The sequence below is a fragment of the Blautia glucerasea genome, from assembly GCF_013304385.1.
In the GTDB taxonomy this organism is placed as follows: Bacteria; Bacillota; Clostridia; order Lachnospirales; family Lachnospiraceae; genus Blautia_A; species Blautia_A ammoniilytica.
In genome coordinates, this window is sequence record NZ_JAAITU010000035.1 from 1 (window position 1) to 48,407 (window position 48,407).

Consider the following 48,407-nt stretch of genomic DNA (forward strand, 5'->3'; position numbering starts at 1 on the left):
GGCACAGATTAGCACAAAAATTCCAAATCCTTTTATAGCCGGAATGGTATATTGGTTATTTCTGATATTGGTTGTCGGAATATGTGTGGCAGGGACAGGGATACTGGCGATACTGATAGAAATAAAGGTTATAGAATTATATAAGAAAAACTGTTGGGATGTTATTACTCTACTGATGATACTGACAAGTACTGCTGTCATCATTTATTTTGGAGAAGCAATTAAAAAAGCACTTTCCGTAAATCTTCTATTGCTTTTCGTACTTTCTCAGGGAGTATATCTTGGAATCAGATGTTATTTGAAAAATCGGTTAGGTACCAAGCAATATTGGTGAAAACATGCTAAAAAACGTATAATAGCAGGGGATAAAACATCGTCCCCTACTATTATATAAACAGCGAAGTTTTACCCATCTCTCTCTTTTGAAAGATTCGCTACTTGTGGAACCGAGATATAAGGTTTCGCCTGTGTTCTTTGGTGTATCACTACCACATTTCTCTGTACCGATGTAATCTTTCTGCATACGGAAGCAAGAGATACAATATTCCTTATTTTAAAACATAATTACAATTCCTGTTTGACAAGAACGATCATCATAGAAGGATTGTATTTGTCCCCACTCATAATAATATTCGACGCCTGTCATACTCTTTTTACTGGGAGTACCTAAGCATTTCCTTAAAAACCTATTATTTTCTTCTTGCAACTTTTCTAAGACTGTACCATTCATTGTCTCATATTTCGTAGAATACTTTTTGTCTGCTCGAACCAATTCAATCTTTTTTACTTTTCCATGTCTTCCATAGATTGTAACATAAAACTTCTTATAAAGCCATTTTAAAGGTTTCTTAGAAATCAATATTGTATAAGAATACTCTGTTTGAGCAATCTTAAAATCAATTTCTTTAAATAGGGAAATACTTCCTTTGGGAGTAATTTTATATCCCCCTATTTTTAACATATCTTCCTTTAGCTCATCCTTTATTTGGATAATCTCCATACTTACTATAAAAACAACATAGCCTTCACACACTACAACGGTAACTATTTTTGCCCATAGCACATCTGGAACAAACATGTTCCAAGCTATAACAGGAAGCAAAGCTACTCCTACCGCAGTCACCAGTAGAAGCACCCTCCAAATATAATTTTTCTTTCTTTTTCCTTCATTAGTTAAATTTTCATCATAATAAAGATGACCTGGGGCTTCGAATGAGTTTAATAGAAATTCCTTTAAAAATGACACCAGAACCGCTCCCCAAGAAGATTTCTTTTGTTCCTTCATATTACCCAATCTCCTCTGCTATATGATTATTTTTCATTCTATTTTTTACTTAACTTATACATTAGCAAGATTTTTAGTTATTCTTCTAACAATATTTTTATCCCCGCTTTTTCTGCTTTATGCGAAAAGTCAACAGCAAATCCCCATCCCATCTCTGCAAATTGCCATTTCTTCGTTTTTTTGTAATTTTATAGCTTTCAACTGTAGACACTTTATTTAATTCAGGATATAACTTCTTAAGTGTAAGTATTTGTTTATTTCTGCTTATTTTTTCATTCCATATAATTGTTAATTTAACCTGTTTTCTTTCAAAAAAACCCACCTTACATAAATCTGCATAGCAGGCTTCTGGTATTGATATATCATTGTTTTTTAACATTTTTCTCCTTTATTTAATTTTATAAAAAACTTCTAAGCCCTATTAAAAGAAATATGAAGCCTATTAGAGGAACAGGTATCATACAAATGAGAAACACATTAAATTTTTTCCTTGCTTCATCAGTATTTTCTTCTTTTGTTACTTTTGCTTTTTTCATAACTATAAAAGGGAATATCAGTAATAATAATCCTCCAACTACTGCTAACAATATTTTCATCTTATATATTCCTTCCTTATCTTTAAATAAATATTAATCATGTATCGTACTATATTCCAATCCTAATGCACTTTTTCTTCTACAAATTCTTTTACTATCGCCTATTGATGTATTTTCATATTCACTGTTTGAAACAGTATATATTTCTCTTTTACCATTACAACTTACATATAACTCTCTATCTCTAGTTTTACCACTGCTAATCTTTTTGTCTGTTACAATTGCAATTTCATGAGTTGCCCCATCAAATGTAAATAAAAAATTTATTGGGAAGCTAATTGTAAATGCGATTATAAAAGCAGCAAATACAACTGAAAGTTTACGTCCAAATTTCTGTGGTACATCTGTTTTTAAAGATTTAATAATAAATGGCAGTGCAAGTAAAGCAGTAATAATTGCCGTAATCTTCATATAGTTTCCAAATTCATAATTAAAGAGTTTACTCGTATTCAGGGATAAAAGCATTGCTATTGCTGCACCCATAAATGGTAATTGATACGCCAGTTCTTGTCCTTTTTTTGTGGTGACTTCTATAAATATATATGGATAATATTTTATATACACTGCATATGTAATCATCAAAACCATTATAAATATAACTAACATTGTTTTGCCACCAATAAAAAATGCTACCGCATCAGCAATTATTAGAATCCAACCTAAAGCTTTTAAAAATTGCTTTGTTTTTTTACGCTTTTCTTTTTCTATTGTTTTTGACATATTTTTGATAGTTGTATTCTCATTACATATAGATTTATAGAAATTCTTTTCTATCCAGTTTAAAGCAGGTACATACTTTGATACATCTTTGTTCTGTTCAACTAACTCACCAAAATCCACAAGATCTATTTCATGTTTTATAAGTGTATCATATAAAATATCATAATTTACATACACTTGCTCCAGAGTTACAAGTCTATTGTACATCTTATCAATTAATATGACATCTGTTCTACCATTTAATGGAATCATTAAAATACAACGAATATCATTATATTTTATATGCTGAGTTTTCTTAACCAGATAGCTAAATACAATTTCATCTTCATTTACTACAATTATTTGTTTCTTGTATGCCAAAATTAAAGCAATACCTAAAAATACAAAAGGCATAAAACATATCGCAACCCCCATATTTCCTGTAACAAATGTTACCAGTACGATTATTAAAAAAAGAACTGTTGTTACTATTCCTAAATTTTTTACAAATTTACTTAATCTAATGACATTATCCATAAACTCAATCTCCCTATATGATTCACATTTTTCATTTTTTACGTTCTAATTTCTTCTTATCCTTTTTTATTTCTGCAATCTTTACTTGCAGCCAGTCCACATTTCTATTTCGGGCAGAAATTTTAGCGATTTTTTTCTGATTTTTATATAAAATAAGAGCTTCTCCAAATAAATTCTTTTTTCTTTTCATCTGGGTAATATCCGTTAATCTTATTTTACAGTTCTTCCTTAAAAATCCATTTCTATATAGCCATCCATCCTTGACAATTGTTTTGTCCATTAAAACATAAAATAAATTTCTAATTATCTTTTCATAAGTTCTTATAACACCGATATATCCCTATTTTACAGGCTTTATCGGTGTTTTCTTTTTGGCAGATACTTCTTATAACCACTCATAAATCTGCATTCTTACTAAGTCCGTTTTCTTTTGGAAATATTTTTTCAATGTCACGAAAGCGGTTTGCACAGAATATATGTGGTAAAATATTCCAAGCGTGAATGGAATGGTCGCAACCGCTGTTTGTTATTGTGAGTTGTCCCCATGTTACTGCCGAATTGAACGCATTATTTAAATAGCTCATATCCTTTTCTTGTAATGCTAAGTAACTTCCTAAATAAACAATCTTTTTTCCGAAATTTTCATGCAATAATTTCAGCCATATAATAATCTGTTCTTCTGGCTTTTTACTTTGACAGTATTTCGTATACTTCTTTAATCGCTCATCAATATATGCGTTCATGTTGGCATATCCAAACATTTTATCCACATTTTGTAAATATAGTTTGATAAGTTCCTTTTTTTCCATAGAGTACCTCGTTTCACTTATAAAATTTTGCTATTTGCTACATAAATGCTTTCAATCCCATTAGAATAAGTATAATAGCAATATATACACCCCACTTATCCCAATTATAAGTGTCATAATAAAATTGAAAACAATACAAACTTTCTTCTGATTTAAAGAAAAATGTTCAAATTTTTCAAGGTTGTATTGACGAATATAACTTTTAGTAATTATGGAATAAATTGAATAACCAATAGCAATGATACTTGAAATAATAGCAATAATATCAGTCATTTTACAATCCATATCTTCCCTCCTAAAAAGTTTGCATATCATTACCACAAAAATTAAAATATTATAATGTTTAAATTTATTGTTTTTCTTTTGTGAAATAGATACTTTTTATATCACATCTTATAAAATGCGGTTTTGCCTTGTAAATACAGCGTTTTCCGCCTGTTAGTGTATAGTGTCTTTTGTTTTTTGTGCCCCCCTTGTTAGATAACGGGGGCTTAATCTTCGCTCGCCACAGGCTCGCTCACAGACGAAGTAAACCAGCCACTTGCAAGACATGGCAGAAAAATCTGAAAGATTTTCCTGCCACCGTGTCTGGATCACTCCGTCTGCCTAACTAATAATATAGTATTATGTAAAAATGTCATTTTATTTAGGTACATCTACCGAATAGCTTAAACAGTCACCTCTTTTGTTACTTTGTAAGTCATTGTAATACCATAGATACATGACTCTGTCATATACATTGATTTCAATTACACCGTCCGGTTTTTGTCCTTCTACTTCCAATGAATAGATTTCTTTATCATGTGCATAGCCGTAAACAAAACGCTTGCTTGGATAATCGGGGTTTAAGTCTTGTTGGAAATCACTTAATTTCAAAGAAGAGTGAATAAGCTCTGTAATATCATCTAACAAAATTCTATCTCGTTTCGTTGTAACCGGTGTAGCATTTATAAATGCGTATTGTGTATGCCCATTCTGTATCTGCTTTTTACAACGAGCCATTACTAAGCCTTGAATATCATCGTTATCATTTCCAGCCCGATAGAAAATCGTATCATATTTTTTGCCTTGCCATATATGCAAGGTTTCATCAACATGATTAAGAAAATCAGCAGGAACCGAAAGTTCCTCATTTTCAGCATTCAAAGTGGAAAGTTGAATAGCTTCTTCAATCGTGTCATAATATACAAGCTTGGCATTATTTTTATCATAATCATTTATCGTAAATTCCACGTATTCATTATCTTTATTTTCTTCTTCCGGAACATAAGTATAACGACCATTTTCAATATGGTCATCATATTCAACATCAACAAATAACCCAATCCCTATCAGAGCTACAAAAATCAAAGAAATCGCTCCAATTATGATTAACATTATTTTCAAAAATTTTTTCATGGCATACACTTCCTTAATCACTTCAAGTTTATCTATTATTATTTATCATATTATATAATTAGAAAATTGAGTAGTCATCACTTTTCTAGTATCTGTCAGAATATTTTTTATTCCATAAATTATCAAGAGTGTAAACATTGCTACGCAACAAGCTCTTGACAATTCATGTCCTAAAAAATGATTAATAATCAAGCAGAAAAAGAATAGTTATACTGTATTACAGCAACAAAAAAGACATCTCATATTCTGTATGAAATGCCAATTTTGCCTTTATTTATGCTGTTTTCTCTGTCGTATCAAGGTTCTTTCATTCGTAGTAAATTAGTGGTAAAATTCTTTTATTTTTTGTTTCATATTGCTTAAAATCCCTGTGTTTATGCGGATAATTCGATTTTTACTCTTTTTGGGATAAAAACTGCATCACAATATCGAACCAAAATATAAAAATCAATTTTATCTCTTTATCATAATTATATACATCAACTAACCACATTGTAAAGCAAAAAGCAAGCCATTTTCAGACTTGCTTTCCACCAGATTACTGCACCTTATTGCCAAATCATCTCCTTATTCAAAATTCCCTTTTCACACTCTTGTATAGTATTTATTTGCTACCCATTCCATCTGTTTATCTGCCTTCAACTCTTCCTTAATCCCCTGTGTCTATTTCATTTGCTCTACAATTGACTATTATTCCAGCGATTATATAAAAACCATAACCAATACAAAATATGGAAACGGTGCTTCTAACTATACCGCTAAAGCCTTTCGCCATTATCCCGAAAATAGTACTCCAGCAGAGAAATAGCGCCAGCAGACATAAAAAACTCGAACCCCTTGTAAAATGGGCATCAGAAGTTTTCTACCCGTTATTCTTGTTCTATAATTCAAGTGAATCTTCTGAATCTATCCACATCTGTAAATTGCCATCGAGATATAATCTTGCATATTCTAAAGGCTCATCCACAGCCAATGAAGTAAGCGCACATTCTGATCCATATGTGGTTTTTAAATCTTTTTCAGCTCCCCAGCAATCAATGCGAAGCATATATCCAACACTTATGCTTTTCTCTTTTTTTCATTCTATCACAAGCTCACCATTAATCATCATTTTTTTGATATTTTTTCTTTTCCCCCACTGTAAAACAGGCTCTCAGCGTTTCGTTATATAGAGGGGTACACATACAGAGCAAGATCCACCCATGTTTAACGGTATTGCCATTTGGCCTCCCGTCAACCTATGGGTTTTATCTTAATGGGGATCTCCCCATACCCTCTCAATAACAGACGTTTCACTTGTCTGTTGGTTCCACCTAAAGGTGTTCACAGCACTATTTCTAATATCGGAAGGGACAGCCGATATTGAAATACGTGGACTCCCGGTGGGAGGAATAGTCTCAGCGGAAGGAGGAGTATGAGAACAAAAAACAAAGATAAAGAACTGAATCACAGACATTTTATAGGATTACGTCTTACAGATGTCGAACTGGATTTATTAGATCAAGGTGCAGCTTGTTTGTCCATTAGCCGATCAGAATATCTGAGAAAACTACTACTTGAAAAGCAAATCAATCACCAAATTGAAGTTGTTGCAGACATGAACGATCTCAGAAAACTGGTCAGTGAATATGGAAAAATCGGATCGAATCTCAATCAGATTGCCAAGCATTTTAACAGCGGTGGCAGTCAGTCACGTGCTATAGAAAACGAAATCCATCAGTGCATCACGGACTTATTCCTATTGAGAAAAGAGGTACTGAAACTGGCAGGTGGTATGAATGGCAATCGTAAAACACATTAAAAGCAGAAATGCAAATTACTCAGCTGCTATCAATTATCTTCTGTTTGAACATGATGAAAAAACCGGGGAAAAGATTATAGATGAATCCGGACGAAGCATCTTGCGAAAAGAGTTTTATATGGATGGGCTAAACTGTGATCCGATGTCTTTTGACAAGGAATGTGAACTGACAAATGCTCATTTTCACAAAAATAAGAAACGTGAAGATATCAAAAGTCACCACTACATTATCAGCTACGATCCGAGCGATGTTACAGAAAACGGACTTACCGGACCAAGAGCACACGCAATCAGTTTGGAACTTGCAAAGCAGATGTTTCCCGGATATCAGGCACTGATAGTTACTCATACCGATGGTCACAATGAATCTGGAAATATCCATACTCACATCGTCATCAACAGTGTGAGGAAGACTGCAGTGGAAAGGCAGCCTTATATGGATAAACCACATGAGGAAGCCGCCGGTTACAAGCATCGTTCCACTGATAAATTCATGAGCACTTTTAAGAAAACTGTCATGGATCGGTGCCAACAGGAAGGACTTCACCAGATAGATCTTCTTGCACCGGCTGAGAAAAAAATCACTCAGAAAGAGTATATGGCACAGAAACACGGACAGCAAAAAATGGATGAGATCAATCAGAAAATCATCGAAGATGGTCTCAAACCAACATCCACTGTGTTCCTTACACAGAAGGAATATTTGCGAAATGCGATTAATGAATGTGCTGCCACTTCCAATAGTTTTGATGAATTCCAATCCAAACTTCTGGAACAATTTCAGATTTCTGTAATTGAGCATCGTGGCAGATACAGCTATCTTCATCCTGATCGACAGAAGAGGATCACTGAACGTGCACTTGGAACACGATATGGAAAAGCACACCTGGAACAGACCTTCTTACGCAAGGATCCACTGACCATTCTCTACGTCAGATCTCACCTGCGCCTGGTTGTAAATCTCCAGACAAATGTGAAAGCAATGCAGAGCCCAGCTTATGCTCATCGGGTAAAACTTTCTAACCTGCAGCAAATGGCAAATACCATTATCTATGTGCAGGAGCATGGATTTGATACACAGTCAGATCTGAAAAACACATTGCTTGCATCAAAGCAGGAACTGGCTGAACTGCAGACACAGTTTACTCAGCATCGATCCAATCTAAGAATCCTAAACGAGCAAATTCGTTATACCGGACAGTACTATGCAAATAAGGAAGTTTATTCCCAGTTTTCAAAAGCAAAGTACAAAGGAAAGTACCGGAAAGAACATGCGAAGGAAATTCAGAAATATGAAGAAGCCAGAGATTGGCTGAGATCCTTTTATCAGGATGGAAAGATGACAAGCCTAAAAACCCTGACTTTACAAAAAGAAAAACTGCAACAGCAGATAGCTTCCGAAGAAGAAGCAATAAGCAGCTTGAAAGAAAAATTAAAAGATCTGGATACTGCCGATCAGAATGTTGATTTCATTCTTCAGATGCAGATTCCGGAACCAGTAAGATCAAAAACCAAGGATCTCGAAAGATAACCATCACAAAACAAAGGAGGAACTATCACATGACACAAGAAGAATTTAATGTTGTATTTGAACTTCAGATGAGAAAATGTGCTGATATTCTGGCACATAAAAAGAAAGAATATACCGGTGACAATATTGACCGCCTCAGTGCATTCAAGATTGCTGCCGCTTTACAAAACTGCGATCCAAAAGCAGCACTGGCCGGTATGATGTCGAAACATGTCGTATCCCTTTACGATATGTGTTATTCCACTCTGTTACATTTTGACATGGAACAGTGGGATGAAAAAATCACAGACTGCATCAATTATCTGATCCTTTTAAAAGCTCTGGTAAAGGAGGAACAGGCCTATGGATCACATTGAAACAGCTATCTTAAACTGCTATGGAATCCGGGAAGCAGAACAGAATATGGTCTTTGCTGCCAGACTCACACAACACGGTCATACGATCCAGAACATGGCAGATCTGATGGATCTTTACCGTCAATCCTACAGTCAGAAGACTGTAGAAAACATTGCAGGGCTTCCGCATCCAACCGTGCAGAAATTCATGGTCATTACCGTAGCTGTTGTTGGTGCAAGCAGACGCTTCCTGGCACAGATCACAAGACATCAGAACGAAGTAAAGTACATGAGTGCATCTCTGCAGTACAGCAATTATTCCGGTCATGCTGCATTTGCTATTCCATATGGAATCATGAAAGCAGATAAAGAAATCCAGGATATTTACAAGAAAAGCTGTCAGTCAGATCTGGATCATTATGCAGAGCTTTGTGCCTTAGGCATTGATCATGATTCAGCCGGATATGCCACACCTCAGGGACTTCGAAACGTACTGATCATCAGCGCGACACCTTACCAGTGGAAGCATATGATTGGCCAAAGAACCTGCCGAAGAAATACGGATGAAACAAGGATTGTGATGCTACAGATCTGGCAAAGATTGTACAAATTAAGCCCAATCCTTTTTGCACCGGATCTTACCGGTCCATTCTGTCAGAGAGGAAGCTGCATGGAAAAACAGATGTCCTGCCAGAATCCTATTTCAAAGCTTTGGATACCGTCAGATATCTTAAAAGCAGATTATCCATTGCTCATCAGGAAGGAGGTGAGCAGCCATAAAGATTAAACTGATTGACTTTGGTCTGAAAGCAGATCATCATCCCTTCCGGCCACATGAAAATGATGCCGGTGCGGATGTATTCATGCCTTATGATTGCGTATTAAAGCCAGGCGAAGTTGCGAGAATTCCGCTTGGATTTGGTCTCATCATCCCGGATGGATTTGCCGGATATGTCTTTCCACGAAGCAGCATGGCTGCAAAAGGACTGGTATGCGAACTTCCACCGATTGACTCCGGTTACCGTGGTGAGATCCATGCCATTATCAGCAACGTGAGCACATCTTCTCAGATCATTCATAAAGACACACGCGTCGGTCAGCTGGTGATCACACCGGTTGTGATTGCAGACTTTGTCCTGGATCTCGGTGAAGAACGAGGAACTGGGGCTTTTGGAAGCACAGGAGAATAATACTATGATTACATTTGGAAGAAAATTAAAACACTTAAGACAGAAAAATCATCTCACCCAGAAAGAACTTGGCATGGCTGTTGGATTTCCCGACAGCTGTGCTGATGTCCGGATTGCTCAGTATGAAAGCGATGTCCGAACACCAAAAGAGGATCTTATGAAAATCTTTGCATCAACACTCGGTGTTCCGGTTGAACTCTTTACTGTACCGGTACTCTCAGAACCTAGGGAATATGAGACGGCGGAGTATTGGAGGTATGAGTTAGGGGCGGAACTAGATTAATTGTCATAATACTGATATGAGGCAACGGATTTTCCGCTGCCTCGCTTTTATCATTTTGAGGGTAATTGAAAATATCCTCCTGTGTTGAGCAATCCTCTTTTTCTGCGCTTTATCTGCATATCTATATATTTCATTTTATTTCTGTTCCATCGATAAAAAGCACATATTTATCCGGATTATGAACAATATCATAATCTTTTCCATATTCAATCGGTCTAAATTCTATCTGCATAATGGATTTTCCATTTTCGATATCTTCTTTCCAAGAATATACGGTCATATCAAGGCTGGTTGCATATCCATGATCTGTAGAAAATTTTATTGAATGAAATGAATTCTCTTTGTACATTTTTAAAAGCAGTCTTGTAAATGCTTCTTTATCAGAAATATTTTTTCTGTTAGCAACTACTGTAAGATTCTCATCTCTATTCATAGAAAAACTGCCAACTACATCTGGCTCACCTTCTTTATGCTTTAATAAGCTTTTCCCAATTATCATTCCAACAATAATCGAAAAAACGATAGCAACAAATACAAGTGTTATATTTTTTTTCTTCATTTTATCAAGTTCCTTAGAATTATATATAAGTCTTTAGAACTACTATATCATATTTTCACGTTAAACCAAATAAAAAAGAAGAGCAATAAGCCCTTCCATCTTCTTATTCACGTATTTATTCCACCAATGCTCTCACTGCATTGATAATTCTCTGTTGCTTTTCTTTAGGTAGTTTCTCTATCATTTCAGATAATTCATTCGTAACGCCGCTAACCGAATGTGTCACAACATCAATCAATAGTGTATCTGCTGAAACATCTAATGTATTTGCAATCGCAATAAAAGTATCAAGTTTTGTTACTTTCAGTCCTCTCTCTATAACACTTACATGAGTTGGACTCAAGTTTACCAGTGCTGCCAATTCTTCTTGTGTAAGATTCTTAGCTTCCCTTGCAGCTTTTATTCTCTGACCAACCGCCTTTAAATCCATTGTGACACCTCCTTTAGACCGAATTATCGTTCTAAAATTAGTATAACGATTGATCTTTAAAACATACAGAATCTACAGATTGTCAACTTATTCTTTAGAACTATTTTAAATTAAAAAGGCCCAAAAGGGCACTTTCTCTTTTGAGCCTATACACTTTATCAGCTAACGTATTTTGCTTTCATTTTTTCTCATGGTCATGAGGCTTTTTTCTCTTAAATCGCATTCTATGAATCCTTCGATTGCTCTTTCTGTTCTTCAATAATTCGTTCGGTTGCTTTATGAATTCTATCCTTGGAATAGGGTGGTCTTAAATTCAATGATAACCGCCCTTTTTTAATCATATACGTTTCACTACCATCCTCCGAAGATCCTTTCAACCAGCAATCATCCGGATACTTCTCCGCAAAAGACCTCAACCGTTTCTGCAAGTTCTGATTGAAGGTATACACATCATAGAATCCATCATCTTCATTAGTCAGAATAATCGTTTCTTTTTCACACTTTAACCTTCGCATATTCTATCCCCGCTTTCTTTCCATTTCCTGATCCAGGTACTTTGGTATCGGCTTTCCGGACCGGCGAGCAATGGCAATCTGTTTCTGATGCAGTCGTTTGATTACGGACCTTCGTTTCTTAGGTTTATTATTTTGTTGATTTCGGGACGTCTGTTTGTTATTGCGTGCATCAGAAATTTTTTCCAGGTTCTTCTTCTGATTATTCACCAGACCGTCCACCATATCATAGTTAGCTTCTGTACCAGATTCTCTGCTTCGTTCATAAGTGCCGTTCTGGTAGAATTTCTGGTAATGTTCCAGACGGATTTTACCATCTTGTTTTAGCTGTTCGACCGGATTTAGCGGTACCTGCTGTTGGATGTAATCATGAATCTTTTGTTTTGTCTTTTCATCGAATTTCTTACATTCTTCGACAACCATTTTTCCATAAGCATCCAGGATAACACCCTGGGCCTGATCTCGGTATACCTGATGTTCCATCAAATAAAACTGTTTTCCATCAATAATGACGGTGTCTGTTGCAATCCAGTTCCCCTTTTTCCCATCAATCTGATAATTCTCAGTTTCCATAGTGATCAGTGCACCGGATGTGTTGATACGAATAAATCCGGCCAGATACTGTGGATAGTTCTCATCTACATAGTAGCAGCTGATTTCTCCATTCTTGTTCAATACGAGCACGTCACTGACTTCGCATTGATTTTTCGTCCGTTTCCAGATGTCAGCGACTTTTTCATTTTCCTGCATTTCATGAATCGAGATTAATCGGTAATTTTCGACAGTAATCGACACATTCTGCTGTCTTGCCTCTTGATATGGCAGATGCCACAGTGCTTTTCCTGCTGTCTGCTGATCTACTCGGTAGACTGCAAATTGATTAAGCTTCATAGGCATCATCCTCCAAGTTATTCAGATAATAATTCAGATCCAGAGAATAGTAGTATTTGTCTTCGATCTGCTGTAATTTTCCAACTGTAGAATTGATGATCTCAATTATTTCATCATTCTCAGGATCACTTTCTTCCTGTTCCAAAACTTCCAAAGCTTCTTTCAGTGTTTGGATTGTTTCTTCCTTTGTGTGCTGCTGGAAGATAGCAGTAATAGTCAGTTCGTTTTCTTCCAGGTTTACATTTCTCATAGGCTCATTTCCCCCCTTTTCTTTTTCGGTATTGGTTTCATCTGTATATTCAGCTCCTTCTCGTTTTTTTCTTCGCTTATATTTTTTTCGTTATCCACTTTCTTATTGGATTCCAGAGGATTTTCCACATTTGGATGTCTTTCTTCCAAGTATTTTTCCACACGACTGATTGCATTTTGCACATAAGAATTTTCTCTAAATCCAGGAATCGAATTCAAAAATTCTTTCTGTATTTTTCCTTCAATCATCAGACTCTGCATTCCTTCATAATCACTTCCGTCTTTCAGATCAAAGCCAACACATTTCAGTCCATGCATACGTTCTGATGGGATTTTCTCATAAGCTTCCAAGGCTTCTGGTAATGTCAGGTCATAATGTACTTCACCCATTACAGGAAATTCAGCACATTCAGCCGCATAAAAACTGATACATGTAAGATCATTTTCATAATCCACATTTTCTATTTCTGGGACAATATCGAGTATTTTTTCTCTTTGTGCTGCAAAGTCTGGAAGTTCTGCAAATCCAAATCGATCCACGTAATATGCCTGCATATCCCCACCACGGTTTGTAATGATAACATCACTGACCGACATAGAATGTGCTTTATAATCTGCCGGTGGATTATCATTGAATATCGCGTACAAATCATCCAGCTTTTCATTTTCATGTAATCTGCCAGAATAGACACATTTATAATTGGCCGCATCGATTGTAATGCCATCTTCTTTGACCATTGCCATATTCATAAATAAATGTTGTTTTCCCGGTGTGCCTTCATCCACATGGTAAATCGCATAGCGGTCACCATTACCTCTGAACATTTCTTCCTCTAGGGTATAATCAAACTTAAATGGATACAAAGCCCGATCAACTCTTTCCGAAATATCCGTTCCTTCTGCAATCGTATCTTCCAGCCAATCTTTGATATCTTCCCATGATTCAAACTGCAAATACCCAGCAATTTCATGTGTCCCATCCGGTGCCAGTACAATATGTCCCGGTTTGCTTTCCCGATAATCATAGCGGTATCCGGCTGCTTCCAGTGCATCTACCAGAATGCCGTATTTTTCATGTAATTCTGTTTTCTGTTTTTCTTCAAGAATGATTTCCAGCTCTTCTGTAAGCTGATCAATCATTTCACCGGCTGTCTTGCGAATCACATCCATAGATGTTTTCATTTCCTTCATTTCCCGGCTGCTACTCCAACCCGCAATGTAAGGAAAACTATAGTCCGATGTATCCAAACCAAAGGAAGAGCACACACAGTAAGCAACGGATTCAGCTTCAACCTCTTTTGTCAGTCGGTCTTTTTCTAATCCAAGACTTTCCATGATCTCTCTGTCATGCAGTTTTGCATGGGCGGTTTCATGAATAGCTGTCTTTAAGGTCTGGCTTTCACTGAGTCCTTTTTTTATCACGATTTCCTTGTCTGCATTGTGATAATATCCATTGGCATTGCCATCGATCTCATCGAATCTTATCGGCACTGGGGATATTTTCTGAATAGCCTGCATGAAAGAATCAAAATCCTGTACAGCCGCAGTCAATAATTCCGGTGCCAGTGTCTGGATTGGTTCCCCGGATGTCTGAGCAATATCAAAGACGGTAACTGCTTTAAAATGCGGAACTGTAACTTCCACCTGTTCAGTCTTAGGTTTTCCATCGGTTCCCATGATCGGTCGCTGATTTTCATCCAGAACCTCTTTTTCCTTCATTTTCTTATATGGTGCCGGTGCAATGATTGTAATTCCTTTTTCACCTTTCATGACCTGTCTCCCCATAGACTGCCAGTTTTTGTAGCTGGTAACAAGTGTGGCATCCGGTCGCTGCATAGCGATTAGCATTGTATTGTTAAAGGAATAATTGTGAAACTTTGCCATGGTTTTAAGAAATTCCTTATATCGGTTACTTGTAAAAAGTTCTTCCACACCGGATTCCAGTGACTGCATAATGCTGTCCATATCTTTTCCCTGAACCGGTAATGGAATTGTTGCTGTCTGCACCGTTGGAATATCTCTTACGTTATCTTTTTCTTTTGTATCTGTTACTTCTTCATAGGGTGCGATGGCTTCTGTCACCATTCCTTTAGTTAAATCAATGTCTTCAACACGAGTTGAAAAACGGATCCTGGCATCTGGAAATTCTCCTTTATCTCGAAAGGAATAGTAATTTCCATTCCGTCCTGTAATGATGTGATCAACCAATGAAATTCCCATCAATTCCCCTAATTCCTGCATTCTTGCTGTAGTCTGGATATCCGATGTAGATGGTGTCAGATTTCCGGACGGATGATTATGAATGAGCATCATTGAATGAGCATTAGAAAGAATTGCACTCTTAAATATTTCTCTTGGATTAATCAATGCTTCATTCAGCGATCCTACAGATACGATATTCATATTGATCGGTGTTAAATCTGCCTGTAAATTAACGATACAAAAGAGTTCCCGATCCATCTGAGAGAGAAATTCATTCATAACACGAATGGCTGCATCTGGATTATTCATTGGTTCTTTACTATAAAGTGGTGGCTGTTCCACCATACGAATTGCTACCTGTTCTAATTTATCTGCCATCAGCAACACCTCCGATCGGCACATTTATAATAAATTCCTGATCATGTAACGTCTCGATTTGCTTCTTCAATTTTTCAAACGAAAATGTGTGTAATAATCTTTTTTGATACTGGCTGTATCTTAAGCTTGTATTTGTTTTAATGTTTTCTTTCGTCATAATCTGCTCCTTTTCAAAAATGCCCCACGACATTTCTTTATGCCGCAGGGCGTTTGCTCATTTAACGGTTTTCATGCTTGGTATTAAAGTTCCATATCATGTTTCTTTGTTTTCGGTTTCTGATCTGGCTGTTCTTTTCCTGTTTTCTCTGTTTTTGCAGCCTGTGCTTCTTTTTCTTTCTGACGTTCTGTGAATCTGTCAGCTTTTTCAAAGACATGATCCTTTGTGTCAAAGTGATATACATCATTGGTAAGGCGTTCTGCAGGGGCTACCTGAGTGGCATTGACTTCTTTTACCATATCTCTTAACATTTCTGCATCCACTTGCCCGTCATCTGGCAAGACCAGCATTTCATGGATGGATGATGGCAAAATGAAGAAATCATTTCCCAGAAGTTCCCCCATGTTATCCATGAATTCCGGATAAAAGATCACACCGGCTCCATCAATTCTTTCTGTATTCGTAACAACAAAGAATGTCGGCATCTCGCTTGATTCCTGCAATGTTTCCTGCAGCATTTCACGTTCATCCGGTGTCAGCATGAGAATATTTTTCTGGTACATTTCATCTATCAATGCACCTATACTTGATACCTCCGGGGCCATGACACGCGGTGAACTTTTCATAGCATCTTCATGAAGCTGTTCTACAGAGATTCCATACTGTTCAAGCAGATCATTCTTGATAAACATGGAACTTAATCCATCCTGATCCTTGCCTACTACCACATGATAGGTAATTGCGAGGTCTTCCTTCAGCTGATGTGGCGCATTTTCGAGGACTTCCTTATTTGCTTCGGCTGATGATACACGGATAAACAGCTTGTCCTTCACGTCTTCATAATTTAAAATGGATTTCAGATCAACCTGTATCGGTGCCTCAATAACTATATCTGCAATCTTTCTGCATACAGTTTCCATTGTTACGCCAGGCTGTGCTTTATATGCTTCATACAGCTGATTAAGATTGATCGTCGGGGTAAGCATCTCACCTTCTTTTCTCACCATCAGTCCCGTATAGGCACGGTTCAGTTTCTGACACTCCATCGTTGATACTTCTGCATTCTCATAATCCTTTGGTAAAAAGAGTCTGATATTGTCCTTTACTTCATTTACAAATTCATTAAAATTCATTCTTCGTTTCCTCCTCTAATCTGTTTTCTTATTTCTTTTTGCTTTTGTTTTTTTGTTTCTTTTTGGGAAATGATAAAGAAAAATTCACCTTTCCGGTTTCATCTGTATCCATATGGAGATCTGCCTCAAAGTACATATTTTTCTTTCTGGAATACAGGTCTTTCACATGCACACTTCCGTTTTTCAGAAGTTCTGCAGCCATCTTTTTATCCATGGTTTTTTCCATGCTCTGCAGATAGCGGTTATCTTTCCAGAGCGCAAAGTGACAATCATGGTTGCTGCAATAGAAGTTGGGTTTGCTTTCATATACCAGGCTTCCACATACCGGACAGGTTCCAATGCTTTCTCTGGTCTGAAATCTTCTTGTTTCTTCTTCGGAAATCGCATCGCATCCATTCAGCATCATGGTCAGCATGTTTTTGATCCCAGTCATAAACTGTTCCGGTGCAATCTCTCCATGCTCCATCAAAAGCAACTGATTTTCCCATTCTGCAGTCATACCTGCAGATTTCAGGAAGTCTGGCAGGATCTCCACAAGGACTTTTCCATCATCTGTTGGAAGAATCTGTTTTCCTTTTCGGGTGGCATACTGGGAATAGATCAGTTTTTCGATGATACCGGCTCTTGTTGCCGGTGTTCCTAATCCTTTCTTTTCTGTGTCTTCATCGAATTCCTTATTTCCAGCAGTTTCCATTGCCGCAAGGAGCGTATCTTCACTGTATGGTTTTGGTGGTGACGTGAAATGTTCTGTCTTTTCTGCAGCTACAGCATAGAAAGTCTGCCCCTGGATTACTTTCGGCATCCGATCTTTCATTTCCTGATCTGGATCTGCGATTGCCATGCGGTCCTTATTTTTGAAGCAGTTTTCAAAGAGTTTCCATCCATCCTGCAGGACAATTTTTCCTTTTGACTTGAAGATTTCTCCCTGGCATTCCACCTCAATCTCTGTTTCCTGGTAAATGTGATCCTTACTCATTGCCATGACCGTATGAACTGCGATCAGAAACAGAATCTTTTCTTCCCAAGATTTCAGTTCACCCAGATGACAGGATGCAAGCTCCATCGTTGGGATGATTGCATGGTGATCTGTCACTTTACTGTTATTCATGACTTTCTTCACATCTGGCTGCTCCGGCTGATCAAACGGACCTGTCAGTTGATATTTCTCATAAATCTGACGGACCACATTTCTTGCGGTCTGCTCCATATCTTCGGTCAGATACTGGCTGTCCGTCCTTGGATAAGTGATCAGTTTCTTTTCGTACAGGCTCTGGGCGGTATCCAGTGTCTGTTTAGCTGTCATTCCATAGATACGGTTTGCTTCTCTCTGCAGCGTGGTCAGGTCATAAAGCTTTGGTGCTTTTACTTTCTTTTCTGTTTCTTTTACTGCGCTGATACTAGCTTCACTTCCCTGGCATCTGCTTCTTAACTGTTCTGCCTTATCCGAATCAAAGATTTTTGGCTTTATAGCCGGAATTCCATCACAATCGAGTTCCACATCGAAATACTTTTCTTTCTGGAAATTGCTGATCTGTCCGGCACGTTCCACCAACATGGCAAGTGTCGGTGTCTGAACCCTTCCAACTGTCAGCTTTTTGAAGTACTTTGTGGTGTAAGCTCTTGTTGCATTCATTCCTACCAGCCAGTCAGCCTGAGAACGGCATACAGCAGCTTCGGCCAGATGTCGGTATTCCTCCGCGGATCTCAGATGCTGCATTCCATCAAGGATTGCGGAATCTTCCAGAGAACTGATCCATAATCGTTTCACCGGCTTTTTACTTCCAGACAAGTCATAGACATGTTTGAAGATCAATTCTCCTTCACGTCCGGCATCACAGGCATTTACGACGTATTCAATTTCCGGACTGTTGAGCAGTCTTTTTAAGATATAGAACTGATCTTTCTTATCTTCTGAGACTGTAACTTTCCAGTCTTTCGGGATGATCGGGAGATCTTCATATCTCCACTGGTTAAATTTTTCATCGTAGGCATCTGGAGAAACATATTCTGCCAGATGTCCGAAACACCAGCTGACCATACAGTCGGTTCCTCTTAAATATCCGTCTTCTCGTTTCTGTGCTCCAATCACCTCTGCGATTGCTCTTGATACACTTGGTTTTTCTGCAATTACTAAATACATGATGTATTACCTCCTTCATATAACGAAACGGAGAGAGCATGTTTTACAGCCCCCTCCGCTAAAAAAGTTTATTTATTTTTCGTTTTCTTCAAAATCTTCGTCTTCAGACTCTTCCTCATCCGGAATTTCTTCCAGTCCACCTGTTTCCAAACCTTCCGGCTGATCATCCTCATCTTCCTCTTTTTTTGGCTTATAGATCTTGAAATAGTAGTATGCTGCCACACCGCCAAGGGCCAGGATCAGGATTGTTGCCATTGCACCCATATTGGTTTTTGTAGATGCTGTTTTCTCCGGATCAACAGTAGCTTCCTTGTCTACATCCTCATTATTTGTTTCATCCAGCACTACCTTTGATGTATCCGGCTGTGGTGTTACGACAGTAGCAGTGCTGTCTTTATCCAGAAATTCAGACAGATCATTCTCGTCAATCTGGGATAACATATAGACATTCTGTGATGTGGCACTGCGGTCGATCACGATATAGAAAGTATTGTTATTCTTCGTTGTAACCGTAAGAAATTCCTTTGTGGAATCATCGGTAATGTCATCCTTGACTTCACCATTGCCAGGTGTCGTAAATGCAGTTCCCTTGTCTGTTCTATCTTCCGGTAACACCTCATTTGTACTTGCCGCCTCATCCTTTTTCTCTTCTTTGTCTGTTGACTGTTCTGTCTGAGTTGCCTCTACTTTAGATGCCTCCGCTGATTCATCCACATAGGCAAATGCTGTGGTGGATGCAGTAAAAAGCATCATGACGCCCAACAGCAGTCCTGCCATTTTCTTATTCATTTTCTTCCATTTCACCATTCTGATATTCCTCCTTATTTTCTTCTGTGAATACAAAGGAGCCTGAACCTTCATCGTCAGACTCCCTGCTTACCTGAAATTTAACTTTTCCACTCTGGATACCATCCAAAAGATCATATAACTGATCATTATCCATCTTCATACCACGGATGCACCTGATCATCTCATTGTCCTCTTCCTGCTTTAATGCAGCCTGGACACCCCTAAGATATTGCTGCAGATCCGCGATCTTTTTCTCTGTCTTGGCAATCTCATCCAGATATTTTTTAATCTTTTTATTCAAACTTTCACTTCCCTTCGTTCACCCCTTTATGGCAGTCTTCCAAAGCACATGAAATGTTGCTGCCAGTAGGATGTGCTGATATTTGAGTAATGGATCGGATCCCCGCAATGGATCATCATATTGTTGCCGACATAGATACCCACATGGCTTGCACCGGATGTGTTATATGTTCCCTGGAAGAAGATCAAATCTCCTGGTTTTGCTTCTCCCGGTGATACATAAGTACATACGCCTCTTAATCCATCCGCGGTCAATCGTCCATAGTTCCAGCCATTACCACAGTGGTTAATGACATAGGATACGAAACCTGAGCAATCAAATCCGGACGGAGAGTAGCCACCCCATACATAAGGTACTCCCAGATATTTTTCTGCTTCCCGAATCATCCGGGCAAATTCTTCATCCTGCAGTGCTTCCGGTGGAATCTCATAACTCATTCCATTACCGCCTGATCCACTGGTCACATTGTTTACATCCCACAGATAATTTCTGTTTCCATAGGTCGTATTTAATGCATTATAGATGATCAGCTGCTCCGCATTCAGATTGGCTCTTGCCACAGCGTCAAAGCTTCCATTTGTCAGTGTCACATATAGAATCTTCTTAGTGCTTGTACTGGTAACCGTTACTTCCTGACTGCCATTGTCATCTGCGATATAGGCTTCCCAGGTCTGATGTCCATGAGCAGAAGCGGCAGCATGGTTATCATAGTAAACGTCAAACTGCACACCATATCGTGCAAAGGCTCCGGTATCCTCAACTGTGTATTCCACACCATTCATTACTACCTTAGTGCCAATCGGCACAAATGGATTGGAAGCATCTACAGCAATGGTATGGTTTGCAGTTGGATATGCCCCACTGGCAGTTGGACCTCCGGACCATACACCACAACAGATTCGACAGTTACAATATCCGCTGGTCACTACCTGTCCTAATGATTCTCCGACTCGAACATTTCTGGTTTCTGTCACCGTTTCTGTTCGACCTTCTGTATTCAGATGATATTGTGCTTCAAAAAGAGATTGCAGCTCGTTTTCAACATCTGAGTACGTCCAGTCCCCGTATTTTGCGGTAAGATACGAGATAAGATGGTATGGATTATGACCAATCTCAGCAATGTTGTACTGATACTCGTCATAATTTGGATGTCTGCGTTCCATCTCATTGATCTGCTGATTCAAAGCACTTTCCAAAGCAGCATATCTGTTTTCGGCAGCATAAATATCCTCGTCCGAACTTGGATACGTTGTAATACCGATCACAGATCCAGCTCCCTCGATAGAAGCACTGCAGCTTCCCAGAGATACTGAAATGACTAGAAAAAGAAGCGCAAAAATACCGATGCCTGCGAACATGGCACGATTACGCTTTATGATCTCTTTCAAGGCGATCTTTGCTTTTACCGTCATGTTCTCGACACCGGCAATGGTTGTTGCCCCACCCAGACTGCCAGCGGATTTTCCGGCTCTGGCTGCCCGGTATGCATCCTTATATCGTTTTTTCTGAAAGAAGCGGTTATAGAAATGTCTCTTTTGCTCAGCGTTCTTTACCGTTTCTGCATGTTTGACTCCTTCCATACTTTCTGCAGAACCAAATTTCAGTTTCTTTTCTACGGTAGCCTCACGATAACCTCTGCGATGGGTTTTCACGTTCGTTCGTTTGCTTCGGATCTGAGCATGACGCAGACCACGTAACGCAGCTTCTGTTTCACGCTCTGCAAGTCTGGCACTTTCCACACCTGCATTTTCATTTGCTTCTTCCTCTTCGGAAGAGACTGCTTTCATACCAGATATAACAGCTTGTGTGGCAATGTATTTCCCGGCTGTCCCTCCCGGTTTCATGCCAGCACCTTTCACCATCTGATTTCCTTCATCATCAAAGGATAATCTTCCGGCTTTTGCCTGTTCTTTGGTCATCTGTTTTTGCAGCTGTTTCTTCCGAATGGATTTCTTTTGGCTGTTCAGAGTGTTGTCATCATCCGGGATTTTTTCATGGCGATGCAGTTTCTTTCGATATCCGGATACTTTTTCTTCCGGTGTAACTTCAACTGTATTCTCAACAGCTTCCTGCCGGACAGAAGATTTCCGGATCTTTTCCATCTGCAGTCGTTTACCTTTTCCCGATTTTGAATCTTCATTCTCAGCCTTTTTCCGTTCCCGTTCAGGAACAAATTCTTCTTTATTTTCCGGTCGTCCTCGGCTCCTGTGACTGATGTCTTTTACACTACCATCACGGAGATTTTCTTCTGTCAGACCATCTCTGGTCATCTTTGCGACCTTTTTATCTTTGCCTTTAAATTCTTTTCCGGCTATAGGTCATCACCTCCTGGCACAACTTTTCTTTCTGTACTCATTTAGTTCCTGGCGTCCAATAATCGGGATACCAGGATACCCATCTGCCTGTGTCCTGATTGCCGGAGAGCTTGCCTGGATATGAAATACCCAGTTCAATTCACTCGGATCTCTCGGCCAGAAACCATTGATCAGCATAGCCTCCTTGAACTGATTGTTGTGCAGATGGATCTGGGTACGTTTATACAGAACTTCTTTCAGATCATCACTGGTAAGATGCGGATAGATTTTCTGTGCCGGATAAAAATTCCAGAATACCCAGTCAAGGATAATGTTCTGTGTTTCCAGCGAAAGTTCATACAGATGATGATCATCATTGACTGTATGAACACAGTATCCAGGCTGTACATTTTCCAGATTTTTCATCTGAATGTAAGGATTATCCTGGTTCCACTGCCTGATTCGGATCTTATCGATTTCCTTCATGCTTTTCCGCCTCCATTTCTTTCTCTCGTTTTTCAACTTCTTCCGGTTTTGTAGTCATCAAACTGTACAGCTTCAAGTTCTTATCGAACTTGTCCTTAAATGGAATAATTGTTGTTCCATAGAAAAGAAGTCCTTCTCCTTCCCCGGAATTCGTCACATAAGACAACTGATATGGGGAAATATTCAGCTGTTTTGCAAGGATCTGTCTGTCACCTGCAGCCTGGTTCAGCATCAGGATAAAATCACTGTTCTCAAAGATATTTTCAATTTCCCTGCTGGCAAGAAGATCTTTGATATTCTGGGTGATACCACTTGGAATACCACCCCATTTACGGAATCGCTTCCAGATCTCCACACTATAAGCTGCAGTCTGTTCCTCTTTGAGCAGAAGATGAAACTCATCGATATAGTACCTGGTAGATTTGATGCCACGGTTGATCGTAACTCTGTTCCATACCTGGTCCTGGACGATGAGCATTCCGATTTTCTTCAGCTGCTTTCCAAGTTCTTTGATATCAAAGCAGACAATACGGTTATTCAATTCCACATTGGTTCTATGGTTAAATACTTTCAGTGATCCATTTACATAGATTTCCAACGCTGTTGCAATTCTCTGGGCCTGCGGTTCTTTCTGCTTTCTAAGACAGTCATACAGGTCACCGAGAACCGGCATATTTTCCGGTTTTGGATCTGCAAAGTACTTCTGATACACCAGTGGAAGACAGCGGTCGATCACTGATTTTTCCTCTGCTTCAATTCCATCCCTGCTTCCCATGATCAGCTCGCATAAAGACAGGACAAAATCGGATTTCACTCCAAGTGGATTGTCATCATCGGAATAATCCATATTGATATCCATCGGATTGATATAATCCTTACTGGTCGGTGAAATGTGTACGACCTGTCCGCCAAGTGCATGGACCAGTGGATAATACTCACCCTCCGGATCTCCGATGATAATGTCATCCTTCGTGACAAAGAAAGCATTGGTGATCTCTCTTTTTGCTGCAAAGGATTTACCGGATCCAGGCGTACCAAGGATCAATCCATTCGGGTTTTTCAGCTTTTTACGATCCACCATGATCATGTTGTTACTGAGTGCATTCAATCCGTAATATAAGGATTCTCCTGCCATAAAAAGTTCCTGTGTCGTAAACGGAACAAAGATTGCTGTACTGGTAGTCGTAAGAGCCCGCTTGATTGGGATATGATTTACTCCCAACGGAACACTGCTCATCAATCCTTCTTCCTGCTGATAATCCAGACGTTTCAGCACACAGTTATATTTCTGTGCAATACCGGCCGTCTGGAAGATGGCATTATCCAGTGCCTGTTTTGTCTTTGCAGTATTTAAAAAGAGCGCTGTTACAAGGAACATACGCTCATTTCGTGACTGCAGATCTTCTAACAGACGCTTAGCTTCTCCGCCATACGTGTTCAGATCCGATGGAATGATATCCATATCGTATCCAGCCCGGACTGCTTTTTTCTGTTCTTCGATTTTCATACGGTTGATATCCGTCACTTTGCTTTTTACCAGCTTGATTGCCTTCATCTGATCCACAGACTGGACATGCAGGTTGACGATCAGGTTCTTATCGATATCCAGAAATTCTGCCAGCATCTTATCCGTAAGCTCCGGTGCCAGGATCTGCAGATAAGAGACAGCCCCGATAGTATTTCCCATCTGGAACGTATTTCTGTCTCGGAATACAAAACTGGTCGGTGCCACATAATCCTTTGTATTGAGTCCTGTCCGGATCATGGAACCATAATCAAACTGGAAGTCTGTCATGATATCCGGATTGAAAGTCTCATACAGTATCTGCAGACGTTCCACGCCATTCAGCGGATATGCCGGAACTCCAAGGATCTTGAAGTTGTTCAGGATATCTGATTCAATACGTTCCAGCTTTGGCTTTGCTTCCCGGATATTATCCGCTTCGATGGAAAAGGTGATATATTTTGACTTCACCAGGCCGTTGTTTCCTTTTGCCAGCTGCTGTTTCAACATCTTGGCATATTCCATACGAACATCGTCAAAAGCATCATCCTGAGGACGGATCCGGATGACCTGTTCAAATTCTTTCATGCTGCTTTTATGATTGATAAAACTCAGCTGAAAATGGATACTGGCATCAAAGTAATTGAGGAAATCGCACCAGTTTTCAAAGATCGCATTTTTGTCCTCGTTCTGAGCCAGCTGGTAGTTGATATCATAGAAGCGAATACACTTAGAATACGTTTTTCCCTGTACCCTACAGATCCCATCTTTTCCCATTTCCTTATAAGCGATTGACTGCTGGACGGACAGTTTTTTCTGCCTGCGTTTTTCTTCCTGCTTTTCTTTTTTCTTTTTCTCTTTTCTGTCTACTTTTTTGTACCCGGTATCTGCGACAGTTTTCTTATTTTTCTTTTTTCGCAACCGTTTTTCCTCCTTTCGGTTTTCCTGCATCCGGAGACTGTCTGATCTGTTCCGGATCTGTTTCATAATAGTTTTCAGTTTCATATTTTCTGACGGGTGGACGAAGAAACTTCACCCGGATCATATGCATCAGAACATCTTCCAGGTGCATCCCGTCTTTTTCGTACATGGCAAATAAAAATGCCGGTAACATCAAAAGCACCATGACCGTTGCCGCATTACTGTTTCCCATCACATTTCGCAAGAGGAAATAGCTTGGAATTCCCATTGCAGCACCAATCCCAATACAGATCAGCTGTCTTTTGGTCAGGTTAAATGCTACTTTATTTTTTACCTTCGTTAAGTCTTTCGGTACGCTGACATATGCCATGATTTTCACTCCTTCCTGTAAATTAGTGCGCGTTAAATATCGACTTACTTAAGGATGCCGTCTTAAAGAGGCTGTAACATAAGATCACTGTGTAAGCCATAACGCCAAATAATGAAGAACTCAGATTATCTGAATACTGGATACCTGCAACAAGCACTGCATAGATTGCAACGCATACCATCATCAGAAATGCCTGGAAAGCCAGGGCAAAGAGTCCTCTGAAATAATTCGTGCCGATCTGTCCCCATTCTCTGTTACTCATAGTTGCGAATGGAATCGGCGCAACTGAGGTATATAGGTAAATCTCTATCATACGTCCATACATGATCACTGTGATCAATACAGACAGGATTCTCATACAGAAGCCGGCGATAAGGGTTTCCAGCGCCAATACAACAAGTTCTCCGATTTCCATACTTTCCAGTGTTGCGGAAAGATCCGTCAATGCCGAAGAAATATCAATGGCGGTACTTCCTGTGATAACACCGGCCGCAGAATTAACTACGTGCTGGCCCACATCGAATACCGCCATTGTGATCGTAAATGTGTTACTCACCAGATATACAGCGATCCACATTTTTACGAAGTACTTGAAAAACATCCAGGTATCAATATCATGCATGTTGTTGCGCTCGGTCAGCATAGAAATCAATTCGTAGCAGAGTACGAGTGTGATAATAATACCTGCGATCGGCATGATCACGGAATCCGATAAGTTCCGGATCATACTGAATATGCTGCCGTTCCACCCTTGCGGGGTCTGTCCAACCTGGGTGGCGATCTCACCAGTCTTTTGATTGACATCAGTAAACATCGTGTCCAGGTTGGAAGTGATCATCCCGGTTAAGAGTTCCCTCATCCATTCCTCAATCGCATCAAAAATCTGACTGAACATGGATCTCTACTCCTTTCTCTTAACCAAATAATCCACTCAGAAGCGGGATTAGCTGTGTTCCGATCAGGATAACACCACCACCGCTCATCAGCTGCTTAATTCCCTGGGATTTTGCACCCGGGTTGTCGTTTCCATAACCTTCCATCAGGTTGATTACGCCCCAGACACCAAGACCGGCACCGATTGCAACGACCAGTGTCTGAAGGATATTGATTGCACTGCTAAAAAAAGCCATAATCAAATGTATGAACAAACGCTTTTTCTTATGGTCTGTAAGCGTTTGGCTCTACTCCTTTCCCTTTTATTCAGACCTTTTTGTACCCTTATCAGTAGTAGCAGGGTGCTCGAATTCTTTCTTTCATATCAGTCCTCACCTTCCTCAGCTTCAATCACTGATACGTCTTCTTGTGTCACAGTTACTTCATACATTTCAAATTCTGTATCTTCCGACAGCACCAGTCGGTGTGCCAGATATTTTTCGACATCAAACGCATTATTCTTATTGAAATCGGCAAGTTCCTTGTACCGTTTGTGCTTTGTGATGTCATATTTGTTGCTTAAAAACGGCCGGACTCCTCGAAGCTGTAAGATACATTTTTCTCCGTCCATAACCGCCAGCTCATCTCTACTCATCAGTTCTTTTCCAGTCTTTTGATAGTTCAGCCCATAGGATCGGTTGCTGCCTCTGGTATCTGATGTGTTGTAAAGATCAATGGTTTCCTTTCCCAGGGTTTCTGATATTTCTTTCAGTGTGGAACTTTCCTTTCCGCCCAGGAAAAGAACGGTGTCACAGTTGCCTGTGATCGTCTCAGCAGCATCCTTATAGATAGTTTTCAGCTGAGATTGTGACTGCAAGATGATAGAAGCTGAGATTTCCCTGCTTCGGATCGTAGCAATCAATTTGTCGAATTTTGGAATCTGTCCGATATTACTGAACTCATCAAGAAGTAGCCGTACATGATAAGGAAGCCTGCCGCCATGCTCATCATCCGCCTTATCACAAAGCAGGTTAAAAAGCTGGGTGTACATGATCGCTACCACAAAGTTAAATGTGTCATCTGTGTCGCTGATGATGACAAACATGGCTGTTCTCTGATCACCGATCATATCCAGTTCCATTTCGTCATACGACATGATTTCTCGAAGCTCCTGAATATCAAATGGTGCAAGTCTGGCACCACAGGAAATCAAAATCGATTTTGCAGTTTTGCCGGCAGCAAGCTTGTACTTGCGATATTGCCTTACTGCAAAGTGTTCCGGATTTTCTGCTTCCAGTTCTTCAAACAATTCATCTACTGCATTTTTAAATTCTTCATCATCCTCCCTGGTCTCACTGGCATTGATAAATTCCAGCAAAGTAGAAAAGTTCTGTTCTTCCTCCGGTGCCTCATACCAGATGTATCCGATCAGCGCAGAATACAAAAGACGTTCGGCCTTCACCCAGAAATCTTCCGTTGATTTTTCGCCTTCACCCTTGGTATTTGCGATAATGGTATTGACCAGCTTCAAGATGTCTTTTTCACTCCGGATATAATGGAACGGATTGTAATGCATGGACTTTTTAAAGTTGATCGTATTTAATACCTTGATCCGGTATCCTCCATTTACCAACATCTTCCCGCATTCGACGATGATCGTACCCTTCGGATCAGTGACCACATAGGATACGTGGTCCGTCATCTGCATAAGGTTGGGCTTCACATAGAATCTTGTCTTTCCGGATCCGGAACCACCGATGACGATCACATTCTTATTTCTGGCATACTTCGGAGCTTTTGGTCGGCTGTTCATGGTCAGACGTTCCGTTTCTGTGAGGATGACATTGTTTTCAAAGACCGGATCCATAAAGGGTTCGATGTCTTTTCTGTTTCCCCATCTTGCAGATCCATACTCCACACCTTGTCGGAACTTCTTTGCATTTTTTGAACGATAGTAGACCACCAGTTTTAATGCACCTGCAACCAGAACACCTACTGCAAGGTCCTGCAAAGCGACACTTGGCAGCCAGCTTAAAAATGCCAGTCGGAAATTGACTAACATCACGCCAAGTCTCTGGACCATGCTTTCTCCCAGGCAATGCCGGTACAGCCAGGATCCTTTATCTGCTACATAGAAAATAAAGAAATATGGGAGATTTAAGATCACCAGCCGTTTGACCTGGATCTTCTGTAATTTTTCCCGGATCATCGTTCCTGACCTCTGGATTTTTGCCTCTGCTTCACACGCTGGCGGTGCTTTGCTTTTCTTTCTACAGATTTCTGCAGTTTCTTTCTGACGGATGGTTTCTTCGACTGTTTCTTTTTCAGTTCTACTCCGGCATATTCCCGGAAAGCCGCTGTCATCACATCCACATCTTTGGCCTTAAAGAAGACCAGAAATTTCGGTGGATCCGCACCAACCTCTTTTTTCAGGCTGTAATCAATGCCGTATTTTCTTGCCACACGGTCAAAAGATTTGATATTTTCATCTGTGATCTTTAAGTTGGAAAGCTGTACTCCCTGTGCATTCAGCTGCTTGATGGTCTGCTTTCCATGTGGCTTTTTCTTTTCAATCTTTTTTCGGGCTTTTTCCCTTCCTTTCTCCTGAGCTCGTCCGGTCTTTTCAGCCATTTTCACCTGCGTTGCTTTCTGTTTCCTACGGTTGTCCATTTCCAGGAACTTCCGAAGGGCTGCTTTTAGCACACTGGCAGTGATCTTGACTCCCTGGATGCTCAGGCTGATCACTTTCTGATTTACTTCTTCCTGCAATTACCCACGTCCTTTCTTTCCTTTCATCTCAGAATAAAGACGGGCAATACAATATCCGATGCATGGAACATGTTTTCCATACGGACAGCCACCACATGGTGTTGTTTTTACTGCTTTTTTCTTTTCCGGAAGCAGATAGTGGCACTGTTTCAAGCTACAGCCTTTCTTTTTGCCTCCCCACCAGTAACAGTACTTGCAGGACCATGGCTTTTCTTCGCTGTACTTTCTTCCCTCAATAGCTGCATTTGGTTCTATGATCAGATCTTTATTAGTCTTCATTCTGTTCTTCCTCTTTTCTCATGATTTCTGTCAGTTTTTTCTCTGCCTGACTTCCGGCAGCAATGAGACAATACAAAACTGTAAATATTGCCGCTGCTCCCAGAAGAGCAACAAAAATAATGATATTTCTCATGGTTTCTCCCATCTAAAAAAGCGTCCACAGATTCCTTTCGGTTTCCATGAACGCTCATTCTTATTTAATTAGTGTTTCTTTTTTCTCATAAATGCAAGGGCTCCTGTACCAGTCGCACCAATGCCGAGAAGCATAAACCACAGCCACAGATTGGTGTTATCCCCAGTCTTTGGTGAATCACTGACAGGTTTTCCACCTTCCGGTGTCTTTTCTGCCGGTTTTTCCTCATCCACCATGGTTACATGCTGTACTACACTGGTATCCTTTACTTCGAATTCCACATCTTTTGCAACCAGATAGCCATCCGGTGCTGTTTCTTCACGGAGAGTGTATTTTCCGATCGGAAGCATTTCGATGTAATGTGCTTTCTCTGTACTGGTCCAGCTTTCCACAACTTTTCCATCCTGATCAAGGATTGTGAGTTTCGCTCCCGGAAGTTCTTTTCCGGCGATATCCTGTTTGGAGATTTTCACCTTCGTTACATCATCCTTCATCTCAACTTTCTGCACATCGGCAGTATCTTTGATCGTGAACTTCACGCTTTCAGCTGTCACGTAACCATCAGCAGGTTTTGTTTCAACCAGTGTGTATTCTTTTCCGACAGTCAGCTCACGGATCACATGTGCTTCTTTACCGGAAGTCCATTCATCCACGATATTTCCATCAGCATCTACCACTTTCAGCTTACATCCTGGAAGTTCTTTTCCGGTTGTCAGACTGGATTTGGTAAATTCTACAATGGTTGGCTGATTCTCAAAGGTAAAATCATAGGTTACAGTCGGCTGATCCTCACCTGCATACTCAAACGTAAATTCTTTTCCTTCATCGTTGGTTACGAATCCGTCTGGTGCATAGAGCTCTTTTACATAGTAAGTTGCTCCTATTGGAAGATCTGCAACAAATGTGATCTTTCCTTCTTCATCCGTAGATTTCAGTTCAATGATCTCATCGGCTTCAATCAGGACTTTACCTGTTGTCTCAGACTTAATGTCTTCCTTGGCAAATAATCCAAAGATAGTGCCTTCCAGTGTACGGTCAGAATCTTTTTCTTTCTTAAGTACACTGACTTCTACTCTCTGACGGTTGTTCTGCCAGTCTTTGTCATAGACTACAACCGGTGTATTCTGATCCACGTAAGTCAGATCTACATGACGGATCTCACCGTCCAGCACATGACCGTAAGCAGTTCCTGTTTCCTTCACGTAGTATTTCCCAAGTGGAAGATTTTCCAGTTTTGCAATACCGGTTTCATCTGTCTTGATCGTTGCAATCAGTTCATCCTTTTTATAGTAATCGTCACTGACGCCATCGGCAGCCTTAATGTCTTCCTCAGCATAGACTTCAAACGTAACATCTGTCAGCTTTCCGGTTACATAGTTGAAAATGTGTTCCACCACACCTTTGACCTTATCGGCCAGTGTAACAGAATCCAGGAATTCTCCTTTTTTGTTGATGATCAGTTCACCAACCGGTACCTCGTCCTTCATTTCCATTTTCTGAACCTCTCCGGTATCTTTGACTGTGAATGTCACATCATTGGCTACCAGATAACCATGCGGTGCAAACTCTTCATGTAGGGTATAAGTCTCACCCACTTTCAGATATTTGATCACATGCGGTGCATCTTTGGAAGATGTCCAGCTATCTACTACATTTCCATCTTTATCCGTTACTTTCAGATAAGCTCCATCCAGTTCTACACCGGTTGTTGCATCTGATTTTGTGATCTCAACAGTTGTCGGCTGGTTCTTCTTTACGGATTTTAATGTTACTGTCTGTACATCCTGCCCCTGATAAGAAGCATCAAATCTCAGTACTTCATCTGAAGATACGAATCCATCTGGTGCTTTCAGTTCTTTTACATAATAGCTTCCAAGTGGAAGATCCAGTGTACATGCTGCCTGACCTTTTTCATCAGAAGTCATTTCCTGTAAAAGAGTATCTGCTTTGACGATCACTTTTCCATCTTTCGTCTGAATGTCTTTTGCATTGTAAATACCGAATACTGCTCCGGCTACTGTATTACCTGTCTCAGCATCCTGTTTTTCGACCGTAATCGACACTTTCTGTCGTTCATCTGTGACAGAGATTTCTTTCTCGATCACTGCGGTATCCTGATCCGCATAAGTAAATTCGACATTTTCCGGCACAGTATTTAACACATAAGTGTCCGGTGCATTCTTCTCTTTGACATAGTATCTGCCAAGTGGAAGATTCTTTACAGTTGCATAACCATCTGCATCCGTTGTAACGGTTGCTACCAGTGCATCCTTTGCAAAATACAAAGTTCTCTGTCCATCTGCATCTACCTGATGATCGGCAGTATAAATATCCTCTGCCGCATAGACTTCAAATTCTGCACCTGCAAGGCCAGTCATTTCATACTGGAAATCCTTCTCAAATCCTTTTAACACTTCACCCTGTTTATAGATCTTTAACTGACCTTTGACCGGGGCGTTGGTATAATCCACATCAATGACTGCATCTCCTGTGACAGGATCGGTCAGATAAGCAGTATCTGTATCAACAGCGACTGTCACATAGTTTTTGGATATTGTGTACCCATCGGGTGCCGTCACTTCCTCAATCCGGTAGTTGCCAGGTTTCAGATTTCTCGGCAGTACCAGGTATCCTTCCTCATTTGTGAAATAAGATTTGTGTACCGTTGGCTTCGGATAGGATGTTGTCTGTTCCACATATTTCTGGTTATCCAGGTCATATACCTTGAACTCAGTATTTGCCAGGAGTACAGATTTCTGTGTTTCTGCATCCTTTTTGATGATCTTTAATTTTGCTTTGAATTCTTTATCCAGAAGCACTCGCCATGTCTGCGGTGTATCCGGATAATTCTCTGTGATCTTCACTACAAAATCATCGACCGGTGCATAGTTGTGTTTGCTTGTGGTCTCTCTTACCACATAAGTTCCATATGGAAGCGGAATCGATCTTGCATATCCTTTTTCATCGGTAAACATTTCTGTCTGGCCATCTGCAGTCAGTACAACTGGTCTGGCTGAATCAAAATCATAACTTCCATCTGCTTTTACTTTCAGATCTCTGACAAGCCATGCCGAAAAACCAACTCCCTGCAGAAGGTCTGCATCGGTCTTCCCGTTGTTTGCTGCCTTGATGATCTGAAATGGCTGTTTGATGACAGTTTCTTTACATACAGAAGTTCTTTCTACTGTCGGAACAGTAGCACCTTCGTAAGTACAGTCCACATCATGTTCTGTCGGATCCAGTACGTATCCCACCGGAGCACTAAGCTCTTTCAGATAATACTTTCCAAGATAGAGATCCGATACAGAAGCTTCGCCATTTTTATCCGTTGTCAGGGATGTGATCAGGCTGTCTTTCTTATGGATCGTTCCGGTTCTTCCATCCGGATGAACAATGTCTTCCCTTGCATAAAGGCCATATACTGCACCTTCCAGCGTTGCATCCCCCTGTGCTGCATTTCCTGTCTCAGCATCCTGTTTTGCAATGTTGATCTTTGCATTTACACGTTTGTCTGTTACATTTTTAGTCGTTGTCTTTCCGATAGCAAGAGTCACATTATAAGACTTTGTATCAATCTGATATCCTGTTGGAACAGAGATTTCTTTCAGATAAACAACTTCCTGTGTCTTTTCCATTGTGAGCTGTGAAGCACCATTCTGATCTGTTGCAGGCATCTCTGCAATCAGCTTTGTACATGCAGCATCGGAATAGATCCCGTACACTGCACCAGCCAGTGCATTGCCTGTATCCTGGTCTTTCTTTACAATGGATACCTTACATTCTTTTGTCCAGGTTACTTTAAAATCCACATATTTCTCATTTCCGACACCTTCACCGAAAACAAGAGCCAGATCCTGTGTTCCGGATCCTGTTACAATCTTGTAAGCAGAGTATTCTTTATCAATGCTTCCCTTCATCTGAGAAGAAAATGTAGCACTGACGCTCTCTGCCTGATCAAGTGGTGCTGTCAGATAAAACTGTGTACCTCCACTGATTTCTACACTTGCTCCTGCAGCACTTGTTTTACCGGTTGACACATTTACAAGCTTTACACCACTTGGCAACTTAAATGTAATCGTCTGCAGTTTATCTGCTTTGAATGTGATCACACTTGTTCGCTGGCTGTTTCCTTCCACATAAGCCTTTACATTAGATTCGGAAAAGCTCATATCTACAGACGGAATGTCCGGCATATTTACACAATAGTTATAAAGTTCCATTGCCAGGTTCTTTCCTGTCGCATTGGTTCCGGATGCCCAGTCACTGGAACCATTTGCATAAGCCGCTGCAAGATGCGTAATGATGAATCTCTTTCCTGCCGGAAAATCCGGATGTTTCTCATCGAAAAAACCATTCTCATCACTTGCTTTTGTTCCGTAATAGCAGACCTTTGCAAGTGTCTTTCCATCGGCAAGTTTCTGGATCGTATAAGTTCCATTTCCCGGTCCTTTTTTCGATGGTTCAACACAGTATGCTGTCGCATTGATACTTCCCCATTTCACATAATATGGACAAGTCAGATAAGAACCTAATCCATAGTCTGCGTAATAGTACCAGGAGCCGGCTGTAACTGTGACTGATTTTGTTCCTGTTTCACCGGAAGCAAGCATCATTGGCATATCAAAAGTAATACTTTCGCCTGCTTCAAGATCTGCAAGAGCAACTTCCTGGTCAACAGCTTCCTGCATAACCTCTGAGAGTGTGATCCCTGTTTCCGGATCAACGGTCTCCTGATCCTCCGTTGCTTCGATTTCTGCATCAAATTCTTTTTCTGTCAGTTCTGTTTTGCTCTCCGTTTCAGCAGCACCAGTTTCCTCTGTAGACGAGTCAGCCTCAGAATCCTCTGTTTCTGTCTTATCGGAAGAACCAGCATCCTGATCAGAAGAACTTTCTGACTGCGAATCTTTCTGCTGATCCGCTTCTTTTACCACGATCTTTCGATTGATCTGGTAGGTTGGGTGATCCGTTGTCTGTGGTTCTACATAATAGACTGCCTTATAGGAATTGGCATAATCGGTAGAAAAATCATTCCCGTCCGTATCTTTTGCTTCCTGAAATGTAACTTTTACTTTGCTGTCATCCTGGATCGTAAGACCGGTATAATCACTCTTTACATCGAAATTGTCTCCAACCTTGATCTCATAATCCTTTGCAGTTACCACTTCATCTTCATCCAACTGATCCTTGATCTCCTCATAATACGGAATCTTTTTTACAGATCCGGCATCATCAGAAGCATAGGCAACAGCGGGAGAGAGTACCGTCGATAGAACCGTTACTGCTGTCAGTAAACCGGACATCACCCTGCGTGCGTTCTTTTTCACGTTCATTCTCTTAAAGCCTTCCTTTCTGATTCTTTTGTGTATGGTTATCTGTTAGTTTCTGCATATTATCTTTTATACGAAGATGATCGCCTCCTTTCCTGAAATTTGCGCTATTTGGGACAGTCAGCACAAGCTGAGATAACAGCACAAATATATGGCGGTACCTGTTTGTCACAAATACCGCCACATGATTTCTACTGTCATCCTCTTTTTAGATTCAGACATTTTATTTTGATTTAAGATTTAAGCGTTTTCCTGTTTTCTTTCCCGGATCCGTTCCTATATCAGTTTCCATCTCTGATACGTTTTCTTCTGGCAGACACGCAGCTTTTCGCTCTATGCATGTTCAAACCAAATATCACTCCGGGCAGGCTATTCATTTTTCAAGGTACATGAAGGTGTTCTATGCAAACCCTTCATATAACGAAACGCTCAGAGCCTGTTTTACAGTGGTCTAATTCAATTTTTTTAAAATTTTTTAAAATTCTTCGTTTTCCGCCTTTTTTTTCATCGTTTTTAATGCCCTGTTCAGGAGGTCATTTACACTCTGCTGTTTGATTCCCAGATAATCTGCAACATCCTGCTGACGCATTTCCTCAAAATAAACCAGATTGAGTACCGTCTTTTGTCTCTCTGTTAACTCTTTGATCAAAGCGTTCAGAATTTCTCTGTCGATAACATCGTCAACAAAATCTTTTGAAGATCCTCTCATAATCTCCGCATCATCTGTAACATCGCTGTTAGAAAACACACCATGATTGGTGCTGATTTTGCTCTGGCTGTATGCCATACGGTCTTCAGCCTCCATCAGCAGACGGATATACCAGTTTTCATTATCAAAGAACTCTTTATTGAATTCCTTGTTATCGCCAGTTACACTCACATATTCATAGTCATCACAACTATGAAGTGGAAATACGGTTGATTGATTTCCTGCTGTATAAAGTACATATCCGTGATCATAAACAGAGATTGTTGTATCTGCATTGATCATTTCCTTTACTACAACTTTGTGTTCCTTCAAGGATTTCACGCTTGGGATTCTCTTCTCCACATCAGCAACTTTCACGATTTTTTTCAGTTCTTTTAATGTCAACATAAAGACCACCTTTCTGCCTTTCGGCTCCGGGTGGTCCATTCCATCTTTTATAAAATTCCTGCACAGACATAAAGAACTGCAGCACAAGAGGTCACGAACTCACCCGTTTTTTTTGAACGGGAGTCCGCGACTCCTTTGTAACACATGTATCTGCGTTTAGATTAAGTTTGCCAGATTGACTGGCTTATTCAGTTGCTATGTGCATCTTCTGATTCATTCTCTGTTTGCTCTTTGCGAAACATGGAATAATCGCCCATAGCATCGTAAGGACAATGCCTTACAAATTCCTGGTATTCGATTTCAGTCATCTTTGTTTCCTCCTTTGTGTCATATTATCAAAATCTCTATTTACAATTATTTTTGCAAAAAAGAATTCAACCTCTATATAACGAAACGCTGAGAGCCTGTTTTACAGTGGGGTACGACAAAAAATTTAAAAATTTTTCGAAATACGTCAAAAAAGCCCGACAAAACAAATACTTCAACAATCTCCAAAACCAGAAAATACTTCTGATCTTGCAGTGTATCCGTAAATGTTTTGCCGGGCTCTTAGTGATTCCAGTCAGGTTCAGCTCCTTGACAAACTCTTACTGCCTGGTGCGTTCTTGATGGTTCCTGCCAAATCCAACGCTTACTACAGACAGCTCATTCTATTCTGTTATGATCCCTGATTCATCATCTTTCGGGAATACGTCCGCATCCTGGACTTTAATTGTTCATCTCGGATGTGGATCGGACGAACCGACACCATATCATCCTTTACAAATATCTCCAATGTACTGCGACATTTTTTGCACTCCACTTCTGAATCGCTTTGTGCGCTCTTTTCAATAAATGCTCCACATACAGAGCAGTGTACATGCCATTTAATAGCACCTGATCCCATATAGGCTTCCTCCTTTAAGCAATAAGATATTTCTCCATTTATTACTCAACGGACCAAAGGGAAATCAAATCCGCCTTATGAGCATCATGCCATCCATTCCGTAAGTGCCAAAGCTACACGAACAGCACGATTTCTATTCTGATCAGATCTGCTTTGTCGATCTGTGCATCCTTTTTTATCCTTTCACCAGCTACCACTCACTCTTTCCGGTATAAAAAATTCCGCTGTGATTAATTAACATGATATTTCAATAGTTTCAAATACATCACCAGTCAGATCACAGATGTCCTGGATCTGAATCTCGGTATCATCAATCCGTAAGTGGACTGATGGATCAAAAAATTCTACGGTTCCGGATAATGTATGGTACTGGCCAACTGACGGATCCTTCCAGGATTTTTGAAAATAAGTTGCCTGTATCTTCATCCCATATGCCAGGATCCTTAATTTCATATCCAACTCATTTTTCTTTTCCTCAGATAAATCTCTTTTTGGTTCATAAATGATTTCCTGTTGCCGGATTGTTTCATCCAGTCCACGAAGTGCCGCAAATGGAGCAAACTGTTTTGCCCTGCGTCCTACATCCATGGGATGTCTCCTGGAAACCGGTCTTGGTAAATATAAATACGGTTGATATGCACTTGCCAGCACTTTTTGCACCTCCTCTAAGCACGGTGACCACCTATTTGCTCATTGCGTTCTCTATAAGTAGAACACTCCAGCAGGTTGGATCCCCGCATGATCGCATTCTTTCCATAACGCTGCTTTACATTCAATACTGCTTCCTGTAAATGCCGTTCCTTATCGGTCTGTTTGGGATCATCAAACAGGCTGTACTGCACATAACTTTCAGGAGCAACCCTGTTCGCACACACCTCGATTCTTCGGATTCCGGTATATCTGTCTGCAATCCTGAGATATAAATCTTCCACTGCATCTATGATCTTTTTGGAACTGTTACTTTCTCTTTCGAGTTTTACGGTTCCTTTGGATGCCTCATGCTCATACCTGTGGTCATAGGCGATCCATAAGGTGAGAGAGCTTGTTACCAGTCCTTTTTCAAACAGATCCAGAACCAGATTATCTGTCATTTCCCTTACGATCACAAGTGCTTCGTCAAAAGAATAATTTCGCATCAGCACCTGACCATTTGAAAGGCTGTGTTCCTCCGAATGATAGTTCTTGATGTCACTCATCCGGCATGTTTCATATCCCCATGCATGATCGATCAACAGCTCTGCATCAATCCCAAACATCTTATACAGCCAGTCTTCGGATCTTAAAGAAGCCATTGCGATATCGCCCATTGTATGGATTCCATAACCGGCTAGTTTTTTTTCAGTCCGGGATCCAATCCTCCAGAAGTCACTTAATGGTTTATGATCCCATAGCTGCTCTCTGTAAGAGAATTCATCCAGGATTCCAATATGGTCATCCACATGCTTTGCTACGATATCCATTGCGATCTTAGCAAGATACAGATTGGTTCCCACACCAGCGGTTGCAGTGATACCTGTTTCCTCCATAACCTCCTGCATAAGCTTTACCGCCATTTCTTTTGCAGTGAGATGATAAAGCTGCAGATAGTTTGTCACATCAATAAAACACTCATCGACACTGTACACATGGATATCTTCTTTTGAGACGTACCGCAGATAGATTCCATAGATCTTTGCGGAATAATCCATATACAGCTGCATCCTTGGCATGGCTGTGATGTACTTCACACAATCCGGTATCTCATGGATCCGGCACCGGTTCTTGATGTCAAGAGACTTCATAGCCGGAGTGATTGCCAGGCAGATTGTTGACTTTGATCTGGTCGGATCTGCAACCACCAGGTTTGTTTTAAATGGATTCAGCCCACGTTCTACGCATTCTACAGAAGCATAAAAGGACTTCAGATCAATACAGATAATAGAAGTCTGATCCTGACTCACATTGCCACCTCCCATACGTCTTTCCTCTTTTTGTAACATGTATCCCATTTTGACTATCAATGATTGTCTATCCTTCCTGTTTTCATTGAATTACAGGAAATTCATTTCACATATCCATTGACAAAAGAGGAAATATTGTGTATCTTATAGGAAATATGTTTCCCTTATCTGTGATTCACATTATAGGAGAGATATTTCCCTTTGTCAAGATTATTTTTTAATTTTTGGGAGACACATTTCCCGTTTTGCCTTGAGGCGGCTAATGAAACTTATAAGACAAGGCTTAGAAAGAGGTATGTTTATGACATTCGGTGAAAAAGTAAGATCATTAAGAAAAGAAAAAAAGATGAGTCAGCAGGAACTGGCCAGTATGGTTGGTGTTTCATATAGGACCATTCGATCCTGGGAAGTAGAAGGACGTTTTCCAAAACAAAATGTTCTGTATCAGAAACTGGCAGATGCATTACAGTGTGACGTTTCTTATCTCATGAGTGAGAATGAAGCTTTTATCACAGAAGCATCCGAACAGTTTGGTAACCGTGGTGCCAGACAGGCTCAGCAGATTCTGGAACAGGCTGCAGCTATGTTTGCCGGTGGATCACTGACAGACGAAGATAAAATAGCTTTTATGGATGAAATCCAGAGCCTTTATCTGGATTCCAAAAGACGTGCAAAGAAATTTACACCGAAAAAATATCTGAAAAACCAAGAGGAAAAATAATAGAAGGCGGGATTATTGTACACCTAATCTGTTACCTTATAGTTACAAGGATATTTCTGCCCTTTTTATTTTTTACTTTTGAGGTGATTTATTTGAGAAACACTTACATATATACAGAAACAAAGAAATTAATCAAGAAATATGGAACCCGAGATCCATTTGAGATCATGGATCAGATGAACATTGTGGTCGGTGAAACTTCCAGATATAAGACACTGAAAGGATACTGTTTTATGAGCTGTAAGACAATCTATGTCATGATCAGCAGTTTCCTTTCAGAAGAAGAAAAGATGATCGTTGCCGCCCATGAATTAGGGCATATCATCCTGCATCGTTCCCAGCTGAAAATGGCTCCAATGCAAGATGATACCCTCTACAATATGACGGATAATACAGAATACCAGGCCAATCTGTTTGCTGCCGATCTTCTGATTGATGATGAGGAGATTGAAGATATGGTTCAGAACGAAGACCTGGATTATTTCGGACTCTGCAGCTCTTTGAATGCGACTCCGGAACTCATGAGCTTTAAACTATACAGCCTGACAAAACGAGGCCAGGCTTATCATATGCCGATGGAGATACAGAGTAATTTTCTGGCGAAATAATAGCGGATAAGATTATTCTACAATAGAAAAACTATAGATTTATCTCACTGAAAGGAGGATCATTTATGTCAAGACATCATATAGAAAAGGTAACTTGTCCTTCCTGCCATCATGAGGGAGATTTTGAGCTCTGGGACAGTATTAATACTGCACTGGATCCTGAAATGAAAGAGAAGGTACTTAATCAATCTATTTTCCTTTATACCTGCCCGAGCTGTGGAGAGACCTTTCGTTTAAACTACTCCACACTCTATCACCAAATGGAAGATCTTGTCATGATTTATCTGGTTCCTGAATCAGAAGTAAAGAAGACATATGAAATATTTTATGAAAAAAATGCTTTGGCTGATTATCGTACCGAAAAGTACTTATACCGGATTGTGACATCAGCAAATCAGCTCGTTGAAAAGATCCAGATCTTTGATGCAGGTAAAGATGACAGGGTAATGGAACTTGTTAAATTACTTGCGACAGATTCTATTCTCAAAAATGATCCCGATATAGAATTTGATGAACTGCGCTTTGCTGTCGACGACGACGGAACAAATATTCTTGTAATCATTAATAAGGGTGAGATTACTGGTGCAGTTGACATTGACAATATGTATGAATTTGCTTCTTCACACTGCAATGATTTCAAGGATCTCCGCGATGATGATGAAATAGTTATCAATAGGGAGTGGATCCTTAACAAACTTGCCGAAGCAGAAAACGAATAGTATATTTGGTGGCTACACCCCCAAGCCCCTGTAGAATAAATAACGCCAGTACTGGATATCAAAAATCCCGCACCGGCGTTATTTATTAAAATATTTTGTTTTTTAATCTTCAACACTCTCTACTGAAACTTCTTTTTTCTTCCTACTTTTACCAGAAATCATCTTGTGTCCTGTATAAATAGCCATAATCATGCAAAGCAAAGAACTTGCTGCAAAGTACTTATGGCCTTCTTTTGATCCCTTATAACCTGTATAAAAAGTTCCAAGCATTGTAATCAGTGCACCGATAGACCAATATTTATGTGATTTCATTCAGATACCTCCTGCCGTTTTTCTTAATCATATACCTTTTAAAAGATATATACAAACTGGTATTTTGAATCAATCGACAAGCAGCTCGGATCTTCCACTATAAATTCATACCTTCAGCAAATAGGATATGGCAATAAAAATATATCCGGAGATTTCTCTTCCTACTGGATGCAGTCATCCTTAAAGATTTCACCAGTAGAACAAGTTGAACTTTTGAAAAATTTATATCGAAACAACTTCAACTTTACTCCTGCTAATATTCATGCCGTCAAAAATTCCATCCATCTTACCGCCTCTGAAAATGGAGAATTTATGGAAAAACCGGAACCGGACGAGTGAACGGGCAGGATATAAATGGCTGGTTTATAGGTTTTATAGAAAGCCAAAATAATACATACTTTTTCTCCACAAATATTCAAAGCGAACAACGTGCAACTGGTAGTAAAGCATCAGATGGTGCTTTATCTACTCGTATTGATTCGTCACATAAATATAAGCATCTTCCAACGTTGCAGGAATTGACATACACTCCAATTCTGGCTGTATTTCAGAAATCACTCTTAACTGCAATCCCCCCTCAACATACTGTTTAGATGTAATACGATACTTCTGTTCCACTTCTCTTGCTTTTCTCTCATCAGGTACTTTGCAAATCCAGATTTTCCCCTGTGCTTCTTCTGTCAAATTCTTCATAGAACCCGCATACAGAAATCGACCTTTATGCATAATTGCAAGCTGATTGCAGGTGGCAGCTAAGTCTTCTACCACATGAGTTGAAAACAAAACCGTTCTGTTTTCAGAAAAATCTACTAACAAATTGCGGATGCGAATACGTTCCTCTGGATCTAAACCGGTAGTCGGCTCATCCACAATTAAAAATTCCGGTTCATTTAAAAGCGCCTGCACCAATCCTACCCGTCGTTTCATACCGCCTGACAACTGTTTCATTTTCTTTTTCCGGTGTTCTGCAAGACTGGTCTTTTTCAAATAATATTCTATTCGTTTCTTGCATTCTGCTTTTGGAACACCTGCCAAATCACCCATATACTCTAAACACTCCTGAACAGTCAAATTAGGATAAAGTTCAATTTCCTGTGGCAGATACCCTATTTTTCTCTGAATTTTTTCATAGTTTCCTTCACTATATAAAATCCCGTCCAATGTGACCGTTCCACTTGTAGGTTTAAGTACAGTAGTTAAAACCCTCATCAAAGTTGTCTTTCCTGCTCCATTTTCTCCCAATAATCCAAAAATTCCATTCGGTATATTTAAATTCGCATGATTGATTGCTGTCACACCATTTTTAAATCTTACTGTTAAATCCTCAATATGAATACTCATAAACTTACCCTCTCTTTCTAACTATTTTCGGCAATACTACCAATAAAATCAATCCAATACCAATACACAAAGCTTTCCCTTGCAGCCATGTAACATCAGCAGTATTTTCTATATCTCTGAAAGCATAGGAAAACAGATTCCATGCCCCAAAAAGTTTATCTCCTCCCGTGGAATTTGTTGCTACCCATATCAGAAGGCAGCTTCCAATCCCCATCCACATATTGCGAAAAAGCATTGACAATGTATTGACCAATATTCCCCAAAAGAAAATGGTTACTACAATCGCTAAAAAATAGGCAATAAACTGAAGTATTTCACTTTCCGTTGCCGGATGTGTGACTGGTTTTTGAAACACAAAAAACAATCCGTAACCTAAAACAGCAAGCAGTAATAAAAAAAATTCCTGTATCATTATTCGCTGCATGATGGAGCAAATTCTCTTTCTTATTGGATACAGCCTATGGATTTCTGAACGCTTGCTTGTAATTTCCTGCACATAAGTGTCCGCACAAAAAACAGCAGTCAATATAGCAAAAGGTGCCTCAATGGAAAGTCCTATTTCATTTGTGAATACAACCCCACGTATCAAGCTTAAAATCACAACAAAAGATACTGCATAAGCAATCTTATAAAACGGCAGAACAATCTTCATTTCCTTCTTCATTTACATCCGCCTCCTCTTCCAAATCTGTATTGAAATCAGAATAATCACTCCAGATGCTAAAATAAGTAAACTCTGATTTAAAAATGCCATTGGCGGCGGTGTTGTATCGAAAAGCTGATCGGGGAATCGAACCATAATCGCAAAAGGTCTTCCCCAATATCCATAAACTCCTTCCGCATTTCTTCCGCCCATATTGGAATATACCATGTAAAGAATCAGAAGCGGCACTCCCGGAAGTGGATTTTTAAATATGAGTGAAATCAATGTATATACACTTACAATCATCAGCATATTGGGAAGTATATAAAGTACAGTAGAAACTATAAAATCCCAGAACCGCACTTCAAACCCACTGTCTTTTGTATAAATAACACACAATGCCCAAAATAATAGATTTATAATAGTCAGAGCAATCAAACAAATTGCAAATCCTGCGCTTACTTTTCCAAATACATACTTTCCGGCAGTGATCGGTTTCGTGTGAAGCAATTCATAAGTATGCTTTTTCGTATCCTGTAAAAACAGAACCGCTAACATAATTGTTGCAAAAAAACACATAAACAACCCTGCAAAATCAGCAAATTTTCTTGAGTAATAAAAAGAAAACGCCTTATTTTTCATTTTTTCGTTCAGATATGTGTTGATTTCTTCTGGCGTTCCTTTGTAATAGGCACTATCTTCGTACATATATCTTGCACTATACCAATCATATTTTTCCTCCAGATATACGAATGCTTCTTCTAACTCCATATCAACAAGTTTGCTCATTACGGATTGTGCCTCTAAATCAGACATTTCTAATTCATCAATTAGTGCTTGTTTTATCTGTCCACTCCATATTTCTCGATGTTTTTCAGGATTCGCAGGAATATATCCTTCATAAACATCTCCTAAGCGAACTGTATCAGGATAATCATTGATAATTTTCTCGCCTTGCCCTAAATAATGTGTGGTTAAATATGGACTTGTCGTATTAAACACACCATAAATCACAAGCAGAATACCTACCCAAAATAACGGTCGCTTTAGATAATTCTTAATCTCTCTTTTAAAAATAGCAATCATACGTTTGCCTCCTTTCCTTGTTATAGACATCATAAAATATAAATCACAATAAAAAGACAACAGCATAAAAAAATCGGACTGCTTATGCAATCCGATGAAATACTGCTGTTATTACAGCTCCACTCTGTTTTTCATTTTCTATTAGTAACTGTCCGCCATGCTTTTCACAATACAACCTACTGATATACATGCCCATTCCTGAATGTTTCAAACTGTCTTTCACATTTTGCTGATAAAAAAGCTCTGTTGCCTTTTGCTTGTCTACTGTAAAACCCACTCCATCATCCTTTACTCTGATTTGTAATTCAGAACAAGTAAGGAGAACTTCCATTTCCACTTTTGTTTTAGCATAACGAAAGGCATTTGACAAAAGGTTTTCTATAACCTCTAAAATCACTTCCTTATCTCCCGAAAATTTTTCTGCTGTTTCCACACATTCTAATTCGCATCTCTTTCCAAATTTTTTCTCAAACACATTCAACTCTGCCTGTATATCTATTTCTAACTGCATACTTGTAATTTCTTCTACCACTAACTCCCTTGTATCTAAACTGCTCATCTTCCTCATTGTTTCTACAAATGTATCCATGCGTTCAATCTGTTTTTTACTCTCATTTACCATACCTAAGGCTCGATCCATATCTATCTCTTCTTCAGGAAGATATTCTGAAAGCATTTCCTGATACCCCGCCAATACAGATAGCGGTGAACGGATATCATGTGCAATCGCTGCTCGCAAAGCCTTTTCTTCCTCAATTATTTTCCATAATTGATGGTTATTTTCTGCAAGCTGCTCCTTCATCCGTTCAAATTCCTCGCACAATCTTCCCATTTCATCCTTATTTTCATAGGTAATATGAAAATCCAAATTATTTCGACCAACCTGTTGTGATGCCAGTTCTAATTCTTCAATGGGATTTTTTAATTTATGCTTATAAAAAAGAAACACTGCTATGATATTGCCTACCACAGACACAATAAGTACTGTAAACGTCTGAAGGAAGTCACATATCTCTGATACATGATAATCAAATTTTTTCATTTCATAAGAATTCGGTCTCGGAACATCTGTCAAATACTTTCTACCGTCACCTTCAGCCATTTCAAAATACTTTTCTTGATCTACGTATTTCCACCAAATGTCATCTTGTATAGTTGCTGCCATTCGCATAATCAATGCCGAAAGATAAAAACTAACTATCAAACTGACTATCATATATAAGACAATGGTTTTTCTTAACGAAAGATTTTTTATTTTTTCCATTTATATCCCATCCCCCATACTGTTTCAATATATTCATGTTTTGTATATCGTTTTATTTTATTACGAATTCTACGGATTAGTTCAGTCACTACTCGACTATCTCCTTCTGTGTCATATCCACTAATCTTTTCATAAATACGTTCTTTATCAAAAACCATTTCAGGATTCATGGATAAAAATTCTATAATCTCATATTCTAATTTAGTAAGCTCTAAAGCATTCCCTTTAATATGTGCACATTTACTGGCATAGTCAATTACTAATTCTCCATAAAACCTTTGTTCTTTTTTCCTATGTAAACGTTCTTCACGTTTCAAATGAGCAATAATTCTGGCATCTAATTCTTTCAAACTGAATGGTTTTAAAACATAATCATCGCCACCAGACAACAATCCCATTACTCGATCCTGTTCTTCTACTTTTGCGGTCAAAAAAATAATCGGACAGGAAACCATATCTCTGATTCTTCTGCACACTTCAATTCCGTCCATTCCCGGCATATTTACATCCAATAAAATAATATCGGGATTTACACTTATCTTTTCCATTGCTTCTATGCCATTTTCTGCAATAATCACTGTATAATTCTTCAATGTAAAGTATTGATTCAACATTTTTAGCAATTCTCTATCATCATCAACCATTAAAATTTTATAGTTCATAAATTCCACCTCTGGCTATAATGCTATCTTTTCTTTATAGTATATCTTATAAAAAACAACAAATAAACAACAATTCCTAAAAGGCAACAGCCTTTCTAAACTGCCGCCTTTTCTCCTTCATTTTATTTCCATTATTGATAAACCATCTCTGTATCCACAATCTCCCTTGCACACGATTACATATTGTTCATTCTCGCTACCCATTCCATCTGATTTTCTGCCTTTAACTGTTCCGTGATCCCCTGTGCCTGTTTCATCTGCTCTACAATTCTTTCAAACCTTAAATACTTATAGTCGTCTGTATCCAAACAAACAAGCCGAAGTCGCACAACAACTTGAAAATCTTATCAACGGAACAACAGTCCCAGATACTATTATAAAAAAGGAAAAAGAGCTCCTTCGAGCTCTTTTGATTCAGTTCTGTAAACTTGAAGTTGTCAGTTTAGAAAACCGGAAGTCAATCAAATAAAGCTTCCCATTTTTCTGATTGCATTGCATTAAAACACATCGCAATTTGTTCTTTATTATTCTTTTCTTCTGCAAGTTCTGGAAGCTCATCAATTCCAAAATAATCAAAACCTGTTGTTTCAATATTCGTTTTAAATTGACCGCCCGTCACTTCACATTGCATAAAAATCTTACATACTTTATACGCATATATTGGAAGATTATGTTTCTCCCTATCTTGAACAGCAATCACACGTTTTACAGTAACATCAAGTCCTGATTCCTCTTTGACCTCCTTTATTGTATTCTCCTCTACGGAAATATCGACATCACACCAACCTCCCGGTAATGACCAAGTACCATTTGCTTCATGAACCAATAATATTTTCCCGTCTTTAAAAATCGCAGCCCTTGTATCTATTTTAGGAGTCTGATATCCTACATCACTGCAAAATAAATTTTGAACTTTTTCTGTAGATATTTCAGTTTTATAGCTTATCATTTCAGCAGAAATTTCTCGGATTCTTTCATATCGTTCTATATCAAATTTGTCCTTTCCATAAAACAAACCACCCTGAGCAATAGCTTGTAATTCTACTGCCCATTTTAGCCATTGTTCGTTTTTATTCATAGATTATCGCTCCTTTAAATTCCGAGTTGTTAAACTCTTTCTAACCTCCATCTTCTTGCCCTTCGGACAAGAAGCATCCCTCGCTCTAAGAGCTCGGTCAATTCCGATTTGCACTTCAAATCGTTTTCTTTATTCTATCATAGCATCCATTATTCCGCCATCAGTCTTTCGAACCAGGTATCCATGACAATGATAAACTGGCCTGCTCCTGGCAATTCTTGTAGCATTTCGTCAAGAGTTTTCTGTTTCACATATTTCTGCACATACACCCAACAGGCAATGCTACTGGCTTCTGATACAATGTCAGCTATGGTTTTGCGCATAAGCTCTTCAAATTCAGTAATTTCTTCTTTTGGGACAACATCATACAGTGTTGGTGCCTGATGACTTAATTTTACGCCATTTTCATTTGCATCTTTAAGCAGATTCTTAACTTTTTCTCTTGAATCCTCCGGTACTTTTATGTACTCCCACATAAATGCTACCACATCGGACGGTGTGTCTTTTTTAAGTGGTGGTAACTGAATATAATCATTGTTTTCGCTCATTTTCATATCCTCCTCACGATATAATAAAATCAATAATGCGTTCTCTTGTCATGTCCAGTACAGTATCTACGAACACTCCTGCAAAAAGGATCAGATACAGAATTACACTCAGCGAAAACAGAAATGCAACCTGTACCCAGTCATGGTAACAGTATGCAGTCGCTATAATCAACAAAGTGAATATAAACCCAAGGATCCCTCTGACAACCGCATAAGTCTGTACTGTCATCTTTACTGCCAGTCCGATCACAAAAAGGATCAGCCATACCGGCAGTAATAATATTTTCCCAGCAAGTTTTAAAATAAACATGTGCACCTCCTATCTTACCAGTCCTGGCATAT

At 39.4% G+C, this 48,407-nt stretch carries 54 protein-coding genes and 2 pseudogenes; 12 read left to right on the top strand and 44 right to left on the bottom strand.

Annotated features, from left to right (window positions below; translation table 11 throughout):
- A partial coding sequence (locus G5B11_RS18970) for a DUF6040 family protein (protein ID WP_244093015.1) occupies positions 1-334 on the top strand: 334 nt, incomplete at its 5' end.
- Positions 335-553: 219 nt separating this feature from the next.
- Here the strand turns inward: G5B11_RS18970 and G5B11_RS13025 are convergent.
- The 8 genes from G5B11_RS13025 to G5B11_RS13060 form a co-directional block, all read right to left on the bottom strand.
- A complete protein-coding gene (locus G5B11_RS13025; RefSeq protein WP_005334769.1) occupies positions 554-1,285 on the bottom strand; it encodes a hypothetical protein in 732 nt (243 codons plus the stop codon).
- 97 nt (positions 1,286-1,382) lie between these two features.
- A complete protein-coding gene (locus G5B11_RS13030) occupies positions 1,383-1,664 on the bottom strand; it encodes a hypothetical protein (RefSeq protein ID WP_055057068.1) in 282 nt (93 codons plus the stop codon).
- A gap of 19 nt (positions 1,665-1,683) precedes the next feature.
- On the bottom strand, positions 1,684-1,881 hold the full coding sequence (locus tag G5B11_RS13035; protein WP_005334773.1) for a hypothetical protein: 198 nt from the start codon (positions 1,879-1,881) through the stop codon (positions 1,684-1,686).
- A gap of 33 nt (positions 1,882-1,914) precedes the next feature.
- Positions 1,915-3,117 carry a hypothetical protein gene (locus G5B11_RS13040; RefSeq protein ID WP_005334774.1) on the bottom strand — a complete coding sequence of 401 codons (1,203 nt, stop codon included), beginning with the start codon at positions 3,115-3,117 and terminating at the stop codon, positions 1,915-1,917.
- A gap of 31 nt (positions 3,118-3,148) precedes the next feature.
- Entirely contained in the window at positions 3,149-3,307 is a 159-nt protein-coding gene (locus G5B11_RS19140) for a hypothetical protein (RefSeq protein WP_226901469.1), read from the bottom strand.
- Between the two features lie 205 nt (positions 3,308-3,512).
- A complete protein-coding gene (locus tag G5B11_RS13050) occupies positions 3,513-3,926 on the bottom strand; it encodes a hypothetical protein (RefSeq protein ID WP_005334777.1) in 414 nt (137 codons plus the stop codon).
- A 642-nt stretch (positions 3,927-4,568) separates the two neighbouring features.
- Positions 4,569-5,324: a hypothetical protein gene (locus G5B11_RS13055; protein WP_040015611.1), complete on the bottom strand. Its 756-nt coding sequence runs from the start codon at positions 5,322-5,324 to the stop codon at positions 4,569-4,571.
- A gap of 880 nt (positions 5,325-6,204) precedes the next feature.
- Positions 6,205-6,387, bottom strand: coding sequence for a DUF6061 family protein (locus tag G5B11_RS13060; protein WP_052302926.1), 183 nt, complete (start codon positions 6,385-6,387; stop codon positions 6,205-6,207).
- Positions 6,388-6,738: 351 nt separating this feature from the next.
- Here G5B11_RS13060 and G5B11_RS13065 point away from each other — a divergent pair, with 351 nt between their 5' ends.
- Genes G5B11_RS13065 through G5B11_RS13090 form a run of 6 tightly spaced genes read left to right on the top strand, consistent with a single transcriptional unit; the run spans position 6,739 to position 10,464 of the window.
- Positions 6,739-7,125 (top strand): plasmid mobilization protein, encoded by a 387-nt coding sequence (locus G5B11_RS13065; RefSeq protein WP_055183012.1) that lies wholly within the window; start codon positions 6,739-6,741, stop codon positions 7,123-7,125.
- Positions 7,103-8,656, top strand: a complete 1,554-nt coding sequence (locus G5B11_RS13070) for a relaxase/mobilization nuclease domain-containing protein (RefSeq protein ID WP_173728570.1) — start codon at positions 7,103-7,105, stop codon at positions 8,654-8,656. The genes G5B11_RS13065 and G5B11_RS13070 overlap by 23 nt, the downstream gene beginning before the upstream one ends.
- 29 nt (positions 8,657-8,685) lie before the next feature.
- Positions 8,686-9,012, top strand: a complete 327-nt coding sequence (locus G5B11_RS13075) for a hypothetical protein (protein ID WP_029471619.1) — start codon at positions 8,686-8,688, stop codon at positions 9,010-9,012.
- The gene (locus tag G5B11_RS13080) at positions 8,999-9,778 is read left to right on the top strand and encodes an FAD-dependent thymidylate synthase (RefSeq protein ID WP_118700680.1); all 780 of its coding nucleotides are present in this window, start codon (positions 8,999-9,001) and stop codon (positions 9,776-9,778) included. The genes G5B11_RS13075 and G5B11_RS13080 overlap by 14 nt, the downstream gene beginning before the upstream one ends.
- 16 nt (positions 9,779-9,794) lie before the next feature.
- Entirely contained in the window at positions 9,795-10,181 is a 387-nt protein-coding gene (locus G5B11_RS13085) for a dCTP deaminase domain-containing protein (RefSeq protein ID WP_227061067.1), read from the top strand.
- A gap of 4 nt (positions 10,182-10,185) precedes the next feature.
- The gene (locus G5B11_RS13090) at positions 10,186-10,464 is read left to right on the top strand and encodes a helix-turn-helix domain-containing protein (protein ID WP_173728571.1); all 279 of its coding nucleotides are present in this window, start codon (positions 10,186-10,188) and stop codon (positions 10,462-10,464) included.
- 130 nt (positions 10,465-10,594) lie between these two features.
- Here G5B11_RS13090 and G5B11_RS13095 read toward each other — a convergent pair whose 3' ends face one another.
- From G5B11_RS13095 to G5B11_RS13220, 26 genes are all read right to left on the bottom strand, one after another.
- Entirely contained in the window at positions 10,595-11,023 is a 429-nt protein-coding gene (locus tag G5B11_RS13095) for a hypothetical protein (protein ID WP_003864549.1), read from the bottom strand.
- Between the two features lie 115 nt (positions 11,024-11,138).
- Positions 11,139-11,453: a helix-turn-helix domain-containing protein gene (locus G5B11_RS13100; RefSeq protein ID WP_173728573.1), complete on the bottom strand. Its 315-nt coding sequence runs from the start codon at positions 11,451-11,453 to the stop codon at positions 11,139-11,141.
- 224 nt (positions 11,454-11,677) lie between these two features.
- Entirely contained in the window at positions 11,678-11,968 is a 291-nt protein-coding gene (locus G5B11_RS13105; RefSeq protein ID WP_118001299.1) for a molecular chaperone, read from the bottom strand.
- A 3-nt stretch (positions 11,969-11,971) separates the two neighbouring features.
- On the bottom strand, positions 11,972-12,856 hold the full coding sequence (locus G5B11_RS13110) for a YodL domain-containing protein (protein WP_005334798.1): 885 nt from the start codon (positions 12,854-12,856) through the stop codon (positions 11,972-11,974).
- Positions 12,846-13,106, bottom strand: a complete 261-nt coding sequence (locus tag G5B11_RS13115; RefSeq protein ID WP_003864553.1) for a transposon-transfer assisting family protein — start codon at positions 13,104-13,106, stop codon at positions 12,846-12,848. Before G5B11_RS13115 ends, G5B11_RS13110 begins: the two co-directional genes overlap by 11 nt.
- Entirely contained in the window at positions 13,103-15,685 is a 2,583-nt protein-coding gene (locus tag G5B11_RS13120; RefSeq protein WP_173728575.1) for a JAB domain-containing protein, read from the bottom strand. Before G5B11_RS13120 ends, G5B11_RS13115 begins: the two co-directional genes overlap by 4 nt.
- Entirely contained in the window at positions 15,675-15,842 is a 168-nt protein-coding gene (locus G5B11_RS13125) for a hypothetical protein (RefSeq protein ID WP_173728576.1), read from the bottom strand. Before G5B11_RS13125 ends, G5B11_RS13120 begins: the two co-directional genes overlap by 11 nt.
- A gap of 83 nt (positions 15,843-15,925) precedes the next feature.
- Complete coding sequence (locus tag G5B11_RS13130) at positions 15,926-16,975, bottom strand: DUF5688 family protein (protein ID WP_118313918.1); 1,050 nt, start codon at positions 16,973-16,975, stop codon at positions 15,926-15,928.
- Between the two features lie 28 nt (positions 16,976-17,003).
- Entirely contained in the window at positions 17,004-19,115 is a 2,112-nt protein-coding gene (locus G5B11_RS13135; protein WP_173728578.1) for a DNA topoisomerase 3, read from the bottom strand.
- Positions 19,116-19,187: 72 nt separating this feature from the next.
- Positions 19,188-19,922: a CD1107 family mobile element protein gene (locus G5B11_RS13140; protein ID WP_173728579.1), complete on the bottom strand. Its 735-nt coding sequence runs from the start codon at positions 19,920-19,922 to the stop codon at positions 19,188-19,190.
- Positions 19,897-20,205, bottom strand: a complete 309-nt coding sequence (locus G5B11_RS13145) for a DUF4315 family protein (protein WP_005334805.1) — start codon at positions 20,203-20,205, stop codon at positions 19,897-19,899. The genes G5B11_RS13140 and G5B11_RS13145 overlap by 26 nt, the downstream gene beginning before the upstream one ends.
- A gap of 26 nt (positions 20,206-20,231) precedes the next feature.
- Positions 20,232-22,475, bottom strand: coding sequence for a C40 family peptidase (locus tag G5B11_RS13150; RefSeq protein ID WP_173728581.1), 2,244 nt, complete (start codon positions 22,473-22,475; stop codon positions 20,232-20,234).
- A gap of 51 nt (positions 22,476-22,526) precedes the next feature.
- Complete coding sequence (locus G5B11_RS13155; RefSeq protein ID WP_173728582.1) at positions 22,527-22,985, bottom strand: hypothetical protein; 459 nt, start codon at positions 22,983-22,985, stop codon at positions 22,527-22,529.
- Positions 22,969-25,440: a VirB4-like conjugal transfer ATPase, CD1110 family gene (locus tag G5B11_RS13160; RefSeq protein ID WP_191868109.1), complete on the bottom strand. Its 2,472-nt coding sequence runs from the start codon at positions 25,438-25,440 to the stop codon at positions 22,969-22,971. Before G5B11_RS13160 ends, G5B11_RS13155 begins: the two co-directional genes overlap by 17 nt.
- Positions 25,391-25,780: a PrgI family protein gene (locus G5B11_RS13165; RefSeq protein ID WP_005334813.1), complete on the bottom strand. Its 390-nt coding sequence runs from the start codon at positions 25,778-25,780 to the stop codon at positions 25,391-25,393. Before G5B11_RS13165 ends, G5B11_RS13160 begins: the two co-directional genes overlap by 50 nt.
- Positions 25,781-25,802: 22 nt before the next feature.
- Positions 25,803-26,675, bottom strand: coding sequence for a VirB6/TrbL-like conjugal transfer protein, CD1112 family (locus tag G5B11_RS13170; protein ID WP_015514791.1), 873 nt, complete (start codon positions 26,673-26,675; stop codon positions 25,803-25,805).
- 19 nt (positions 26,676-26,694) lie between these two features.
- On the bottom strand, positions 26,695-26,910 hold the full coding sequence (locus G5B11_RS13175) for a Maff2 family mobile element protein (RefSeq protein WP_005334815.1): 216 nt from the start codon (positions 26,908-26,910) through the stop codon (positions 26,695-26,697).
- 128 nt (positions 26,911-27,038) lie between these two features.
- Positions 27,039-28,862 (bottom strand): VirD4-like conjugal transfer protein, CD1115 family, encoded by a 1,824-nt coding sequence (locus G5B11_RS13180; RefSeq protein WP_173728585.1) that lies wholly within the window; start codon positions 28,860-28,862, stop codon positions 27,039-27,041.
- Positions 28,859-29,422 carry a PcfB family protein gene (locus G5B11_RS13185; protein WP_117639997.1) on the bottom strand — a complete coding sequence of 188 codons (564 nt, stop codon included), beginning with the start codon at positions 29,420-29,422 and terminating at the stop codon, positions 28,859-28,861. The genes G5B11_RS13180 and G5B11_RS13185 overlap by 4 nt, the downstream gene beginning before the upstream one ends.
- Entirely contained in the window at positions 29,423-29,701 is a 279-nt protein-coding gene (locus G5B11_RS13190) for a hypothetical protein (RefSeq protein WP_005423569.1), read from the bottom strand.
- On the bottom strand, positions 29,691-29,834 hold the full coding sequence (locus tag G5B11_RS13195) for a hypothetical protein (protein WP_164492145.1): 144 nt from the start codon (positions 29,832-29,834) through the stop codon (positions 29,691-29,693). The genes G5B11_RS13190 and G5B11_RS13195 overlap by 11 nt, the downstream gene beginning before the upstream one ends.
- A gap of 68 nt (positions 29,835-29,902) precedes the next feature.
- Complete coding sequence (locus tag G5B11_RS13200; RefSeq protein WP_173728587.1) at positions 29,903-35,164, bottom strand: SpaA isopeptide-forming pilin-related protein; 5,262 nt, start codon at positions 35,162-35,164, stop codon at positions 29,903-29,905.
- A gap of 472 nt (positions 35,165-35,636) precedes the next feature.
- Positions 35,637-36,296 carry a sigma-70 family RNA polymerase sigma factor gene (locus tag G5B11_RS13205; protein ID WP_033126083.1) on the bottom strand — a complete coding sequence of 220 codons (660 nt, stop codon included), beginning with the start codon at positions 36,294-36,296 and terminating at the stop codon, positions 35,637-35,639.
- A gap of 619 nt (positions 36,297-36,915) precedes the next feature.
- Positions 36,916-37,143 carry a hypothetical protein gene (locus tag G5B11_RS13210; protein WP_005334838.1) on the bottom strand — a complete coding sequence of 76 codons (228 nt, stop codon included), beginning with the start codon at positions 37,141-37,143 and terminating at the stop codon, positions 36,916-36,918.
- Between the two features lie 234 nt (positions 37,144-37,377).
- Positions 37,378-37,794, bottom strand: a complete 417-nt coding sequence (locus G5B11_RS13215; protein ID WP_226969580.1) for a hypothetical protein — start codon at positions 37,792-37,794, stop codon at positions 37,378-37,380.
- Between the two features lie 14 nt (positions 37,795-37,808).
- Complete coding sequence (locus G5B11_RS13220; protein WP_330603138.1) at positions 37,809-39,098, bottom strand: Y-family DNA polymerase; 1,290 nt, start codon at positions 39,096-39,098, stop codon at positions 37,809-37,811.
- A 247-nt stretch (positions 39,099-39,345) separates the two neighbouring features.
- On the opposite strand from G5B11_RS13220, the gene G5B11_RS13225 reads away from it, so the two are divergent.
- The 3 genes from G5B11_RS13225 to G5B11_RS13235 all read left to right on the top strand — a co-directional run bounded on the left by G5B11_RS13225 (position 39,346) and on the right by G5B11_RS13235 (position 41,131).
- A complete protein-coding gene (locus G5B11_RS13225) occupies positions 39,346-39,804 on the top strand; it encodes a helix-turn-helix domain-containing protein (RefSeq protein ID WP_005423558.1) in 459 nt (152 codons plus the stop codon).
- Between the two features lie 83 nt (positions 39,805-39,887).
- A complete protein-coding gene (locus tag G5B11_RS13230) occupies positions 39,888-40,412 on the top strand; it encodes an ImmA/IrrE family metallo-endopeptidase (protein WP_005334847.1) in 525 nt (174 codons plus the stop codon).
- 65 nt (positions 40,413-40,477) lie between these two features.
- A complete protein-coding gene (locus G5B11_RS13235) occupies positions 40,478-41,131 on the top strand; it encodes a CpXC domain-containing protein (protein WP_029471597.1) in 654 nt (217 codons plus the stop codon).
- A 102-nt stretch (positions 41,132-41,233) separates the two neighbouring features.
- On the opposite strand, the gene G5B11_RS13240 is transcribed toward G5B11_RS13235, so the two are convergent.
- Complete coding sequence (locus tag G5B11_RS13240; RefSeq protein WP_008392833.1) at positions 41,234-41,443, bottom strand: DUF6219 family protein; 210 nt, start codon at positions 41,441-41,443, stop codon at positions 41,234-41,236.
- A 99-nt stretch (positions 41,444-41,542) separates the two neighbouring features.
- On the opposite strand from G5B11_RS13240, the gene G5B11_RS19860 reads away from it, so the two are divergent.
- Together G5B11_RS19860 and G5B11_RS19865 are read left to right on the top strand one after the other, a co-directional pair.
- Positions 41,543-41,782 (top strand): penicillin-binding transpeptidase domain-containing protein, encoded by a 240-nt coding sequence (locus G5B11_RS19860; RefSeq protein ID WP_333491578.1) that lies wholly within the window; start codon positions 41,543-41,545, stop codon positions 41,780-41,782.
- Positions 41,779-41,835: pseudogene (locus G5B11_RS19865) on the top strand (hypothetical protein); the annotation flags it as partial. The gene G5B11_RS19860 and the pseudogene G5B11_RS19865, both read left to right, overlap by 4 nt.
- A 73-nt stretch (positions 41,836-41,908) precedes the next feature.
- On the opposite strand, the gene G5B11_RS13250 reads toward G5B11_RS19865, so the two are convergent.
- The 9 genes and pseudogenes from G5B11_RS13250 to G5B11_RS13290 form a co-directional block, all read right to left on the bottom strand.
- Positions 41,909-42,784: an ABC transporter ATP-binding protein gene (locus G5B11_RS13250; protein WP_101884923.1), complete on the bottom strand. Its 876-nt coding sequence runs from the start codon at positions 42,782-42,784 to the stop codon at positions 41,909-41,911.
- Positions 42,785-42,788: 4 nt separating this feature from the next.
- Positions 42,789-43,448, bottom strand: coding sequence for a hypothetical protein (locus G5B11_RS13255; protein WP_055298348.1), 660 nt, complete (start codon positions 43,446-43,448; stop codon positions 42,789-42,791).
- The gene (locus tag G5B11_RS13260; protein ID WP_055057019.1) at positions 43,449-44,513 is read right to left on the bottom strand and encodes an ABC transporter permease; all 1,065 of its coding nucleotides are present in this window, start codon (positions 44,511-44,513) and stop codon (positions 43,449-43,451) included.
- A gap of 82 nt (positions 44,514-44,595) precedes the next feature.
- Positions 44,596-45,777, bottom strand: a complete 1,182-nt coding sequence (locus tag G5B11_RS13265; RefSeq protein WP_077325132.1) for a HAMP domain-containing sensor histidine kinase — start codon at positions 45,775-45,777, stop codon at positions 44,596-44,598.
- Positions 45,765-46,439 (bottom strand): response regulator transcription factor, encoded by a 675-nt coding sequence (locus G5B11_RS13270; protein ID WP_077325134.1) that lies wholly within the window; start codon positions 46,437-46,439, stop codon positions 45,765-45,767. The genes G5B11_RS13265 and G5B11_RS13270 overlap by 13 nt, the downstream gene beginning before the upstream one ends.
- Before the next feature lie 176 nt (positions 46,440-46,615).
- Positions 46,616-46,723, bottom strand: a pseudogene (locus tag G5B11_RS13275) (TnpV protein); the annotation flags it as partial.
- A 173-nt stretch (positions 46,724-46,896) separates the two neighbouring features.
- Positions 46,897-47,517 carry an NUDIX hydrolase N-terminal domain-containing protein gene (locus G5B11_RS13280; RefSeq protein WP_005334860.1) on the bottom strand — a complete coding sequence of 207 codons (621 nt, stop codon included), beginning with the start codon at positions 47,515-47,517 and terminating at the stop codon, positions 46,897-46,899.
- A 149-nt stretch (positions 47,518-47,666) separates the two neighbouring features.
- Positions 47,667-48,071, bottom strand: a complete 405-nt coding sequence (locus tag G5B11_RS13285; RefSeq protein WP_005334861.1) for a hypothetical protein — start codon at positions 48,069-48,071, stop codon at positions 47,667-47,669.
- A gap of 7 nt (positions 48,072-48,078) precedes the next feature.
- Complete coding sequence (locus G5B11_RS13290) at positions 48,079-48,375, bottom strand: hypothetical protein (RefSeq protein ID WP_005334864.1); 297 nt, start codon at positions 48,373-48,375, stop codon at positions 48,079-48,081.
- Between the last annotated feature and the right edge of the window lie 32 nt (positions 48,376-48,407).

Bases quoted from the DNA above. Each gene is read 5' to 3' on its own strand.
- G5B11_RS13285 (WP_005334861.1), bottom strand. From the start codon at position 48,071: ATGAAAATGAGCGAAAACAATGATTATATTCAGTTACCACCACTTAAA.
- G5B11_RS13175 (WP_005334815.1), bottom strand. From the start codon at position 26,910: ATGGCTTTTTTTAGCAGTGCAATCAATATCCTTCAGACACTGGTCGTT.
- G5B11_RS13155 (WP_173728582.1), bottom strand. From the start codon at position 22,985: ATGAAGGAAATCGATAAGATCCGAATCAGGCAGTGGAACCAGGATAAT.
- G5B11_RS13225 (WP_005423558.1), top strand. From the start codon at position 39,346: ATGAAACTTATAAGACAAGGCTTAGAAAGAGGTATGTTTATGACATTC.
- G5B11_RS13200 (WP_173728587.1), bottom strand. From the start codon at position 35,164: ATGAACGTGAAAAAGAACGCACGCAGGGTGATGTCCGGTTTACTGACA.
- G5B11_RS13100 (WP_173728573.1), bottom strand. From the start codon at position 11,453: ATGGATTTAAAGGCGGTTGGTCAGAGAATAAAAGCTGCAAGGGAAGCT.
- G5B11_RS13195 (WP_164492145.1), bottom strand. From the start codon at position 29,834: ATGAGAAATATCATTATTTTTGTTGCTCTTCTGGGAGCAGCGGCAATA.
- G5B11_RS13235 (WP_029471597.1), top strand. From the start codon at position 40,478: ATGTCAAGACATCATATAGAAAAGGTAACTTGTCCTTCCTGCCATCAT.
- G5B11_RS13255 (WP_055298348.1), bottom strand. From the start codon at position 43,448: ATGAAGAAGGAAATGAAGATTGTTCTGCCGTTTTATAAGATTGCTTAT.
- G5B11_RS13205 (WP_033126083.1), bottom strand. From the start codon at position 36,296: ATGGACCACCCGGAGCCGAAAGGCAGAAAGGTGGTCTTTATGTTGACA.
- G5B11_RS13130 (WP_118313918.1), bottom strand. From the start codon at position 16,975: ATGAATTTTAATGAATTTGTAAATGAAGTAAAGGACAATATCAGACTC.
- G5B11_RS13165 (WP_005334813.1), bottom strand. From the start codon at position 25,780: ATGGCATATGTCAGCGTACCGAAAGACTTAACGAAGGTAAAAAATAAA.
- G5B11_RS13170 (WP_015514791.1), bottom strand. From the start codon at position 26,675: ATGTTCAGTCAGATTTTTGATGCGATTGAGGAATGGATGAGGGAACTC.
- G5B11_RS13260 (WP_055057019.1), bottom strand. From the start codon at position 44,513: ATGATTGCTATTTTTAAAAGAGAGATTAAGAATTATCTAAAGCGACCG.
- G5B11_RS13135 (WP_173728578.1), bottom strand. From the start codon at position 19,115: ATGTATTTAGTAATTGCAGAAAAACCAAGTGTATCAAGAGCAATCGCA.
- G5B11_RS13040 (WP_005334774.1), bottom strand. From the start codon at position 3,117: ATGGATAATGTCATTAGATTAAGTAAATTTGTAAAAAATTTAGGAATA.
- G5B11_RS13160 (WP_191868109.1), bottom strand. From the start codon at position 25,440: ATGCAGGAAAACCGAAAGGAGGAAAAACGGTTGCGAAAAAAGAAAAAT.
- G5B11_RS13290 (WP_005334864.1), bottom strand. From the start codon at position 48,375: ATGTTTATTTTAAAACTTGCTGGGAAAATATTATTACTGCCGGTATGG.
- G5B11_RS13280 (WP_005334860.1), bottom strand. From the start codon at position 47,517: ATGAATAAAAACGAACAATGGCTAAAATGGGCAGTAGAATTACAAGCT.
- G5B11_RS13115 (WP_003864553.1), bottom strand. From the start codon at position 13,106: ATGAGAAATGTAAACCTGGAAGAAAACGAACTGACTATTACTGCTATC.
- G5B11_RS13150 (WP_173728581.1), bottom strand. From the start codon at position 22,475: ATGACCAGAGATGGTCTGACAGAAGAAAATCTCCGTGATGGTAGTGTA.
- G5B11_RS13190 (WP_005423569.1), bottom strand. From the start codon at position 29,701: ATGAAGACTAATAAAGATCTGATCATAGAACCAAATGCAGCTATTGAG.
- G5B11_RS19140 (WP_226901469.1), bottom strand. From the start codon at position 3,307: ATGAAAAGAAAAAAGAATTTATTTGGAGAAGCTCTTATTTTATATAAA.
- G5B11_RS13070 (WP_173728570.1), top strand. From the start codon at position 7,103: ATGGCAATCGTAAAACACATTAAAAGCAGAAATGCAAATTACTCAGCT.
- G5B11_RS13250 (WP_101884923.1), bottom strand. From the start codon at position 42,784: ATGAGTATTCATATTGAGGATTTAACAGTAAGATTTAAAAATGGTGTG.
- G5B11_RS13080 (WP_118700680.1), top strand. From the start codon at position 8,999: ATGGATCACATTGAAACAGCTATCTTAAACTGCTATGGAATCCGGGAA.
- G5B11_RS13220 (WP_330603138.1), bottom strand. From the start codon at position 39,098: ATGGGAGGTGGCAATGTGAGTCAGGATCAGACTTCTATTATCTGTATT.
- G5B11_RS13110 (WP_005334798.1), bottom strand. From the start codon at position 12,856: ATGAAGCTTAATCAATTTGCAGTCTACCGAGTAGATCAGCAGACAGCA.
- G5B11_RS13035 (WP_005334773.1), bottom strand. From the start codon at position 1,881: ATGAAAATATTGTTAGCAGTAGTTGGAGGATTATTATTACTGATATTC.
- G5B11_RS13075 (WP_029471619.1), top strand. From the start codon at position 8,686: ATGACACAAGAAGAATTTAATGTTGTATTTGAACTTCAGATGAGAAAA.
- G5B11_RS13095 (WP_003864549.1), bottom strand. From the start codon at position 11,023: ATGAAGAAAAAAAATATAACACTTGTATTTGTTGCTATCGTTTTTTCG.
- G5B11_RS13030 (WP_055057068.1), bottom strand. From the start codon at position 1,664: ATGTTAAAAAACAATGATATATCAATACCAGAAGCCTGCTATGCAGAT.
- G5B11_RS13105 (WP_118001299.1), bottom strand. From the start codon at position 11,968: ATGCGAAGGTTAAAGTGTGAAAAAGAAACGATTATTCTGACTAATGAA.
- G5B11_RS13120 (WP_173728575.1), bottom strand. From the start codon at position 15,685: ATGGCAGATAAATTAGAACAGGTAGCAATTCGTATGGTGGAACAGCCA.
- G5B11_RS13090 (WP_173728571.1), top strand. From the start codon at position 10,186: ATGATTACATTTGGAAGAAAATTAAAACACTTAAGACAGAAAAATCAT.
- G5B11_RS13270 (WP_077325134.1), bottom strand. From the start codon at position 46,439: ATGAACTATAAAATTTTAATGGTTGATGATGATAGAGAATTGCTAAAA.
- G5B11_RS13265 (WP_077325132.1), bottom strand. From the start codon at position 45,777: ATGGAAAAAATAAAAAATCTTTCGTTAAGAAAAACCATTGTCTTATAT.
- G5B11_RS13240 (WP_008392833.1), bottom strand. From the start codon at position 41,443: ATGAAATCACATAAATATTGGTCTATCGGTGCACTGATTACAATGCTT.
- G5B11_RS13055 (WP_040015611.1), bottom strand. From the start codon at position 5,324: ATGAAAAAATTTTTGAAAATAATGTTAATCATAATTGGAGCGATTTCT.
- G5B11_RS13180 (WP_173728585.1), bottom strand. From the start codon at position 28,862: ATGATCCGGGAAAAATTACAGAAGATCCAGGTCAAACGGCTGGTGATC.
- G5B11_RS13050 (WP_005334777.1), bottom strand. From the start codon at position 3,926: ATGGAAAAAAAGGAACTTATCAAACTATATTTACAAAATGTGGATAAA.
- G5B11_RS13210 (WP_005334838.1), bottom strand. From the start codon at position 37,143: ATGGGATCAGGTGCTATTAAATGGCATGTACACTGCTCTGTATGTGGA.
- G5B11_RS13065 (WP_055183012.1), top strand. From the start codon at position 6,739: ATGAGAACAAAAAACAAAGATAAAGAACTGAATCACAGACATTTTATA.
- G5B11_RS13025 (WP_005334769.1), bottom strand. From the start codon at position 1,285: ATGAAGGAACAAAAGAAATCTTCTTGGGGAGCGGTTCTGGTGTCATTT.
- G5B11_RS13140 (WP_173728579.1), bottom strand. From the start codon at position 19,922: ATGGTGAAATGGAAGAAAATGAATAAGAAAATGGCAGGACTGCTGTTG.
- G5B11_RS13125 (WP_173728576.1), bottom strand. From the start codon at position 15,842: ATGACGAAAGAAAACATTAAAACAAATACAAGCTTAAGATACAGCCAG.